The sequence below is a fragment of the Klenkia terrae genome (assembly GCF_900491935.1).
GTDB classification, from domain to species: Bacteria; Actinomycetota; Actinomycetes; order Mycobacteriales; family Geodermatophilaceae; genus Klenkia; species Klenkia terrae.
The window spans coordinates 1,427,939-1,469,960 of sequence record NZ_UEXK01000004.1 but is presented as its reverse complement, the minus strand read 5'-3'; the positions used below and the strand labels follow the sequence as shown (position 1 = coordinate 1,469,960).

Genomic DNA, 42,022 nt, shown 5'->3' with positions numbered 1-42,022 from the left:
GGCGTCCGGGCCGTCCGCACGGGGATCAGCTGCCGGAGGTGATGGCGTCGACCGCGGTCTGCGCCTGCTCGCGCAGGGTGTCCGACAGCGGGGCGCTGCCGGCGGCGTCGGCGGCGGCCTGCTGGCCGTCCTCGCTGATCACGTAGCCGAGGAAGGACTTGAGCAGGTCGGCCTGGGCGGCGTCGTCGTTGCTGACGCAGCCGATGTGGTAGCTGACCAGGACGATCGGGTACTCGTCGGCAGAGGTCGTGGTGCGGTTGATGTCGTAGGCGAAGTCGAACTCACCGCGCCCGGACTGCAGCTCGGAGTTCTCGACGACGGCCGCGGCGGCCTCGGGGGAGGGGGCGACGAACTCGCTGCCCACGCCGATGTTGGCCACGCCGAGGTCGCCGGCCTGGGACTCGTCGGCGTAGCCGATCGCACCCTCACCGGCGGTCACGGCGGAGACCATGCCCGAGGTCTGGTTGGCGGCCTCGCCACCGGACAGCGGCCACTCGCCGTCGGGCTCCTCGGTCCACACGTCACCGGCGGCCTTGGAGAGGTAGTCGGTGAAGTTCTTCGTGGTGCCCGAGTCGTCCGCGCGGTGGACGGGGGTGATCGTGGTGCTGGGCAGGTCGGCGTCCGGGCCGTCCGCACGGGGATCAGCTGCCGGAGGTGATGGCGTCGACCGCGGTCTGCGCCTGCTCGCGCAGGGTGTCCGACAGCGGGGCGCTGCCGGCGGCGTCGGCGGCGGCCTGCTGGCCGTCCTCGCTGATCACGTAGCCGAGGAAGGACTTGAGCAGGTCGGCCTGGGCGGCGTCGTCGTTGCTGACGCAGCCGATGTGGTAGCTGACCAGGACGATCGGGTACTCGTCGGCAGAGGTCGTGGTGCGGTTGATGTCGTAGGCGAAGTCGAACTCACCGCGCCCGGACTGCAGCTCGGAGTTCTCGACGACGGCCGCGGCGGCCTCGGGGGAGGGGGCGACGAACTCGCTGCCCACGCCGATGTTGGCCACGCCGAGGTCGCCGGCCTGGGACTCGTCGGCGTAGCCGATCGCACCCTCACCGGCGGTCACGGCGGAGACCATGCCCGAGGTCTGGTTGGCGGCCTCGCCACCGGACAGCGGCCACTCGCCGTCGGGCTCCTCGGTCCACACGTCACCGGCGGCCTTGGAGAGGTAGTCGGTGAAGTTCTTCGTGGTGCCCGAGTCGTCCGCGCGGTGGACGGGGGTGATCGTGGTGCTGGGCAGGTCGGCGTCCGGGTTGTCCTCGGCGATGGCCGCGTCGTCCCAGGTGGTGATCGTGCCGGTGAAGATGCCGGCCAGGGTGTCGGGCGACAGGTTCAGGTCGTCCACGCCGGGCAGGTTGTAGACCACGGCGATGGCCGAGATGTAGTCCGGGAGCTCGAAGACGCCGTCGGACCCGCACCGCTCCTCGGCGGTGGCGAGCTCCTCGTCGGTGAGGGCGGCGTCCGAGCCGGCGAAGTCCACGCCGCCGGAGAGGAACTGCTCGCGACCGCCGCCGGATCCGACCGGGTCGTAGTTCACGGTCACGTCGGACTGAAGGGCGGAGTAGCCGGCGGTCCAGCCCTGCATGGCGGCCTGCTGGGCGCTGGAGCCCGCGCCGTTCAGGGTGCCGCTCAGCTGCTCCTCGCTGCTGCTGCCACCGGCGGCGTCGGCCGAGCCGCCTTCGTTGGAGGCGCCGCACGCCGCGAGGGCGAGGGTGCTGGCGAACGCCGCGGACAAGGTCACGGCGCGCGTCTTGGTGCTGAGCATCAACTCAGGGCCTTTCGACTGGTGGTGCCCGGACGTCGGTGCCGGGCAGTGGGTTCCAACAGACGAGGACGCTAGGGAGCCGAGGTGGACGGATCTGGCTGGCTCGGTGAACGGCGGATGAACTGGCCCTGAGGGTTGGCCGTCGGGGTGAGGGACAGGTCACGTCCAGCAGGTGAACTCGGGCGTTTCGAGTGGAACCCGGCTCAGGAGCGGGGTGCTGCCCGGTGCCACTGGACGTCGACGGCGAACCGGGTGAAGCCGGACCCCTCGTACAGGCGGACGGCCGTGGCGTTGTCCTGCTCGACGTACAGCAGGACGTCGGTGAGCCCGCGCGACCGCAGGTGCGCCAGCCCCAGGTCGGTCAGGGCGCGGCCCAGCCGGAGCCCCTGCGCGTCGGGGTCCACCCCGAGCACGTAGATCTCGCCGACCGGCTCGTCGGCCACCTCGCCGGCGGGGTGCACCTTCGTCCAGTGCGAGCCGAGCAGGGTCTCGGTGCCGTCGGGGGCGGTGCGCCAGGCGAGGAGGAAGCCGGCCGGGTCGAACCAGGGCTCGGCCTCGCGCAGCGCCACGTCGTGCGCAGTCCAGCCACCCTGCTCGGGGTGGTGGGCGAAGGCCCGGCCGTTGACCCGCAGCCACGCGGCCTCGTCGATCCCCGGTCGGAACGGCCGGACGACGACGTCGTCGGGCAGCTGCGGCCGCGGGTCGGGGTCCACGCCGGCCAGGGGCATGCGCATCTGCAGCAGCGTCCGGGTGGGGGTCCAGCCGCGGGAGGTGGCCAGCTCGGTCGAGCCGGGCAGCTCGCCGTGCGCCCAGACGGCCAGCGGCGCGTCCCCGGCGAGGTCCTCCAGGCGCTCCGCGAGGACGGTGCCCAGCCCGCGCCGGCGCAGCTCGGGGTGGACGACGAACTCGGCCTGCCACCCGTCGCCGTCCCGGTCCAGGCGGGCGTAGGCAGCGGCCCGGCCCTCCTGGCCCAGGACCAGGTCACGACCGTCGTCGGGCCCGCCGTGCCGCAGCCGGAGCTCGGCCTCCTCGCTGACCGGCCGGACGCCGTCCACCCGGGTGGCGGTCTCGAGCAGCTCGACGGCGAGGTCGAGCACTCGACCCTCGGCCCGGCGCAGCACGTCCACCGACACCGCGGTCACGGCGTCGGGGAGGGGGTCGTGCCGGTGCCCGGTCAGGAGACCGGGGCGTCGGTGGTCTCGGCCGCGGCGGCCGTGGCGTCGGCGACCTGCTGGTCGAGCTTGTAGCCGACGTTGCGCACGGTGCCGATCAGCGCCTCGTGCTCGCTGCCCAGCTTGGCCCGCAGCCGACGCACGTGGACGTCGACCGTGCGGGTGCCGCCGAAGTAGTCGTAGCCCCAGATCTCCTGCAGCAGCTGCGCGCGGGAGAAGACCCGGCCCGGGTGCTGGGCCAGGTACTTGAGGAGCTCGAACTCCTTGTAGGTCAGGTCCAGCGGGCGGCCGCGGAGCTTGGCCGAGTAGCTGTGCTCGTCGATCACCAGCTCGCCGGCCTTGGTCACCCCGCCCTCGTCGACGGTGCTGGGGGCGCTGGCGGCGGCGCGGCGGGCCGAGGCCCACTTGAGCCGGGCGTCGACCTCGGCGGGGCCGGCGGTGTCCAGCACGACGTCGTCGACGCCCCAGTCGGCGGACAGCGCGACCAGGCCGCCCTCGGAGAGCACGGCCACCAGCGAGGCGGCCACCCCCGTCGAGGCGAGCAGGCCGCACAGCGTGCGGGCCGAGACCAGGTCGTGCCGGGCGTCGACCAGGACGACGTCGCCCGCGTCGCCGTCGAGCAGGCTCGACAGCTCGGGGGCCACGACGCGGACCTGGTGGGCCAGCAGACCGAGGGCGGGGAGCACCTCGGTGGTCGCCTGGCGGGCGGATGTCATGAGCACGAGCCGCATGCCGTCTCCTCATGGTGTCCGTCGACGCCGATGTCGGGGTGAGACGGCAGGATATCCGACGTGCACCGAGATGTGACCCCGGCGATACCTCGTCGTGACGTGACGGTCGGCACCTCGGACGGGGTGCGGCTGCACGGCATCGTGGTCCCGGCCGACCTCCCGCGTCCACCGACGGCCGGTGAACGGCCGATGACCTTCGTGCTGGCGCACGGGTTCACCAACTCCACGTCCCGCGCCCCGTTCCTCCGGCTGGCCGGCTACCTGCGCCGCTTCGGGGAGGTGCGGGGGCTGGACTTCCGCGGCCACGGCCGCTCGGGCGGGGCCTCGGGCGTGGGCGGGGACCCCGAGCTGCTCGACGTGGACGCCGCCGTCCGGGCCGCCCGGGAGGACGGCGCGACGACGGTGGTCACGGTCGGGCTCTCCATGGGCGGGGGTGCCGCGCTGCGCCAGCAGAAGGACCCCGCTGCCCCCCACCACTCGCAGGCTCGCGGCGGGCCCCTGCAGCGGGGCCGACGCGACACCCTGCCGATGCGCCGGGTGCACTGGCTGCTGGAGACCACCGTCGGGCGGCGGCTGGGGTCGCGGGTGCTCGGCGTCCGACTGGCCCCGCCGTGGCCGAGCAACCCGCCGGCGCCGGTCGAGCTGGTCAGCCGGATCGCCCCGACCCCGCTGCTGCTCGTGCACGGCGACCGGGACACCTACTTCCCGCTGGAGCACTTCCGCACGCTGGCCCAGGCCGCGGGGCCGGCCGCCGAGGTCTGGGTGGTGCCCGGGATGGGGCACGCGGAGAACGGGATGACCGGGCCGCTGGCCGAGCGCATCGGTCGGTGGGCGCGGGACGCGGTCGGCCGCGACCCGCTCTGCGAGCATGACCGGGTGACCCCCGCAGCGAGCCCCGGCCGGTGAGCCACACGGCCCTGGACACCCCGCTGCCGCGGATGGCCCACCACCTGCCGGCGGCCGGTGCCGTCGTGCTGGCCACCGGTCTGCTCGTCGGGTTGCCCGAGCTGCTCGGCGACACCGGGCGGCTGGCCGCGGTGCTGGTGCTGCAGCTGGCGCTGGTGGCGGCCTGGGTGCTGGCCACCGGCATCCGCGGGTTCGTCGGCTCGCTGGGCATCGGCGTGGCCGTCGCGGTGGGCGCCGACCTGCTGCTGGGCCTGCCCGACCGCCCCGACCTGGGCCGGCTGCTGCTGGTGCTGGGTCCGGGCTTCCTGCTCGCGGTGGTGCACCAGATGGCCCGGCCGGCCCCGCGCCGGTACCTCGTCGCGTCCCTGGCCGGGGTGCTGCTGCTGGTCTGCGGCGTCGCCGCGCTGGCGGTCCTGCTCGCCCTGGGCCGGACCCCGGACGGCGACCGGCTGGCCGCCAGCGCGGCGCTGGTCGTGGGTGCCGCGCTGGTCGTCGGGCACCTGGTCGACCTGGTGCTGCCCCGCCCGGTGATCGCCGACGGCGTGCCCCGCGGGCTGCTCGGCCTGGTGCTGGGTGTGCTGGCCGGCGTCGCCGTCGCGCTGCTCCGCCGGCAGCCCGGTGACCTGGTCGACGCCCTGTCGGCGGCCACCTACGGCGCCGCGATCGGCGGGGTGGCCGCGCTGGTGGCGGTCGGTGCGTCCTACGTGGTCGCCGAGCGCCCGCAGCGCGGGGTGGCGCTGCCGCTGGTGCAGGCCGTGCTGCCGTTCGCCGCCGCCGCGCCGGTGGCCTTCTTCCTGGCGCTGCAGACCAGCCTCTGAGCCTGGGAGAGTGGCCCCGGTGAAGGGTCTGCTGATCACCGTCGGGGTGCTCGTCGTGCTGCTGGTGGCCGCCGACCGGGTCGGCGTCCTGCTGGCCGAGGACCAGGTCGCCGCCCAGGTCGCCGCGCAGGGCCAGCTCGCCGGCGAGCCGGAGGTGGACATCACAGGCTTCCCGTTCCTCACCCAGGCCGTCGCCGGGCGCTACGACGACGTGCGGATCTCGCTGACCGCCGACGAGCTGGGCCAGCCCGCCGGGACCAGCGCCGACGTCTCGCTGCAGGGCGTGCGGCTGCCGCTGTCCGACGTGCTGGGCGGGCAGGTCTCCCAGCTGCCGGTGGACCGTGTCGACGGCCGGGCCTCGGTGCCCTACGACCTGCTCGCCGCGCAGCTGGGCGGGGACACCACGCTGACCCGGGAGGGCGACGGGCTGCGGATCACCAAGACCGTCGAGGTGCTCGGCCAGACCATCCCGCTGACCGCGGCCGGCCAGGTCGCCCTCGACGGGCAGGACCTGGTGGTGACCGTGGACTCCGCCGCCGGGGCCGGCATCGACGTCCCGGACTTCCTCCTGGACCAGGCCCAGGACCTGCTGGACTTCCGGTACACGCTGCCCGCGCTGCCCTTCGGCCTGCAGCTCACCGGCCTGCAGACCACCGACGGCGGGGTCGACGTCACGGTGGCCGCCACCGACGTCGTCCTGCAGTAGGGAATCCCCACCGGTCCGGTCGTGTTGCTGGGCGGGATGGACACCACCGGAGCTGTCGTGCTGCTCGTCGCGTTGCTGCTGGCCGGCGTCGCGGCCTGGTGGCTGCGGACCCGCAGCGGTGCGGTGCGGACGACGGGAGCGGGCGTGACCGAGGGACGCGAGGACGTCGAGGTGCTGCGGTCGCTGGGCGTGCGGCCCGAGGACGCCGACCTGACGGTGGTCCAGTTCGCCACCGCCTTCTGCGCGCCGTGCCGGGCGACCAAGGCCCGGCTGGCGCAGCTGCAGACCCGGCACCCGGGCCTCGCGGCCGTGCACGTGGACGCCGAGAGCCACCTGGACGCCGTCCGCGCGCTGGACGTCCGGCGCACCCCGACGCTGTTCTACCTGGGTCGCGGCGGCGAGCTGCTGGGCCGCAGCAGCGGCGCACCGCGCCCCGACGAGCTGCAGGCCCTGGTGGCCGCGCACGCACCGGCGACGGACCCCGTGTGATGGCCCTTGCTAGTCTCCCCGCCGTGGGCACCCTGCTGACTCAGCGACGCACAGTCGACCTGTGCCGTCTGGGCAGCTGCCTGTGTCGGGCCTCCTCCCGAGGCTGACCACCCGCCTCGACGCGCCCTGACCGCCGTCGAAAGGCCCCCACCCCGTGACACCCGCCCGTCGGATCGACGTCCGAGGCCCGCGCTTCGGCGCGTGGATCACCACCGTCGTCCTGCTCACCGGCAGCGGCTGGCTGCTCGCCGTCCAGGCGGCGGTCTTCGCCGTCGGCGCGTTCGCCGGTCTGCGGCACGCCCCCTACGGGCTCCTCTTCCGCACCCTCGTCGCGCCCCGCCTGGGGCCGGCGACCGAGACCGAGGACGAGGCGCCCCCGCGCTTCGCCCAGCTGGTCGGGTTCGGCTTCGCCCTCGTGGGCACCGTCGGCTACCTCGCCGGCGCCCCCCTCGTCGGCGCCGTCGCCACCGGGCTCGCGCTCGTGGCGGCCCTGCTCAACGCGGCCGTGGGCTTCTGCCTCGGTTGCGAGCTCTACCTGCTCGCCCGGCGGGCCCGTCCCGCCGCACACCCCTGATCGCCGACCGCAGGAGGAACCACCATGAGCCGTGCAGACGTTCTCGTCAGCGCCGACTGGGCCCAGGAGCACCTGGGTGAGCCCGGCATCGTCTTCGTCGAGGTCGACGAGGACACCAGCGCCTACGACAAGGGGCACCTCGAGGGTGCCGTCAAGCTCGACTGGAAGGTCGACCTGCAGGACCCGCTGCGCCGCGACTTCGTGGACAAGGAGCAGTTCGAGGCGCTCCTGAGCAGCAAGGGCATCTCGAACGACGACACCGTCGTGCTCTACGGCGGCAACAACAACTGGTTCGCCGCCTACGCCTACTGGTACTTCAAGCTCTACGGCCACGACGCGGTGAAGCTGGTCGACGGCGGCCGCAAGAAGTGGGAGCTGGACAGCCGCCCGCTGTCCGACGCCGAGGTCTCCCGCCCGGCCACCACCTACACCGCGCAGGAGCCCGACACCTCGATCCGCGCGTTCCGCGACGAGGTCGTCGCCGCGATCGACACCAAGAACCTGGTCGACGTGCGCAGCCCCGACGAGTTCGCCGGCAAGCTGGTCGCCCCGGCCCACCTGCCGCAGGAGGGCGCCCAGCGCCCCGGCCACATCCCCTCGGCCGTGAACGTGCCGTGGAGCAAGGCCGCGAACGAGGACGGCACCTTCAAGAGCGACGAGGAGCTGGCCGCGCTCTACGCCGACGCCGGCTTCGACGGCTCGAAGGAGACCATCGCCTACTGCCGCATCGGCGAGCGCTCCTCGCACACCTGGTTCGTGCTCAAGGAGCTGCTCGGCCACGAGAACGTCAAGAACTACGACGGCTCGTGGACCGAGTACGGCTCGCTCGTCGGCGTCCCGATCGCCAAGGGGGCCTGACCGTGTGCGGGGCCCCGAAGCAGGGCGGCGCGCTCGCCGGGATCGACCTGTCCACCCAGACGGTCATCCAGGGCTCGGTCTGGCACGACGGCGCCCCGGTGGCCGGTGCCTACGTGCGGCTGCTCGACTCCACCGACGAGTTCACCGCCGAGGTGGTGACCTCGCCGGAGGGCGAGTTCCGGTTCTTCGCCGCCCCCGGTGACTGGAAGCTGCGCTCGCTGGCCCCGGTCGGCCGCGCCGAGCGCGTGCTGTCCGCCGAGGTCGGCCTGAACGAGACCACCCTCGCCATCGCCTGAAGGCAGTCCCCCCAGCGTTGATCAGGGGGGTGCACCGAAGTCCGTCCTCCTGCGCCAGATCTGGTGCGGGAGGACGGACTTCTGCGTAGGAGGACCGCTACAGCCCGAGCAGGTCGGCCAGCTCGCCCACCTGCTCGGTGAAGAAGGCGTCGAGGTCGGTGACGACCCCGGCGAAGTGGCCGAACAGCTCGAAGCTGATCAGCCCGTACACCGAGCTCCAGGTCAGCAGCGCCCGCGCCCGGACGGCGTCGTCGAGGTCGGGGTGCTCGCCGCCCAGGGCCTCGGCTGCCGCCGGGGTGACCAACGACGTCCGGCGGTGCTCGGCCGGCGGCAGCACCCCGGCGCGCGCGGCGTCGCCCAGCACCCGGCCCAGCGCCGTCCCCACCCGACCGGCGGCGGCGACGGTGTCCTGCGGCGCGGCGTAGCCGGGGACGGGGGAGCCGTAGAGCAGCGCGTATTCGTGCGGGTGCGCCAGGGCCCAGGCCCGGACGGCGGCGCAGATGGCGTGCCAGCGGGTGCGGGGCTGCGCAGTGGGGACGTCGGCGGCCTCCGCGGCGGCACCGATCGCGTCGTAGCCCTCGATGATCAGGGCGGTGAGCAGCTCGTCGCGGCTGGCGAAGTACCGGTAGAGCGCGGAGGAGGCCAGCCCGAGGTCGCGGGCCACCGCGCGCAGCGACAGCGCCGCGGCCCCGACGGTGGCCAGCTGACCGCGCGCGGACTCCAGGATCTCCGCAGTCAGCGCCGCGCGGGCGCGCTCCCTCGCCGTGCTCACCACGTGCCGGACGATAGCACCGATCCGGTACGAGAGCAGTGCTCTTGACATCGGGTCGGGGAGAGGCCATGGTCGCTCCAGAACGAGAGCACCGCTCTCGTCGAGCGAGGGAGACGTCGTGGGACTGCACGTGGTCGTGGGCAAGGGACCGGTCGGCTCGGCCGTCGCGGAGGAGCTGGTGCGCACCGGGCACCGGGTGCGGGTGCTGTCGCGCAGCGGCGGGACGTCGTCGGCCGACGTCGAGCACCGGGCGGTGGACGCCGCCGACCCGCAGGCGCTCGCCGCGGCGTCGGCCGGCGCCGATGCGCTCTACAACGCGGTCAACCCGCCCTACCACCGGTGGGCCACCGACTGGCCGCCGATCGCGACGGCGCTGCTCACCGCGGCCGAGCGCAGCGGCGCCGTCCTGGTGGCGATGGGCAACCTGTACGGCTACGGGCGGCCGACCGGGCCGATGACGGCCGACAGCCCGCTGGCGGCCACCGACGTCAAGGGCCGGGTCCGGGCGGCGATGTGGGCGCAGATGCTGGCTGCGCACGAGGCCGGGCGGGTGCGGGTGGCCGAGGCGCGGGCGTCGGACTTCGTCGGCCCGGACATCCCGGCCGGCCAGTCCTACCTGGTCCGCAACCTGCCCGGTGTCCGCGCCGGCAAGCGGGTCTGGGTGATCGGCGACCCCGACGTGCAGCACAGCTGGGCCTACCTGCCCGACGTCGGCGCGACGCTGGCCGCCCTGGGCACCGACGAGCGGGCCTGGGGGAAGGCGTGGGTCGTGCCCAGCACGCCGTCCCGCAGCCAGCGCCAGGCGCTGGGGGACTTCGCCGCCGCGTTCGGCGCCCCGGCGCCGAAGGTGTCGCAGACGCCGTGGCCGCTGCTGACCGCCCTGGGTGCCGTCGTCCCGTTCCTGCGCGAGGTGGTGGCGATCCGGCACCAGTGGGACGCCGACTTCGTCGTCGACGGCACCGCGACGACCGCCGTCCTGGGGACCGGGCCCACGCCGTGGGCGGACGTCGTCGCGCGGACCGCCGGGGCGCTGCCGGTCTGACTCCCGTGCCGCGGGCCGGTCGGGCCGTGGCTACCGTGGCGGGCATGGGTCTGGTCACTGCCTGGGTTCTCGTCGCCCTGGCCGCACTCGCCGCGCTGTGGTGCGCGGTCGGTGCGGCCCGGTCGACCCGTCGCGAGCGCACCGGGGGTACCCGGTGACCGACCCGACCCCCGCCGGGCTGCCCGAGCAGCCGGTCACCGGGCCCACCGAGCTGCCCGTCGAGGAGACCACCGACGTCCGCACCGGACCCGAGGTCGCCCACGGGCTGCTGTCGGTGCTGCCGCTGCTGGGCGAGTGGCACGGCGAGGGCGTGCTGGTCGGCCCGGCCGGGGACCAGCGGTTCGGCCAGTGGGTGCGCTTCGCCCACGACGGCCGCGACTTCCTGGCCTACGAGTCCCGCACCTGGACCATCGCCGAGGACGGCACGGTCGGCGGTCCCGACGTGCGCGAGTCCGGCTTCTGGCGCCCCCGCGGCGAGGACGAGGTCGAGCTGCTCGTCGCCCACCCCGAGGGCCTGGTGGAGATCTACGTCGGCACCGCCCGGACGACGACCAGCTGGGAGCTGACCAGCGACGTGCTGGCCCGCACCCCCGACCACCCCGACGTGACCCAGGCGGCCCGGCTCTACGGGATCGTCGAGGGCGCGCTGATGTACGCCGTGGACCGGGCCGGACCGGACGGCCAGCTGCGCCCGGTCATGTCCGCCCGCCTGGAGAGGATCCGATGAGCACCCCCGCGAGCACCCCCCGCCAGGTCGCCGACGCCTACGTCGACGCCCTCTGCGACCTGGACCCGATCGCCGCCACCGCGCTGGGCACCCGCCCCGGTGACGACCGCCTGCCCGACCTGTCCCCGGCCGGGCTCGAGGCCGACGCGCAGCTGGTCCGCGACACCCTGGCCGAGCTCGACCGGGTGCTGGCCGCCGACCCCGCGCTGGCCGACGACCCGGTGGAGTTCCGCTGCGCCCGGCTGCTGCGCGAGCGGCTGACCTCCGCGCTGGACATGCACGAGGCCGACGAGGGGCTGCGCGAGCTGTCCAACCTGTTCTCCCCGGTGCACTCGGTCCGCCAGGTGTTCTCCATGATGCCGCTGGCCACCACCGAGGACTGGGCCGTGCTCGGTCGCCGGGCGGCCCGGGTGCCCGAGGCCTACCGCGGCTACCTGGCCACCCTCACCGAGGGCGCGTCGCGCGGGCTCTTCGCCGCCCCGCGCCAGGTGGAGACCGTCGTCGGCCAGCTGGGTGAGTGGCTGAGCGGCCCGTACTTCGCCGGCCTGGTCGCCGAGGGCCCCGCGGAGCTGCGGGCCGAGCTGGACGCCGCCGCGGCCGCCGCCGACGGGGCGGTGGCCGAGGTGCGGGACTTCCTGCGCGACGTCTACCTGCCCCAGGCCCAGGGCACGCCGGACGCCGTCGGCCGCGAGCGGTACGCCCGCTTCGCCCGGCGCTGGAACGGCAGCGACCTGGGCACCGGCACCGGCCTGGAGGACGCCTACGCCTGGGGCTGGGCCGAGCACCGCCGGATCCGCGGCGAGCAGCGCGCCGCCGCCGACCTGGTGCGGCCCGGTGCCACGCCGATGGAGGCGATGCGCTGGCTGGGCGAGCACGGCGAGGCCGTCGAGGGCGTCGAGGCGATCCGCGAGCGGCTGCAGCAGATGATGGACGAGGCGATGACCGCCCTGGACGGCACGCACTTCGACATCGCCGAGCCGATCAAGCGCGTCGAGGCCATGATCGCCCCGCCCGGCAGCGCCGCGGCGCCGTACTACAGCCGGCCGTCGCTGGACTTCTCCCGGCCCGGCCGCACCTGGCTGCCGACCCTGGGCAAGGACCGCTTCCCGCTCTGGGACCTGGTGAGCACCTGGTACCACGAGGGCGTCCCCGGGCACCACCTGCAGCTGGCCCAGTGGACGTACGTGGCCAAGGACCTGTCGACCTACCAGACCGCGGTCGGCGGGGTGAGCGCCAACCTCGAGGGCTGGGCGCTCTACGCCGAGCGGCTGATGGACGAGCTGGGCTTCCTCACCGACCCCGGTGCCCGGCTGGGCTACCTGGACGCCCAGCAGATGCGCGCGGTCCGGGTGGTCGTCGACATCGGCATGCACCTGGAGCTGCCGATCCCCGACGACGCCGACGGCGCGCTCACCGAGCACCGCGGCCAGCCCTGGACGCCGGAGCTGGCCCGCGCGTTCTTCGGCGAGTACTGCGGCCGCGACGAGGCCTTCCTGGACAGCGAGCTGGTCCGTTACCTGGGCATGCCCGGGCAGGCGATCAGCTACAAGCTGGGGGAGCGGGCCTGGCTCGAGGGCCGCGCCGCGGCGCAGGCCGCCCGCGGGGACGCCTTCGACCTGAAGGCCTGGCACATGGCCGCGCTGTCCCAGGGCAGCCTGGGCCTGGACGACCTGGCCGACGAGCTCAGCCGCCTGTAGGGATGGCGGCCGCGGCGGCGGAGTCCAGGGCGAGGAGGAACGCGCCCTGGACGACGACCGCCGCGCCGTCCCCCCGCCAGCGGTCGGTGCGCAGCAGCGCCGCGCCCAGGGCCAGGTAGCCGACGTCCAGCCCGGCGTTGACCAGCAGCACCTTCCGCAGCCGGGCCGGGTCGGTGGGTCCGCGGCGCCGCCGGTTGCGGGTGCCGACGGCGGCGATCGCCCCGTCGACCGCGCCCCAGGCGGCGGTCTGCCGGCCGAACCCGCGGGTGCTCTCCCGCACCGACAGCACGGCGCCGACGGCGACGCTGGCCGCCGCCCACGTGCCCAGCACCGAGGTCAGCCGGGTCTCCACCGTCAGCGCGTCCATGCCGGCGATCGTCCTACAGTCGCGGGCGTGGAGCTCGCCGTCGTCGACCTGCCCGCCCTCGACCAGCTGCGCGACCGGTGGGCCGCGGCGTCCGCCGTCGTCACCGCGCTCGGGTTCCCCGACGCCGCCCGGGCCCGCGACGGGCACTGGCGCTGGGACGACGGGGGCGGCAACTGGGCCGAGGTCGTGGTCAGCGCACCGGACCGGGCGGTGCTGCTCGGGTGCGACCGGACCGCCGTCGACCGCCCGTCCCGCCGTCCGGACGGCACGCTGGTGGCCGACGTCCCCGGGTGGTGGTCGGAGCCGCTGCGCGGGCGGACCGAGGAGATCGCGTTCGTGCTGGGCTGGGACGGCGCCGCCTGGTCCCGGGTGCCCTCGGACCTGCCCGACGACCCGGGTACAGGGCTGCCGGTGGACGCCGAGTCGCTGTACGGCGTCGTGGACTCCTACGTCGACGGCGTCGCCGACGACCAGGGCCTGGGCGACTGGCGCACCCCGTGGCCGGCGGTCGCTGCGCTCGGCGCGGCCGGGCCGGAGCTGACCGTGCAGCAGCTGGCCGACGTGCTGGGCCCGCTGGAGGCGGACCTGCCGGCCGGGGTGGTGGCGGCCCAGCGGTTCCGCTGGCCGACCGCGGTCTGACCGACCCCGGACACGGACAACCCCCGGGCTGCTCCGCGGTCCCTGCCGGCTCGATGAGCACTTCTGGCAGGTCGCGGGCCGACTGGACTGGGTCGGCGGCCCGGGGGTCGGGTGACTGTCCGGTTCTCGCTCGCCGCCGTTCGACGGACGGGCGATGCCACGCGCGTCAGACCGGCTTGATCCGGTGCTGAGCGGGCGGCCCATCTGGACGGCGGCTAGCGGACAGCCACCTCACGAGTCCTGAACGACATCAATTGTTCGGACCACCTCCTCTCTCGTGTGCAGCCACGGTACGACCGTGCTCCGCGGCCGCGCAACACCCTTTTTCAGCTCTCCGCGGAGGGGTTCCGGCGGCGCTCGGCGGCCTCGTCGACGGTCTCCCGCGGTGAGGTCTGCGCGACGTCTCGGCCGTGCTCCTGGTAGACGTCGGGGATGCCGTCGCCGTCGTCGTCGCGGGCCTCGGCCTCGGCCATCCGGCGGTAGACGCGGTCCCGCGGCTTGAGCACGGCGGTGGCCAGCAGGGCCGCGATCAGGGTGCCGGTGAGGACGCCGACCTTGACGTGCTCGTCGCGCAGGGACCCGGAGCCGAAGGCGAGCTCGCCGATCAGCAGCGACACGGTGAACCCGATGCCGGCCAACAGCGACAGCCCCATCACGTCGGGCCAGCGCAGGTCGGTGTCCAGCTCGGCCTTGGTGAACCGGCTGACCAGCCAGGTGGCGCCGGTGATGCCGATGGCCTTGCCGGCGACCAGGCCGACGACGATGCCGACGGCGACGGTGTCGGTGAGCGAGGCGCCCAGGCCGGAGAGCCCGCCGACGGTGACCCCGGCGGAGAAGAAGGCGAACACGGGAACGGCGATCCCCGCGGAGATCGGCCGGATGCGGTGCTCGAAGTGCTCGGCCAGGCCGGGCCCGGCGTCCGGACCGCCGGCTGCGTCGCTGCGCACGACCGGCACGGTGAAGGCGAGCAGGACGGCGGCGACGGTGGCGTGCACACCGGACTCGTGGACCAGCACCCAGGTGGCGACGGCCAGCGGCAGCAGCAGCCACCAGTGCCGGACCCGCTTCTGCACCAGGAACCCGAACAGCGCGATCGGGATCAAGGCCAGGGCGAGCGGCCCGAAGGCCAGCGACGACGTGTAGAAGATCGCGATGATCGTGATGGCCAGCAGGTCGTCGACGATCGCGAGCGTCAGCAGGAACGTCCGCAGCGCGGCGGGCAGGTGGGTGCTGATGACCGCCAGGACGGCGAGGGCGAAGGCGATGTCGGTCGCGGTCGGGATCGCCCACCCGGTCAGCCCGCCGTCGCTGCTGCCCAGGTTGATCACCGTGTAGATCACCGCGGGGACGGCCATGCCGCCGACCGCGGCCGCGACCGGCAGGGCGGCCTTGCGGGGGTCGCGCAGGTCGCCGGCGACGAACTCGCGCTTGAGCTCCAGCCCGGCGACGAAGAAGAAGATGGCCAGCAGGCCGTCCGCGGCCCAGGTGCCGAGGGTCAGGTCCAGGTGCAGCGCGGACGGGCCGACGCGGGTGTCCCGGAGCGTCTCGTACGCCGCCGACCACGGGGTGTTCGCCCAGATCAGGGCGATCACCGCGCCGAGGATCAGCAGGACGCCGCCGACGGTCTCCCGGCGCAGCAGGGCCGCGATGCGGACGGCCTCGGAGTAGGTGCCTCGGGAGAACAGGCGGGTGGGGCTGGTCACAGGGCGGCTCCGGGGTGCGGGGTCGGTCGAGGAGTTGCCGACCAGACTCCCCGGCGCCCCGTCGTCCAGCTTAACCGCCGGCGTGCACGACCACGACCCCGAGCGCGATCAGCCCCACCCCGAGCAGCTCGCGCCGACCCAGCCGGTCGCCGAACACGGCGGCGCCGCCGAGGGTGGCCAGCGCGATGCCCGACCCGGTCCAGATGCCGTAGCCCACGGCGAGGGACACCCCGCTGACCAGCGCCCGGGACATCAGCGCCACGGAGACGCCGATGCCCAGCAGGGTGAGGACGGCGAACCCCGGGCGCCGGAACCCCGCCGAGGCCCGCAGTGAGCCGATGCCGACCACCTGGGCGGCGACCGCGCCGGCCAGCCAGGCCAGCGCCGCCCCGGTCACGTGCGCTCCGCCGGGCCGCCGGTCTGCAGCACCAGCACCCCGGCCGCCAGCACGCCCATGCCGAGGAGCTGGACGGCGGTCAACGGGTCGCGGAACAGCAGCACGCTGGCCAGCGTCGCCGCGGCCAGCCCCACACCGGTCAGCGTGGCGTAGGCCGTGCCGAGGGCGACGCCACCGCGGTCGAGCAGCAGGGAGAACAGCCAGAGCGAGACGCCGTAGCCGACGAGGGTGACCGCGGTGGGCAGCCAGCGGGTGAAGCCGTCCGAGACCCGGAGAGCCAGGGTGCCGACCACCTCGGTGACCACCGCCCCGGTGAGCAGCCAGGCGGAGGGGGTGGGACGCACCCGGTCATCGTCCCCGGTGCGCTCAGGGGTGCCGGAGGTCGACCCCTGCCGGCTCCCAGAGCTGGACGGCGTTGCCCTCGGGGTCCGCCAGGTCGGCGAACCGGCCGTTGGGGTAGGGGGTCGGGTCCACCACGACCTCGACCCCGTGGCCGCGCACCTGGGCGACCATCGCGTCGAGGTCGGCGACCCGGAAGGTGACCGCGAACGTGCCGTTCGAGCGCTGCAGGTGCTCGGCGTCGCGGGGCATCGGCGCGACCACGGTGGGGCCGGCCAGTTGCCACCAGCTGGGATGCTCGTAGGACTCCGGGGCGGGGTCGACCCCGAGCGTCGTGGCGTACCACTGCGCGAGTGCGCCGGGGTCGGTCGCGGCGAAGAAGAAGCCGCCGATGCCGGTGACCTTCTCCATGTCGTCCTCCTCGCCGGTGGCGCCTGGTCCAGCTTCCGCCGTCTGTCGGCTCTCGGGCCTCGCTGAGCAGCAGGACCGGTGCGACGGGGACGGTCCGCGCAACAGTCGTCCTGTCCGTTCCCGGTGGTCAACCTGCGACCTCGGTGGCGGGACCGTGTCGGGCAGCCCGGGGGGCCGGCCTTTCCCGATCAATTGGCCTCTGATCTGCAGGTTCGTCTTGCGGACCAGTCCCGCTTGGGTTACTATTCGTACAGGTGTTCGACTGGAGGAGGTGTGGTGAGCGAGCTACGTTCCGCTGTCGACGCGCTCGCCGCCGACGACCTGCACGAGCTGCGCGACGGCCAGCTCCTCGACCGCACCGCGGAGATCTCGCAGACGATCAACCGGTTGCAGGCCGAGCTGGTGCGCACCGTGCGGCACGCCGACGTGGTCGGGGCCGCCGAGCACGACGGACTCCGCACGATGCAGTCGGTGCTGCGCGGGCACCACCACCTCTCGCCGGGCGCGGCAGCTGCGGTGGTGCGGGCCGGCCGGGCTCTGGAGCACCTGCCCCGGCTCGAGTCCGCCTTCGCCGACGGCGCGGTGACCGCCGCGCAGGTGGGCATCGTCGCGGACGGTCTGAGGCCCGGCGACGTCGCCGCGGCCGAGGAGCAGGGCATCGACCTGGACGCCTTCGATGAGGCCTGGACCGAGGTCGCACGCACCCTGCCGCACGCGAAGCTGGGGACGGCGGTGCAGGCCTTCCGCAACGCCCTGGACCCCGACGGCCCGGAACCCGACCCCACCGAGCAGCGGCGGCTGACGATCACCCGGCACCACGACGGCAGCGGGTCGGGCCGGTTCGACCTCGACGCGGTCGGCCTGGAGAAGGTGGCCGCGGTGATCGAGTCGATGGTGCAGGCCGACCGGCCGCGCGGCGACCTGCGGAACCGGGCGCAGCAGCAGGGCGACGCGCTGGTCCAGTGGGCCGACAACACCCTCGCCGCCGGAGCGCTGCCGTTCCTGCGCACCGTCAAGCCGCACGTGGTGGTGACCGTCGACCTCGAGGACCTGGTCGACCCCGTCGCCGGCCACGACACCGCCACCACCGGCTTCGGCGCCCGCATCTCGGCCGCCCGCGCCCGCTGGGTCGCCTGCGACTCCGCGGTCACCCGGATCGTGATGGGCCCCGACGGGCTGCCGCTGGACGTCGGCCGGACCAAGCGCGTCGTCCCGCCGCACATCCGACGTGCCGTCGAGCAGCGCGACGGTCACTGCGTCTTCGCCGGCTGCCACGCCCCGACGCACTGGTGCGATGTCCACCACCTCGCCGAGTGGGTGCTCGACCAGGGCGACACCAGCCTGGACAACTCCGCGCTGCTCTGCGAGCGCCACCACACGAAGGTGCACCACGGGTTCCGGGTGACGAAGGACGACGACGCCCCACCTGGGCAGCGATGGCGCACCCACCGCCCCGACGGCACCGAAATCATTATCGGACCGCTGCTGACCTGACCTGACCTGACCTGACCTGACCTGACCTGACCTGACCTGACCTGGCCTGACCGGTCCGGTGTGGTGGTGCGCGGGGCTCAGTTCTCCTCCCACCCGATCTCGGGCGCCAGGCTGCCCGTGGTCAGGAAGGCCGCGGCGGCGGCCACGGCGGCGTCGAGTCCGAGGACGACCCGACTGGGGTAGTTCCCGGGCTGACCGCCGGCGACGAGCTCTACCTCGTCCTCGCCGGCCCGGTCCGTCCCCAGCGCGGTCCAGCAGCGCCCGGGCCCCAGATCGGCGTACACGATCAGGCCACGAGCCGCCGAGCCCCCGACGACGAGGTCACCGTCCGCGCGGTGGACGGTGACGAGGCTCCACCCGCACCGTCCAACCGCTCGATCGCTGCGGTCAGGTCGGTCGTCGTCGGGGCCGACAACGGGTCCCGATCACCGTCGCCGTCCCACGTCATGGTCACGTCCGTGCCGGTGCTCACCGGATCGCGTACAGCAGCGCATCCGCGCGGTCACGGCTCAGCCGGTAGGGATCGTCGTTCTCCGGCCGGTCGGCGACCAGGTCGTCGTCGAGGTAGTCGGCGAGGGCGCGGGCGTCGTCCGTCCGGTCCGTCTCCTGCAACCACGGTCGGTAGCCGGGCAGCTCACCCCGGGCCGACATGTCCGCCAGCACGACGACGTCGACGAACCCCTCGGCGTACGAGCTGGTGTCGTCCTCGGCCACCCACAGCGCCGTGAGCACGGCGCCGGCCCGCAGCAGCACCTGTGCGCTGTCCATGTCCTGCTCGACCGTCAGCCACGTGGCGTAGTCGGCGACCGCCTGCCACTGCGCCTGGACGTCGGCGCCGTCCTCCCGGGACGGGAACGCCTCCTGCAGCGCCCGGGCGCGCACCGGTTCCTCGAGGCGTTCCACCGCGCAGTCCAGGGCTGCGGGCTGCGACCAGAACCGCCGTTCCTCCTCGGCGTCCCACGTCCCCGTGCCCGTCGGCGCCAGCAGGTCGTCCTGCCCCGTGGTGCTGAGCTCCCAGCACCGCCGGAAGGCGTCGGACCCCTCGGCCACGCTCCCCCCGGTCGGCGCGCGACGGACCCACGCCACCACCGCGACGACCACCGTCACCAGGACCACGGCGACCACCAGTCCGGACACCAGCACCCGTCGCCGGCGACGGCGTGGGGCGGTGGACTGCTCGCTCGTGGACGGTCCGGGCACATCTGCTCCTCGGCGGGGCGGCACGACGGGGACGGCCGGTGACGACCGCTGATCTCAGCGGGCGAGCAGCTCCTGCACCCGGGCAGTCAGGCCGGCGTCGCCGCGGGCCACGCCGTCCAGCGACGTCACCGGCGCGGCGCCGCGGATGCCGGACAGCAGCCAGACGGCGTCCGCGGCGTGCAGGTCGGCGACCGTCCCGGCGGTGACCGCGGTCGGCCAGTCGTCGGCCTCCGCGGCGGCGAACAGCCGGGCCTGGGTGGTGCCGGCCAGGATGCCGCTGTCCAGCGGCGGGGTGTGCAGCACGCCGTCGGCGGCCCAGACGACCGTGGACGTCGGGCCCTCCAGCAGCCGGCCCTCCGCCGAGGTGAACACCACGTCGTCGGCGCCGACCGCGTGCGCGTGCCGCTGCGCGGCCATGTTGACCGCGTACGACAGCGTCTTCGCCCCGCCCAGCAGCCACGGCGCCGAGGCCCGCACGTCGGCGGCCAGCCCGTAGGTCAGCGCGACCACGGCGACCCCGTCGGCGCGCTGGCGCAGCACGTCCGGCGCCACCTCGGCCAGCAGGGCCAGCGCGGTCGGCGAGGTGCCGTCCCCGCGGGTGAGGAACAGCCGGCACACGCCCTCGACCTCGGCCGGCCAGCCGTCCACGGCCGCGGCGACCAGCTCCCGCCAGGTCGCGTCGTCGACCGGGGGCAGGTCCAGCAGACCGGTGGAGCACTGCAGCCGCGCCAGGTGGTCGGCCAGCCGGGGCGTCGCGCCGCCGACCACGAGCACCGACTCGAACACGCCGTCCCCGCGGGCCAGCCCGGCGTCGAACGCCGTCACCACCGGCTGGTCGGCCGGCACCCTGACCGCCGCGCCGTCCCGCCAGACCGCCACCGCACGCCGTCCGTCCACGGGCCCAGCCTGCCTCACACCACCACCGCGGTGCCGCAGATCGTGCAGATCTCCAGCTGCTGCCGCTTCCAGCGCACCAGCGGCACGAAGAACACCGTGAACTGCTTGTACTGCTTCACCCGCGCCCACACCGTCGTGTTGCCGCACCGCGGGCACGTGCGCGTCGAGCCGGGACCGAGGTCCTTCTGCTTGCTGCCGAACCCGAAGAGGAAGAACACCCACCCGACCCTAGGAGCGCACTACCGTCCCGGCATGGCGGACGACGTCCTCACCTGGCTCCTGGACAGCGACCCGGCCCTGCGCTGGCAGGTCGAGCGCGACCTCGCCGGCGAACCCGAGCCGGTCTGGCGGGCGACGCGGGCCCGGGTGGCCACCGAGGGCTGGGGCGCCCGGCTGCTCGCGCTGCAGGACCCCGACGGCCAGTGGGCCGGCGGCGCGTTCTTCCCGAAGGTGGACGGCGAGGTGCAGTGGCCGGCCGAGGGCGAGGGCCAGCCCTGGACGGCGACCACCTGGTCGCTGGCCGCCCTGCGCGACTGGGGCTGCGACCCCGCGGCGCTCGCCGACACCGCCGACCGCTTGGCCCAGAACTGCACCTGGGAGTACGACGACCTGCCGTACTGGGGCGGCGAGGTCGACGTCTGCATCAACGCGAACACCCTGGCCTCCGGCGTCTGGCTCGGGGTCGACGTCGAGGCCCTGGCCGCCTGGTTCCCCGCGCACCAGCTGGACGACGGCGGCTGGAACTGCGAGTGGGTCGAGGGCACCACCCGCTCGTCGGTGCACTCCACGCTGAACGCCGTCCGCGGCCTGCTCGCCGACGAGGTGGCGACCGGCGGCAGCGACGAGCTGCGGGCGGCCCGGCACCGCGGCGAGGAGCACCTCCTGGCGCGCCGGCTGACCCGGCGGCTGTCCAGCGGCGCGATGCTCGAGCCGTGCCTGGTCCCGCCGACCGCGCCCTCCCGCTGGCGGTACGACGTGCTGCGCGCCCTGGACCACCTGCGCTCGGCCTCCCTGCTCGACGGCACCGACCCCGACCCGCGGGCCGCCGACGCTGTCGAGCTGCTGCGCGCCGGCCGGCAGCCCGACGGTCGCTGGCTGCAGGGGCCGGTCCAGCCCGGTGCGGTCTGGTTCCCCGTCGACGTGCCCGAGGGGGAGCCCTCGCGGTGGGTGACGCTGGGTGCTCGACGGGTCCTGGCCTGGTGGGACCGGGCCTAGGCTCGCCCCGTGACCGACCACAGCCACGAGCCCGCGACGGCGCCCCCGCTGGCCGCGCAGCTGCGGGCCCGCGGGCTGCGGCTGACCACCCAGCGGCAGCGCGTGCTGGCCGCGGTCGGCGCGCTCGAGCACGGGACGCCGGAGGAGATCGGGTCCTGGCTCAAGGAGCAGGCCGGCCCGGACGGCGCCGCCCCCGACACCTCGACGGTCTACCGGAACCTCGAGCTGCTGGAGAAGCTGGGCCTGGTCTGGCACACCCACCTCGGCAAGGGCGCGCCGGTCTACCACGCCGCCCAGCACCCGCACCTGCACGTCGTCTGCTCCGGCTGCGGCCGGATCGACTCGGTCGACCCCGCGGTGATGGACGGCGTCGCGGAACGTCTGGCCGCCGACCTGGGTTACACCCTCGACGTGGGCCACGTGGCGCTGTCCGGCACCTGCCGGGACTGCCGTGCGGCCGGATCGGAGTCCTGAGGTGCCATCCCCCCTGCTGTCCCGCCCCGCCGCCGTCGCCGCCGAGGGCGGTGAGGTCGCCGCGCACTACGGCGAACCGCTGCCCGAGCAGCGCCGTGCCGCCGAGGGCGTCGTGCTGGTCGACCGCAGCGACCGCGACGTCGTCGCCGTCCCGGGGCCCGACCGGCTGACCTGGCTGCACAGCCTGCTCAGCCAGCACCTCGAGCGGCTGCCCGACGGCGCCGGCACCGAGGCGCTCGTGCTCTCCCCGCAGGGCCACGTCGAGCACCACGTCGTGGTCGCCGAGCTGGCCGGCACCACGTGGCTGGACACCGAGCCCGGCACGGGCGCGGCGCTGGCCGGCTGGCTGGACCGGATGCGGTTCATGTTCCGCGTCGAGCCCGCGCTGGTCACCGAGGCGTGGGCCGTGCTCACCCTGGTCGGGCCGCGCACCGACGAGGTGCTGACCGCCGCCGGCCTGCCGGTCCCGGCCGCGCCGTACGAGGTGCTCGCGACCGACGGCGGCTGGGTCCGCCGGATGCCCCCGCTCGGGGACGGCGTGCCGACCGTGGACCTGCTGGTGCCGCGCGCCGAGCTCGACGCCCGGGCCGACACCCTCCTGGCCGGGGGGGCGGTGCTCGCCGGGGTCGACGCCCTGGCCGCCCTCGCCGTCGAGGCGCACCGCCCGCGGCTGGGCACCGACTCCGACCACCGCACCATCCCGAACGAGACGCCCTGGCTGCAGACGGCGGTGCACCTGGAGAAGGGCTGCTACCGCGGCCAGGAGACCGTCGCCCGGGTGCACAACCTGGGCCGTCCGCCGCGCCGGCTGGTGCTGGTGCACCTGGACGGCATGGAGGAGCACCTGCCCGAGCCCGGGACGCCGGTCACCGCCGGCACCCGCGAGGTCGGCCGGCTGGGCACCGTCGTCCGGCACCACGAGCTGGGCGTCGTCGGCCTGGCGCTGGTCAAGTCGGCCACCCTGGAGAAGGGCGCGGCCGACCTCCGGGTCGGCGGCAGCGTCGCCGTCGTCGACCCCGACGACCTGGTCGTCACCACCGACGACACGGTCGCGGCGGCCCGGGAGCGCGTGCGGGCGGTCCGGTCTGCGACGATCGGTCGGTGACCACGGGGACGGCGACGCGAGGGACCCGCGCAGGGACGCTCATCACGCTGGCCCCCACCGGGGCCGAGTCGGCCAAGGCCGACGTCCCCGCGCTGCCGGTCTCCGTCGACGAGGTGGTCTCCACCGCCCGCGACTGCGAGGCGCTCGGCGCCGCCGTCGTCCACCTGCACGTCCGCGACCTCGACACCCGGCCCACGCTGGACCTGGTGCGGGTGCGCGAGGTCGTCGACGCCGTCCGGCAGTCCACCGACCTCGTCGTCCAGCTGTCCTCGGGCGGCGCAGTCACCGACCCGCTGGCCGACCGGGTCGCCGTGCTCGACGCCGAGCCGGACGCCGCCTCGCTCTCGCTGGGCACGGTCAACTTCGGCCGCGACGTCTTCAGCAACCCGTGGGACCTGATCGTCGAGCTGCACACCCAGATGCGCGACCGCGGCATCGTCCCCGAGTACGAGGCCTTCGACCTGGGCCACCTGGCCACGCTGTCCCGGCTGCTCGACCGGCACGGCCTGCCGCACGGCGGGCACGTGCACGTCGACCTGGTCATGGGCGTCCCCGGCGGCATGCCCGGCACCACCGGCGCGCTGGCCGCCTGCCTGCCCGCGATCGACCCGTCCTGGACCTTCGCCGCGACCGGGGTCGGCAGGACCTCGCTTCCGGTGATGCTGGCCGCGCTGTCGGCCGGCGGGCACCTGCGGGTCGGCATGGAGGACACGCTGACCTACGCCCCCGGCGAGCCGGTGCGGGACAACGCCCAGCTCGTCGCCCGCGCCGCCGGCCTGGCCCGGATCGCCCAACGACCCGCCCTGACCACCACCGAGGCCCGCGAGCTGCTGGGCATCCGCGCACCCCAGGAGGCATCCCGATGACCGCTCCGTCCTCAGCCGGTGGCACCGCCGTCGACACCCTGCTCGCCCCGGCCTTCCTCGAGGGCATCGAGCAGCGCGGCATGCTCGACGTCCGCGCCCTGCGCCGGCAGGCCGAGCAGTCCGAGGTCGACCTCTCCTACACCCGGCGCCTGCTGCAGGGCCGGCTGGACATCGTCCGCCGGGAGCTGCAGCGCCGCGCCGAGCACGACGGCCGCTCGCTGGTCGACCTGCTGCCCGAGATCCTCTCGGAGAAGGGCCGCGGCCCGGCGCACGGCCTGGGCCGGCACCAGACGGTGCAGCCCAGCGACCCGGTCGCCCTCGAGCACTGGGTGAACTCGCTGGCCCCCGGCGTCGACCTCTCCGACATCGCCGACCTGCCCGACGACCAGCTCGAGACCGCCGCGCGCGCCCTGGCCGCCGGCGAGCGCGGGCTGTCCGAGCGGCGCCGCGGCGTGCAGGACGTCATGGACTCCCTGGCCGGCGAGCTGGGCCGCCGCTACCGCGACGGCGAGGCCGACGTCGCCCAGCTCCTCGCCGCGGAGGGTCGCCATTAACTTCCCGGACAACCCTGTCCTGGTCGAGGTCTGGCGGTCGGGCTTCTTCGAGTCGGCCCACCGCGGGTCGCTGGTCGTGCTGGACGCCGACGGTGCCGTGACCCACGCGGTCGGCGCGGTGGACGTGCCGACGCTGCCGCGCTCGTCGAACAAGCCCGTGCAGGCCACCACCTACCTGGACGCCGGGTGGGTGCCGCGGTCGACGCAGGAGCTGGCCATCGCCGCCGGCTCGCACTCCGGGGAGCCCGGGCACGTCGAGCTCGCGCTGGCGATGCTGGCCGCGGCCGGTCTCGGCCCCGACGACCTCGGCTGTCCCGCCGCGCTGCCCTCCGACGAGCGGGAGCGGGCCACCTGGCTGGTCGAGGGCCGCGCGCCGGCCCGCGAGGCGATGAACTGCTCGGGCAAGCACGCCGCGATGCTGTCGGCCTGCGTCGCCGCGGGCTGGCCCACGCAGGGCTACCTGGACCGCGCGCACCCGCTGCAGCAGGCCATCGAGGCCCGCCTGGGCGAGGCCGGCGGCGAGCCGGTGAGCGCCGTCGTCGTCGACGGGTGCGGTGCCCCGCAGCACGCGCTGTCGGTGACCGCGCTGGCCCGCGGCGTCCTGTCGCTGGTGCAGGCCGAGCCGGGCACGGCCGGTCGCTCGGTCGCCGACGCGGTGCGGGCCCACCCGTGGCTGGTCGCCGGCACCGGCAAGGACGACACCCTGCTGATGGGCGCGGTGCCCGGCTTGCTCATGAAGGGTGGTGCGGACGGCGTGCACGTCGCCGCCCTCCCCGGCGTCGGCGCGGTCGCGCTCAAGCTGGACGACGGCGGCGACCGCGGTCGGATGCCCGCGCTGTGCGCCGGGCTGGCCCGCCTGGGCGTCGACGCCGAGCTGCTGGCGCCGTTCGCGGTGACCCCGGTGAGCGGTGGCGACGGCGTGGTCGGCGAGGTCCGGCCGTCCGCCGCACTGGTCTGAGCGGAGTCGCTGCGCATCGTTCCCCGAGCGCTGCGACTCCATGAGCGGTTCGTCACACTGCTAGCACCTGTGCTTGCAGGAGCTAGCACCCTGGGTTAGCGTCGTCGGTGTGCAGAACCCGTCGGAGATCGTCAGCTCGGTCCGCGAGAGCGTGACCAGTGCCGTCGAGTCCGCCGCTGCCGAGGCGACCACCGTGTCGACCGCGGTCAGCTCCCAGGTGGGCGACTTCATCCGCACCCAGCGCAACGCCGCCCAGGTGTCGTTGCGCGAGCTGGCCCGCACCGCCGGGGTCAGCAACCCCTACCTCTCGCAGGTGGAGCGGGGACTGCGCAAGCCGTCGGCGGAGATCCTGGCCCAGATCGCCCGGGGCCTGAAGATCTCGGCCGAGACGCTCTACGAGCAGGCCGGGATCCTGGACCGCCGGTCCGGCACGCCCGACACGGTCACCGCGATCCGGTCGGACCCGGCGCTGAGCGAGCGGCACAAGAACGTGCTGCTGGACCTCTACGAGTCGCTGGCCAGCACCCCCGTCACCCCCACCCCGCAGACCTCCCAGGAGGAGTCCCCATGAGCACCACCGAGACCCGCGACCGCACCAAGAAGCGCGCCGCCCGCACCGCCGACGACGCCCGGCTGACCGCGAAGTCCGCCACCGACCTGGTCGTCGAGGCCGGTCGCACCGGGGTGCTGGCCGCCATCGGCGCCGGCGACGTCGCCGTCGGCACCGTCCGCTCGGTGCTGGGCACCGTCCGCAGCAAGGCCGAGGCCCTGCCGGGCGAGGCCCAGGTGCAGGCCGACCTGGCCGCCAAGGAGGTCCGCACCCGGGCCGAGGGCGCCCGCGACAAGGCGTTCTCCGCCGTGAGCCAGGCCCGCGGCAAGGCCGAGGTCGCCGCGGACCGCGCCCAGGGTGCTGCCCGCCCCGAGGCCGTCAAGGGCACCGTCGCCGAGGGGCGCGGCACCGTCGTCGGCCTGGCCGAGGCCGTCCGCCAGCAGGCGCTCAGCACCGTCTCCGGTCTCGCCGCCCGCGGCGAGGAGGTCGTCGAGGACCTGCGCCGCCAGCCCGGCTTCCGCTCCGTCGTGAGCCGCGCCGAGCGCTCGGTCGACGCCGTCGAGGACGCCCTCGAGGACGTCCTGGACACCGCCGACGAGACCGTCGCCGCGGCGTCGGACAAGGCCACCTCGGTCGCCCAGAAGGCCAAGAGCCAGACCAGCAAGGCCGCCGCCGAGGCCAAGGACGAGGTCCGCACCGAGGCGCGCAGCACCAAGCGCACCGTGCGCTCGACCACCGGACCCAAGGCCACCGCCCCCAAGGCCCCGGCCAAGCGCACCGCGCGGAAGCCCGCGGCCGGGCGGCCCTCGCCCCTGGTGCCCCCGGCCAAGAGCGCTGCGGCGAAGGACACCGCGCCGTCGGCCAGCAGCACCGCCCCCTCGGCGTCCAGCAACGCGCCGTCGGCCAGCAGCTCGGCGCCCTCCTCGAACTGAGGAGACCCGCCCCGCCGTCAGGGCCCGCAGCCTCGCGCTGCGGGCCCTGACGCGTGTCCGCGGTCTACCCTGGCGCCATGCCGGCCTTCGACAACGCCCTGTTCGCGGTCATCACCTATGCCGTGCTCGGGCTGGGGGCCTGGGCCACCGTCGACGCGATCATCCGGCCGGCCGCCGGCTACGTCGCCGCCGGCAAGCTGAGCAAGCCCGCCTGGGTGGCCATCACCGCCATCGCGACGCTGGTCGTCTACGGCATGGGCGTGATGTCGTTCCTGGGCCTGCCGGCGATCGTCGGGATCATCGTCTACCTGGTCGACGTCCGGCCGGCGCTGCGTGGCCTGCAGTCGGGCAACAGCAGCTGGTGACCCACCCGCGGCTCAGCCGCGGGGCATGACCGCCCACAGCACCAGGTAGGCGATGAACTGCGGCCCCGGCAGGACGCAGGAGACCACGAAGGCCACCCGGACGACGGTGCGCGAGAGGCCGAAGCGCCGGGCCAGCCCGGAGCACACCCCCGCCACGACCTTGTGCTGGGTGTCGCGGGAGAATCTGCGGGACGCCGGAGAGGTCATGGCTACACCGTAAGGCGACTGCCTGGACGGTGCCTGGGCAGATCAGGCGAAGATGCCCGCCGGCGGCTCGGGCGAGGGCACGGCGGTCGCGTCGGCCACCGGCAGCGCCGTCCCGACGAACGCGGTGAGGTCGACCCCCGCCACGACCCGGGACGGCATCGGGTCCCCGGCGCAGCGCCGGGTCAGCGCGGCGACCGGCAGCTCGGCGTCCGACGCCACCGCCACTGTGTTGCCGTGCCGGCGCCCGCGCAGCGTGCCGGGCTCGGCGACCAGCAGTACGTGGCCGAACACCGCGGCCAGGGTGGCCGCCTGCGTGCGCAGGAAGCGCAGCGGCGGTCCGTCGGAGACGTTCCACGCGGTCACCCCGCCCGGGCGCAGCACCCGGGCGACCTGGCCGGCGAACTCCGTGCTGGTCAGGTGCGCCGGCGTGCGGGCACCGGCGAAGACGTCGACCAGGACGACGTCCGCGCTCGCGTCGGGCAACGCCTCCAGCCCGGCCCGGGCGTCGGCCGCCCGGACCCGGATGCGCGCGCCCTTCGGCAGCGGCAGGTGCTCCCGGACCAGCTCGGTCAGCGGCTCGTCGAGCTCGACCACCCGCTGGCGCGAGCCCGGCCGGGTCACCGCGACGTAGCGCGGCAGGGTCAGCGCGCCGCCGCCGAGGTGGACGACGTCCAGCGGCACACCCTCGTCGGCGGCCAGGTCGACGACGTGGCCCATCCGGCGCACGTACTCGAACTCCAGGTGCTCGGGCTCGTCCAGGTCGACGTGGGACTGCGGGACGCCGTCGAGCATCAGCACGAAGGAGCGGTCCCGGTCGGCGTCGCCGAGGATCTCGGCCACCCCGCCGGCGGTCGGCACCCGACCGGGGAGCAGCGGGTGCTCGGGGCCGCTGGTCCGGCGCTCGCGTCGGCTCACGACGGCGCGACCGCCGACCAGCGCACGGTCACCTCGCCGTGCCGCCAGCGCCGGCTGGACCCGACCAGCGGCCAGCCCTGCGCGGCCATCGCCTCGACCGCGGCCACCCAGCGCTGCCGCGGGCCGAACGTCGACAGCCCGGCCGCGGCGGCCCAGCAGGCGTCGAGGGCGGTCAGGAAGGCGTGCACCGGCTGGCCGGGCACGTTGTGGTGGATCAGCGCCTTGGGCAGCCGCTCGGCCAGGTCGGAGGGCCGGTCGATGTCCGAGGGCCGGACGGCGAGGGTCAGGGTGAGCGGCCCGGAGTCGTCCAGCGCCACCCAGCACGCCCGCCGTCCCCACTCGTCGCAGGTGCCCTCGACCAGCAGGCCGCCGGGGCCCAGGGCGGCGCACATCGTCGTCCAGGCGCGGGCGGCGGACTCCTCGTCGTACTGGCGCAGCACGTTGAACGCGCGGACCAGGACCGGGGACAGCCCGGCCAGCTCGAACCCGCCGAGCCGGAAGTCCACCCGGGGCGGGTCCCGGTCGTCGGCCACGGAGGCGACCCGGTCGGGGGCGATCTCCAGCCCGACGACCTCCAGGCCGGTGACCTCGGACCCCAGGCGGTCGACCAGCTCCAGGGTGGTCACCGCCGACGCGCCGTAGCCCAGGTCCACCACGAGCGGGCGGGCGGCGTCGCGCAGGCGGGGGACCTGGGTCGCCACCAGCCAGCGGTCCACCCGGCGCAGGCGGTTGGCGTTCGTCGTCCCGCGGGTCGGCAGGCCCAGCGCGCGGGCCCGGCCGGCGGCCAGCCGGGGTTGCTTGCGGGTGGGGGGCAGCACCGCCTTGCGGGAGTGGTCGCTGCTCACCGGTCCGGAGGGTAGTCGCGCGGCGGTTAGCGTGGAGCCGTGCAGGTGCATCAGGGAACCCGACTGGCCGAGTTGACCACGCTGGCGGTGGGCGGACCCGTGGACCGGCTGGTCGAGGTGCACGACGCCGACGAGCTGGTCGCCGCCGTCCGCGACGCCGACGCCGCCGGCCGGCCGCTGCTGGTGCTCGGCGGTGGGTCCAACGTGGTCGCCCCCGACGCCGGGTGGCCCGGGGACGTCGTCGCCGTCCGGTCCCGGGGCGTGGTCCGCACCGGGGACGCCGTGCAGGTGCAGGCCGGCGAGCCGTGGGACGACCTGGTGGCGCACACCGTCGCGCAGGAGCTCGCCGGCATGGAGGCGCTCAGCGGCATCCCGGGCAGCACCGGGGCGACGCCCGTGCAGAACGTGGGCGCCTACGGCCAGGAGGTCGCGCAGACCATCACCGCCGTCCAGGTCCTCGACCGCCGCGACGGCTCGGTGCGCACGCTGACCCCCGTCGAGTGCGGCTTCGGCTACCGGGACTCCGCGCTCAAGCAGCACCCCGGGGTGTTCGTCGTCCTCACCGTGACGTTCGGGCTGCAGTCCTCGCCGCTGTCGATGCCGGTCGGCTACGCCGAGCTCGCCCGCCGGCTCGGCGTCGAGGTGGGGGAGCGGGCGCCGCTGGCCGACGTCCGGGCCGCCGTCCTCGAGCTGCGCCGGGGCAAGGGCATGGTGCTGGACCCCGCCGACCCCGACTCCCGCAGCGCCGGGTCGTTCTTCACCAACCCGGTGGTGCCGGCCTCGATGGCCGTGGAGGGCTGCCCCAGCTGGCCGGCCGGCGACGACGTGAAGCTGTCGGCGGCGTGGCTGGTGCAGCACGCCGGGTTCGGCCGCGGCACCCGGCAGGGCCACGTCGGGACGTCGTCCCGGCACTCGCTGGCGCTCACCACCGAGCCGGGTGCGACGGCCGACGAGCTGCTCGCCTTCGCGGGGAAGGTCGTGGACGCCGTCCGGGACCGCTTCGGCGTGACGCTGGTCCCCGAACCCACCGCCGTCCGACCCTGAGGCCGCGCTCGAGCCCGCCGCTCAGGACTCGCGGTGCACCTTGTGCTGGGCGGCCTGGGCGCGCGGGCGGACCACCATGAGGTCGATGTTGACGTGGTGCGGCCGGGTGACCGCCCAGGCGATGCAGTCGGCGACGTCGTCGGCGACCAGGGGCTCGCGGACGCCCTCGTAGACCTTGGCGGCCTTCGCGGCGTCGCCGGTGCGGTTGAGCGCGAACTCGTCGGTCTTCACCATGCCGGGGGCGATCTCCACGATCCGCACCGGCTCGGCGACCAGCTCCAGCCGCAGGGTCTCCGCCAGGGTGTGCACGCCGTGCTTGGCCGCGGTGTAGCTCGCCCCGCCCTCGTAGCTGACCAGGCCCGCGGTCGACCCGACGAAGACGACGTCGCCGGCGCCCGACGCCCGCAGGGCCGGCAGCAGGGCCTTGGTCACCCGAACGCTGCCCAGCACGTTGACCTCGAAGGACCGGGTCCAGGAGTCCAGGTCTGCGTCGGCCACCGGTGCCGCGTCGAAGGCGCCGCCGGCGTTGTTGACCAGCACGTCCACCCGGTCCAGCGAGGCGACCAGCGCGGCCACCGAGTCGGCGTCGGTCACGTCGAGCTCGACCGCGCGGCCGCCGATCTCCCCGGCGAGCTCGGTCAGCCGGTCCATCCGCCGGGCCCCGAGGACCACGGAGAAGCCGTCGGCGGCGAGCCGGCGGGCGGTCGCGGCGCCGATCCCGCTGGACGCGCCGGTGACGACGGCCACACGTCCGTCGCCGGGGAAGGGGAGGGCTCGAGTCTCGGCAGGCATGGGCCCAGTCTGCTGGTGCAGGATGGGGTGTCGCAGAGGTGCCCGCCGGGGGCGCCCGGCGGGGAGGAGTCGACGTGCCTGCTCGGCGCCCGCTCCGCCCTGTGGGCCCCTGGCACCCCCGCCCGCCGCAGGTCCGCCGGGTGGCCACGCTCAGCGTGCACACCAGCCCGCTGGACCAGCCCGGGGCCGGGGACGCCGGCGGCATGAACGTCTACGTCGTCGAGGTGTCCCGCCGGCTGGCCGCCCGGGGCATCGCGGTGGAGATCTTCACCCGGGCGACGTCGTCGGACCTGCCGCCGGTCGTGGAGATGGTGCCCGGGGTGACCGTGCGGCACGTGTCCGCCGGACCCTTCGAGGGCCTGGGCAAGGACGACCTGCCCGCCCAGCTGTGCGCCTTCACCGCCGCCGTGCTGCGCGAGGAGGCCCGGCACGAACCCGGCTTCTACGACGTGCTGCACAGCCACTACTGGCTCTCCGGGCAGGTCGGCTGGCTGGCCCGGGACCGCTGGGGCGTGCCGCTGGTGCACTCGGCGCACACCCTGGCCAAGGTCAAGAACGCCGCGCTGGCCGAGGGCGACGCCCCCGAGCCCATGGCCCGGGTCATCGGCGAGGAGCAGGTGGTCGCCGAGGCCGACCGGCTGATCGCCAACACCGTCGAGGAGGCCCGCCAGCTCGTCCGCTGGTACGACGCCGACCCGGCGCGCACCCTCGTCGTCCCGCCCGGGGTGGACCTGGAGCGGTTCACCGACCGCCGGGACCGGGCCGCCGCGCGCCGGGCGGTCGGCGTGGCCGACGACGCCCTGGTGCTGCTGTTCGTCGGCCGGATCCAGCCGCTCAAGGCCCCCGACGTCCTCCTGCATGCCGCGGCCCGGCTGCTGGCCGACGAGCCCGCGCTGCGCGCCAGGCTGCAGGTGCTGGTCGTCGGCGCCCCCAGCGGCAGCGGGCTGGCCGAGCCGCGCCAACTGCAGGAGCTCGCCGTCTCCCTCGGGATCGCCGACGTCGTCCGGTTCGTGCCGCCGCAGGGCCCGGCGGCCCTGGCCGACCACTACCGGGCCGCCGACGTCGCGGTCGTGCCCAGCCACAACGAGTCCTTCGGCCTGGTCGCCCTGGAGGCGCAGGCCTGCGGCACCCCGGTGGTCGCCGCCGCCGTCGGCGGGCTGCCCACGGCCGTCGCCGACGGGGTCTCCGGCGTGCTGGTCGACGGGCACGACCCGGCCGACTACGCCGCCGCCATCCGCAAGGTCGTCGAGCAGCGCGAGGTGCTGTCCGTCGGTGCCCGCCAGCACGCGGAGTGCTTCAGCTGGGACCGCACCGCCGGGTCCCTGGTCGAGGCCTACACGGCGGCCATGGGCGAGATGCGGGCCGTGGTCCGCTCGCCCCGGGACCGGGTGCGCGACGCCGTCCGGGCGTTCTCGGTCGGGGGGACGGCGCGGTGAGCGTGCTGCCCGAGCTCGAGGCCCTCGTGGACGCCGCGCTGCGCGACGCCGAGCTGGTCTACGAGCACCCGGCGCCGGGGCGGTTCCTGGTCGACCTGCCCGGCACGAACAAGCTCAAGACGGTCTGCGGGCTGGTGCTGGGCGAGCACGGTCTGCGGATCGAGGCGTTCGTCTGCCGCCAGCCCGACGAGAACCGCGAGCAGCTGTGGACCTGGCTGCTGCAGCACAACGCGCGGATGTACGGCGTGTCCTACTCCATCGACACCGCCGGAGACGTCTACCTGACCGGTCGGCTGTCGGCCGCAGCGGTCACCGCCGAGGAGATCGACCGGCTGCTCGGTGCGGTGCTCAGCTACGCCGACGACCACTTCAACACGATGCTGGAGATCGGGTTCGGCACCTCGATCCGTCGGGAGTGGGCCTGGCGGGTCAAGCGGGGGGAGTCCCTGCGCAACCTCGAGGCCTTCGCGGACTTCGTCGAGCGCGGGGGACCGAGGCGGCCCCACCGGGCTACCGGCGGCGCTGGTGGGTGCTGACCACCATGATCGTCTGCCTGCTCGTGGTGATCATGGGCAACACGGTGCTCAACGTCGCCCTGCCCACCCTGCAGCGCGACCTGTCGGCCACCCAGAGCCAGCTGCAGTGGGCCATCGACGCCTACATCCTGGTCTTCGCCGGCCTGCTGTTCAGCTGGGGCGTGATCGGCGACCGGATCGGCCGCCGCCGGGCGCTGCTGATCGGGCTGGGCATCTTCTCGCTGGGCTCGGTGCTCGCCGCGTTCTCCGGGTCGGCGCAGGAGCTGATCGCCTGGCGTGCGCTGATGGGGGTCGGTGGTGCCGCGGTGCAGCCGGCCACCCTGGCGGTGATCAGCAACGTCTTCCCGGCCGGCGAGCGCAGCCGGGCCATCGGTATCTGGGCCGGCGCCGCCGGCATCGGCATCGCGGGTGGCCCGCTGGCCGGTGGCCTGGTGCTGGAGCACTTCTGGTGGGGTGCGGTGTTCCTGCTGGGCATCCCGGTGGCCGCGGTCGGCGCCGTCGGCTGCGTGACCCTGGTGCCGGAGTCCCGGGACCCGGCGCCGGGCCGGCTCGACGTCCCCGGGGTGCTGCTGTCCATCGCCGGGCTGGGCTCGCTGGTCTTCGGCATCATCCGCGGCGGCGAGGGGGTCGGCTGGACGACGCCCGGCGTGCTCGTGCCGTTGCTGGGCGGCGTCGTCCTGCTGGTGGCGTTCGTCTGGTGGCAGCGGCGGACGACGCACCCCGCGCTGGACGTCTCGCTGTTCCGGCTGCCGGCGTTCTCCGCCTCGGCCGCCGCGCTGGCGCTGAACTTCTTCGCCCTGCAGGGCGCCACGTTCTACCTCGTCTACTACCTGCAGGGCGTGCTCGGGTTCTCCCCGCTGCAGTCCGGGGCGACCCTGGTGCCGATGGCGGTGGCCATCGCGCTGGCCTCGCCGCGGGCGTCGGTGCTGGCCGACCGGTTCGGCGCCAAGCTGGTGTGCGCGGCCGGCTTCGGGCTGATGGCCTCGGCGTTCGCGGCCAACCAGCTGCTGGACACCGACCCGCCGATCTGGCTGGTGCTCGTCGTCCTCTTCGTGCAGGGGCTGGGCCTCGGGGCGGTGCTGGCGCCGGCGACCGAGTCGATCATGAGCGTGGTGCCGCGGGAGAAGGCCGGCGCCGGGGGAGCGGTGAACAACACCGTCCGCCAGGTGGGCGGCGCGCTCGGCGTGGCCATCCTGGGGTCGCTGGTGGCCGGGGTCTACGCAGCGCGGCTGGGCGATGCCGTGGACGTGCTGCCCGCCGACGCCCGCGAGCAGGCCCGGCAGTCGGTGGTGGCGACGCTGGAGGCGGTGCGGTTGGCCGGCGCCGGCGCGCAGGGGCTGGTCGACCCGGCGCGGCAGGCGTTCGTGGAGGCCATGCACGTCACCGCGGTCGGGACGGCGGCCTCGGCGGTGGTCGCGGCCGTCGTGTGCCTCGTCTGGCTGCCCGGCCGCCGCCGTCCCTGATCGGCAACCACATGGTTGACGACCGGCGCCTCGCGGGCTAACGTCTTCTGCAACCGAACGGTTGAGGACGGAGGGGTGATGGCCGACCAGCTCTCCCGGGTGTTCGCCGCCCTGGCCGACCCCACCCGGCGCGACATGGTCGCCCGGTTGACCGTCGCCGACGCCACGGTGGGCGAGCTCGCGGCCCCCTACGACGTCAGCACCCAGGCCGTCTCCAAGCACCTCAAGGTGCTCGAGGGTGCCGGCCTGGTCACCCGCGGCCGTGCGGCGCAGACCCGCCCGGTCCACCTGGAGGCCGAGGTGCTGGACCTGATGACCGCCTGGATCGAGCGCTACCGGCGCCGGGCCGAGGAGCGCTACACCCGCCTGGACGCCGTCCTGGCCGAGCTCGACACCACCGAGGAGGACCTGTCGTGACCACCACCGCCCCGCAGGCGACCATCGCCGCCGACGCGGCGCTGCCGCTGATCCGCATCACCCGCGACTTCCGCGGCACCGTCGCGCAGCTGATGCGCGCCCACCTGGACCCCGAGCTGTTCGCCCGCTGGGTGGGCCCGAACGGCATGGACACCCGGGTCGACCGCTGGGACGCCCGGGACGGCGGCGAGTGGCGCTACGTCGCCGGCCGGGACGGCGAGGAGTACGCCTTCCGGGGCTGCTTCCACCGGATCGGCACCGACACGATCGTGCAGACCTTCACCTGGGAGGGCATGCCGGAGGACGTCTCGCTGGAGACGCTGCGCTTCGAGGACCTGGGGGAGGGGCGCACCCGGCTGCACGCGCAGTCGCTGGTCGACTCCTTCGAGGGCCGCGACGCCTGGCTGCGCAGCGGCATGGAGATCGGCGTCGACCAGGGCTACGCCAAGCTCGACGCGCTGCTGCTCGACGCGCCGCTGGTGCAGGCGTGAGCGCCGCGGACCGGCACGCCCGGATCGCCGGCCGCTTCGGCGCGGTGGTCGGCGGGGTCACCGACTGGACCGCACCGGCCCCGGTCGAGGGCTGGACGGCGGCCGAGGTCGTCGGCCACCTGGTCGAGTGGCTGCCCGCGCTGCTGGCCGCCGACGACATCACCCTGGCCGTCGACCGCACCGGGGACCCCGCGGAGGACTGGACCCGGCACGCGACCGCCGTCCAGGCACTGCTGGCCTCGCCGCGGGCGGCCGAGCCGTTCACCCACCAGCACCTGGGCACGCTGCCCCTGGGTGACGCGGTCGACCGGTTCTACACGACCGACGTGCTCTTCCACACCTGGGACCTGGCCACGGCCAGCGGTCAGGAGTCGGGCCTGGACGAGGCGGAGTGCGCCGAGCTGCTGGCCGGCATGCAGCCGATGGACGAGATGCTGCGCCAGTCCGGCCAGTACGGGCCCAAGGTCGCCGTGCCCGACGACGCACCGGCCGTCGACCGGCTGATGGGCTTCCTGGGGCGCGACCCCGGACGGTGAACCGGGGTGGCCCGACGGCGATCGGCCACGTACAAACGGTGGGGGTCGTCCACCACCGCGGCCGTCACCGACGAGGAGGACCGATGGCCGCCCGGAACCGCCGACCGCTGCTGCGCGCCACCCTCGGGGCGCACCTCGCCGGCGAGGTCGATCCGATCGCCACCACCGAGGCCGCCCGGGGGGTGGCCTACGCCCTGGTCGACCGGGCCCGCGCCACCGATGACCCCGAGGTCACCCGGCGGCTGGTCACCCTGGCCGACGACCAGGGCCTGGACGAGCTGGCCGAGCTGTGGGCCGACGCCCCGGCGATCTCCCTGCCCGGTGCGCTGTGGCGGCTGTACCTGCTGCGGGCCTGGGTGCAGCGTGACCCGGTCTCGGCGGCCCGTCAGTTCGAGGCCGGCCGCGGGCGCGTGCTGCCCCGCGAGGTGGTCGCCGGCCTGGCCGACCCGCCGGGCCCCGACGGCGTGCGCGACCTCGCCGACGCCGTGCTGACCGGGGTTTTCGAGGGCGACCTGGACGTCGCGCTGGACCGCGCCGCTGCCTTCTGCTGGGTCGTCGCGGGCGGCCGCGCCGCGCACGCCGACGAGCTGGACGACGTCGACGGCGAGCAGGCCGACCGGGTGACCCGCACCGGCCACGCGCTGGCCCGCACGGCCGACCAGCTCGCCGCAGCGGCCCGCCGCTGGCGGGCGGGCACGCTCACCTGAGGGCTGCACCGTGGCCGACGAGACCGAGCTGCGGGGGCGCACCCGGGCGCTGACCGGGGTCGTGCTCGCCTCCGCGCTGGTCTACCCGCTGCTGGCCTGCGCGGTGCAGCTCGCCTTCGCCCAGTTCCTCACCGGGGACGTGGGCGCGGCGGTCGGCTGGGGGACCGCGACGGTCGCGCTGTGCGTGGCCGTGGTGGCGGTGATCCGGTGGAGCACCGGCCGCCGGGTGCGCAGCCCCTGGTTGCTGGCCGGGCTGGGCCCGCCGCTGCTCCTGGAGCTCTGGCTGGCCTGGCCCCTGCTCGCCGGCTGAGCCGTCGGGCAGGATGGACGACGTGACCGGAACTCTGGTGCTCCTCCGCCACGGCGAGAGCGAGTGGAACAAGGCCAACCTCTTCACCGGCTGGGTCGACGTGTCCCTGTCCGAGAAGGGCCGCGCCGAGGCGACGCGGGGTGGTGAGCTGCTGGCCGCCGAGGGGCTGCTGCCCGACGTGCTGCACACCTCGCTGCTCAAGCGGGCGATCACCACCGCCGAGCTGGCGCTGGCCGCGGCCGACCGGCAGTGGATCCCGGTGACCCGCTCCTGGCGGCTCAACGAGCGGCACTACGGCGCCCTGCAGGGCAAGGACAAGGCCGCCACCCTCGCCGAGTACGGCGAGGAGCAGTTCATGACCTGGCGGCGCAGCTACGCCACCCCGCCGCCGCCGATCGCCGCCGACGACGAGTACAGCCAGGACGCCGACCCGCGCTACGCGTTCCTGCCGCCGGAGGCCCGGCCGGCCACCGAGTGCCTGGCCGACGTCGTCGTCCGGATGCTGCCGTACTGGTACGACGCGATCGTGCCGGACCTGCGGTCCGGCAAGACGGTGCTGGTCACCGCGCACGGCAACAGCCTGCGGGCGCTGGTGAAGCACCTGGACGGCATGGGCGACGACGAGGTGGTCGGGCTGAACATCCCCACCGGCGTCCCGCTGCGCTACGACCTGGACGACGACCTGGTCCCCACGAACCCCGGTGGCCGGTACCTGGACCCCGAGGCGGCCGCCGAGGCCATCAAGGCAGTGGCGGCCCAGGGCAAGAAGTGAAGGACCCCTGACGACGAAGGGCCCCGGGACGACGTCCCGGGGCCCTTCGTTGTGGTGCGGTGCGCTAGCTGGCGGCGGCGACCGGGAGGGGGCGCTCGCCGGTGACCAGGTAGACCACCCGGCGGGCGACGCTGACCGCGTGGTCGGCGAAGCGCTCGTAGTACCGGCCCAGCAGGGTGATGTCGATGGCCGACTCGATGCCGTGCGGCCAGTCGTTGCCCAGCAGCTCGCGGAACAGCTGCTGGTGGTTGCGGTCCATGAGGTCGTCCTCGGCCTCGAGCTGGACGGCGGCCTCGATGTCGCGCTTGGCGATGATCGTGCCGGCCTGGGCGACCAGGCTCTCGGCGATGTGGCCCATGTCCAGGAAGACCGGGCGGACCTCCTGCGGCACCGCGTGGTCCGGGAAGCGCATCCGGGCGACCTTGGCGATGTGCTGGGCCAGGTCGCCCATCCGCTCCAGGTCCTGCACCGTGGCCATCGCGGTGGTGATCGCCCGCAGGTCGGTGGCCACCGGGGCCTGCCGCGCGAGCAGCGTGAAGCAGCGCTCGTCGACGTTCTCCCGCACCCGGTCGATGTGCTGGTCCCCGGCGATGACCAGGTCGGCCAGGGCCACGTCGGCGTCCAGCAGGGCCGTGGTGGCCTTGCTCATCGCCGAGCCGACGGAGTTGGTCATCTCCACCAGGCACGTGTTGATGTCGTCGAGTTCTTCCCGGTAGCTGTCGCGCACGGTTCCCCTCCAGGTCTGCCGGGCGGGCGGGCCCGGGGCAGACGGCGTCGTCGGGCGCGGCGCAACCGGCTGGTTGCGGCTCGGGCGCCCGGGGACGAGCCTAGGGACTGATCGGTTCCCGCGCCGGGGCGCGCAGGTGAACGACGGCCCACCGGCCCGTGAACACTCCCTCCCGCGGGGGGTGATCACCCCTCCGGAGGCCGGGCGCGGGCCCCCCGGCGGCCTAGCATCGAGGCGTGCACCCGCTGCTGTGGCCGGCGCCCGGCCTCGTGCTGGGCGGTGCGGTCGGCGTCCTCGTCGCCCGCCTCCTCACCCGTGGTCAGCGTCCCGACCCCACGGGTCCCGCGCCGGACTACCTGCCCGGGTCGCCCACCCCGGTGGACGACGAGACCGTGCTCGCCCGCCGGCTGCTGGACCTGATGGACCCCGCCGTGGTGCTGCTGGACCTCTACGACTCGGTGCTGCTGGCCAACCCCTCGGCCCGTGCGCTGGGCATCGTCCGGGGCTCCCGCCTGCTGGTGCCCGGTCTGGTCTCCGTGGCGCACGAGGTCCGCCGCAGCGGGAGCCGGCGCTCGGACGTCCAGCTGCCCGGGGACCTGGTCGGCACCGGGCCCCGGATGGTCGGCGTGCACGGCGTCCGACTGGACAGCGGCCCGGCCCTGGAGCGCGGCCCGGTCGCCCTCGTCCTGCAGGACGTCACCGAGGCCCGCCGGGTCGAAGCCGTGCGCCGGGACTTCGTCGCCAACGTCGGGCACGAGCTGAAGACGCCGGTCGGTGCCCTCCTGCTGCTCGCCGAGGCCACCCAGGGGGCGGCCGACGACCCCGAGACGGTGCAGCGCTTCGCCGCCCGGATGACCCACGAGGCCGACCGGCTGTCCCGCCTGGTCCGCGAGCTGATCGACCTCTCCCGCCTGCAGGGGGCCGAGCCGCTGCCCGAGCTGACCCCGATCGACGTGCACGACGTGGTGGCCGAGGCCGTGGACCGCACCCGGCTGGCCGCCGCCGCCAAGGGCATCGAGCTGGCCGTCGGCGAGCAGACCGGGCTGGTCGTGCGCGGCGTGGAGGCCCAGCTGGCCACCGCGGTGACCAACATGCTGGCCAACGCGGTCGCCTACTCCCCGGACGCCACCAAGATCGCCGTCGGCACCCGGGCGCGCTCGGGCTTCGCCGAGATCGCGGTCACCGACTCGGGCATCGGCATCCCGCGCGCGGACCGGGCTCGGGTGTTCGAGCGGTTCTACCGGGTCGACCAGTCCCGGGCCAGCGCCACGGGCGGCACCGGTCTGGGCCTGGCCATCGTCAAGCACGTGGCCACCAACCACGGCGGGTCGGTCACGGTGTGGAGCGAGGAGGGCCTGGGGTCGACGTTCACCCTGCGCATCCCGCTGGCCCCGGCCGAGCCCGACCCGATCCCCACCACGGACCCCGCGGGGATCTCCCGCGATCGTGTCGACGCGCTCCGCGCGGCCGTCACCCCGACAGATGTGCAGAGAGGACGGTCATGACCCGAGTGCTGGTCGTGGAGGACGAGGAGTCCTTCTCGGACGCGCTGTCCTACATGTTGCGCCGCGAGGGCTACGAGGCGGTCGTCGCCGGCAACGGGATCGACGCCCTGGCCGAGTTCGACCGCGGCGGTGCCGACATCGTCCTGCTGGACCTCATGCTGCCCGGCCTGTCGGGCACCGAGGTCTGCCGGACACTGCGGGCCAAGAGCGCGGTCCCGATCATCATGCTGACCGCCAAGGACACCGAGATCGACAAGGTCGTCGGCCTCGAGCTCGGCGCCGACGACTACGTCACCAAGCCGTACTCCGCGCGGGAGCTGCTCGCCCGGATCCGCGCCGTGCTGCGGCGGGGCAGCGAGACCGACCTGCCGGTGGACGCCGCGCTGGCCGCCGGTCCGGTGCGGATGGACGTCGAGCGGCACACCGTCGCCGTGGACGGCGAGACCATCTCGCTGCCGCTCAAGGAGTTCGACCTCCTCGAGCTGCTGCTGCGCAACGCCGGCCGGGTGCTGACCCGGGGCCAGCTCATCGACCGGGTGTGGGGCGCGGACTACGTGGGCGACACCAAGACCCTCGACGTCCACGTCAAGCGCCTGCGCGCCAAGATCGAGCCCGACCCGGCGACCCCGAAGTGGCTGGTCACCGTGCGAGGCCTCGGCTACAAGTTCGAGTCCTAGCCCCTCGGCCCCTGCGAGGGGGCCGAGGGGGTCCGGCTACTTCCCGCGGCCGGTCTCTTCCTGGAGCTCGTCGATCTTGATCGAGGCGTCCGCCTTGGTGATGTCCTCGGGGACCTCCTCGCCGGCCTGCTGGGCCAGCGTGGACAGGTAGCTCTTCTGCGCCCCGGTGGCCGGCTCGTCGCCGGTCACCCAGTCGGAGGGGTCCTTCTCGGCCGTGGGGTCACCGGGCTGGCCGGTGTTGACCTTCGAGTCTGATTCGCTCATGCGTTCGAAGCTACGCGGCGATGCGTCGGTCCGCTCGTCGATCATGGGCGGCCCCCGCCAGCCGGGCCCGGGCCTCCTCGATGCGCCGGCCGGTGAGGTAGACGTGCTCCCGCCCGCAGGGGCAGGCCACGGCGACCGCGACGACGCCGGGCCGGGTGCGCGGGTCGGCCACCGGCCGCACGAGCCGGTCGGCGACGAGCTCGTCGGAGCGGGTGGCGGGGCAGGTGATCAGCAGCATGCGACCAGCCTGGTGCGGCCCCGTCGTCCCCACGAGTGGCAGTCATGACCCCGATCGCCGATTTCCTGCCATGATGGTCGACGTGTCCCGAACCCTCGTGGTGAGCGTCCTCGCCGGCAACGGCACCCTCGGCGCCTTCGGGCTCGGCTCGGCCAGCGAGGTCTTCGGCTACGACAACACGCGCTTCGGTCTGCCGACCTTCGACTACGCGCTGGTCGCGGAGGTCCCCGGCCCGGTGCGGACCGACACCGGCCTCACCGTGCTCGTCGAGCACGGGCTGGACCGCCTGGCGGTCTCCGACGTGGTCGTGGTGACCGCTCGGCACGACACCGACAGCGCCTGCCCGCCGGCGGTGCTGGCGGCGCTCCGGGCCGTGCACGCCCGCGGCGGGCAGCTGATCAGCCACTGCAGCGGTGCCTTCGTGCTCGCCGAGGCCGGCCTGCTGGACGGCCGGCGGGCGGCGACGCACTGGCGGGTGGCCGACGACCTGGCGGCTCGGTTCCCCGCCGTGGACGTCGACCCCCGGGTGCTCTACGTCGACGAGGGCTCGATCATCACCGGCGCGGGCACGGCCGCCGGCGTCGACGCGCTGCTGCACTGGGTGCGCCGGGAGTACGGCCCCGGCGCGGCGAACGCGCTGGCCCGGGAGATGGTCGTGCCCCCTCACCGCGACGGCGGGCAGGCCCAGTACGTCGACACCCCGGTGGCCCGCTGCGAGGACGACCTGCTCGGCGACGTCCTGGGCTGGGCGCAGGAGCACCTGGCCGAGGACCTCACCGTCGAGGTGCTGGCCCGCCGCGCGCTGATGAGCCCGCGCAGCTTCGCCCGCCGGTTCAAGGACACCACCGGGACGACGCCGCACGCCTGGCTGCTGGCCCGGCGGCTGGCCGCGGCCGAGACGCTGCTGACCGACTCCGACGCCCCGGTCGAGGAGGTGGCCCGGTTGGCCGGCTTCGGGACGGCGGCCGGGCTGCGCGAGCACTTCGCCCGGCGGCGGGGGATCAGCCCGCGCGCCTACCGCCAGGCGTTCCGGACCCGCTTGGGCTCAGGTGGGGCGGCGGCGGTGCAGCTCGACGGGCACCGGGCGGGGGCTGGCGGGGTGCGGGGCCACCAGGCCGAGGTCGAGGCGGGC

At 74.9% G+C, this 42,022-nt stretch carries 54 protein-coding genes and 1 pseudogene; 34 read left to right on the top strand and 21 right to left on the bottom strand.

Annotated elements, in window-relative coordinates; genetic code table 11:
- Positions 1–25: 25 nt before the first annotated feature.
- The 4 genes from LFA75_RS07655 to LFA75_RS07640 form a co-directional block, all read right to left on the bottom strand.
- Positions 26–613: a PstS family phosphate ABC transporter substrate-binding protein gene (locus LFA75_RS07655; RefSeq protein ID WP_404820970.1), complete on the bottom strand. Its 588-nt coding sequence runs from the start codon at positions 611–613 to the stop codon at positions 26–28.
- Positions 614–641: 28 nt separating this feature from the next.
- On the bottom strand, positions 642–1,754 hold the full coding sequence (gene pstS / locus LFA75_RS07650) for a phosphate ABC transporter substrate-binding protein PstS (RefSeq protein ID WP_225233054.1): 1,113 nt from the start codon (positions 1,752–1,754) through the stop codon (positions 642–644).
- 203 nt (positions 1,755–1,957) lie between these two features.
- Positions 1,958–2,896, bottom strand: a complete 939-nt coding sequence (gene mshD, locus LFA75_RS07645; protein ID WP_225233053.1) for a mycothiol synthase — start codon at positions 2,894–2,896, stop codon at positions 1,958–1,960.
- A gap of 32 nt (positions 2,897–2,928) precedes the next feature.
- On the bottom strand, positions 2,929–3,657 hold the full coding sequence (locus LFA75_RS07640) for a winged helix-turn-helix domain-containing protein (RefSeq protein WP_225233052.1): 729 nt from the start codon (positions 3,655–3,657) through the stop codon (positions 2,929–2,931).
- A 99-nt stretch (positions 3,658–3,756) separates the two neighbouring features.
- Between LFA75_RS07640 and LFA75_RS07635 the strand changes: the two genes are divergently transcribed.
- The 7 genes from LFA75_RS07635 (at position 3,757) to LFA75_RS07605 (ending at position 8,304) form a co-directional block, all read left to right on the top strand.
- Positions 3,757–4,563, top strand: a complete 807-nt coding sequence (locus tag LFA75_RS07635; RefSeq protein WP_225233051.1) for an alpha/beta hydrolase — start codon at positions 3,757–3,759, stop codon at positions 4,561–4,563.
- Complete coding sequence (locus tag LFA75_RS07630) at positions 4,560–5,381, top strand: hypothetical protein (RefSeq protein ID WP_225233050.1); 822 nt, start codon at positions 4,560–4,562, stop codon at positions 5,379–5,381. The genes LFA75_RS07635 and LFA75_RS07630 overlap by 4 nt, the downstream gene beginning before the upstream one ends.
- A gap of 19 nt (positions 5,382–5,400) precedes the next feature.
- Positions 5,401–6,087, top strand: a complete 687-nt coding sequence (locus LFA75_RS07625) for an LmeA family phospholipid-binding protein (RefSeq protein WP_225233049.1) — start codon at positions 5,401–5,403, stop codon at positions 6,085–6,087.
- Between the two features lie 21 nt (positions 6,088–6,108).
- Positions 6,109–6,576 (top strand): thioredoxin family protein, encoded by a 468-nt coding sequence (locus LFA75_RS07620; protein WP_225233048.1) that lies wholly within the window; start codon positions 6,109–6,111, stop codon positions 6,574–6,576.
- A gap of 154 nt (positions 6,577–6,730) precedes the next feature.
- Positions 6,731–7,150: a DUF4395 domain-containing protein gene (locus LFA75_RS07615; protein WP_225233047.1), complete on the top strand. Its 420-nt coding sequence runs from the start codon at positions 6,731–6,733 to the stop codon at positions 7,148–7,150.
- A 24-nt stretch (positions 7,151–7,174) separates the two neighbouring features.
- Positions 7,175–8,008 (top strand): sulfurtransferase, encoded by an 834-nt coding sequence (locus tag LFA75_RS07610; RefSeq protein ID WP_225233046.1) that lies wholly within the window; start codon positions 7,175–7,177, stop codon positions 8,006–8,008.
- A gap of 2 nt (positions 8,009–8,010) precedes the next feature.
- A complete protein-coding gene (locus LFA75_RS07605) occupies positions 8,011–8,304 on the top strand; it encodes a DUF1416 domain-containing protein (RefSeq protein WP_225233045.1) in 294 nt (97 codons plus the stop codon).
- 97 nt (positions 8,305–8,401) lie between these two features.
- Here the strand turns inward: LFA75_RS07605 and LFA75_RS07600 are convergent, their stop codons facing one another.
- Positions 8,402–9,076: a TetR/AcrR family transcriptional regulator gene (locus tag LFA75_RS07600; RefSeq protein WP_225233044.1), complete on the bottom strand. Its 675-nt coding sequence runs from the start codon at positions 9,074–9,076 to the stop codon at positions 8,402–8,404.
- Between the two features lie 118 nt (positions 9,077–9,194).
- Here LFA75_RS07600 and LFA75_RS07595 point away from each other — a divergent pair, with 118 nt between their 5' ends.
- From LFA75_RS07595 to LFA75_RS07585, 3 genes are all read left to right on the top strand, one after another.
- A complete protein-coding gene (locus tag LFA75_RS07595) occupies positions 9,195–10,118 on the top strand; it encodes an NAD-dependent epimerase/dehydratase family protein (protein ID WP_225233043.1) in 924 nt (307 codons plus the stop codon).
- 154 nt (positions 10,119–10,272) lie between these two features.
- Positions 10,273–10,845, top strand: a complete 573-nt coding sequence (locus LFA75_RS07590) for an FABP family protein (protein WP_225233042.1) — start codon at positions 10,273–10,275, stop codon at positions 10,843–10,845.
- Positions 10,842–12,542 (top strand): DUF885 domain-containing protein, encoded by a 1,701-nt coding sequence (locus LFA75_RS07585; RefSeq protein WP_225233041.1) that lies wholly within the window; start codon positions 10,842–10,844, stop codon positions 12,540–12,542. The genes LFA75_RS07590 and LFA75_RS07585 overlap by 4 nt, the downstream gene beginning before the upstream one ends.
- Here LFA75_RS07585 and LFA75_RS07580 read toward each other — a convergent pair.
- Positions 12,529–12,909 (bottom strand): DUF6992 family protein, encoded by a 381-nt coding sequence (locus LFA75_RS07580; RefSeq protein WP_225233040.1) that lies wholly within the window; start codon positions 12,907–12,909, stop codon positions 12,529–12,531. The genes LFA75_RS07585 and LFA75_RS07580 overlap by 14 nt on opposite strands.
- A 27-nt stretch (positions 12,910–12,936) precedes the next feature.
- Here LFA75_RS07580 and LFA75_RS07575 point away from each other — a divergent pair, with 27 nt between their 5' ends.
- Positions 12,937–13,548 carry a hypothetical protein gene (locus tag LFA75_RS07575; protein WP_225233039.1) on the top strand — a complete coding sequence of 204 codons (612 nt, stop codon included), beginning with the start codon at positions 12,937–12,939 and terminating at the stop codon, positions 13,546–13,548.
- A 326-nt stretch (positions 13,549–13,874) separates the two neighbouring features.
- Here the strand turns inward: LFA75_RS07575 and nhaA are convergent, their stop codons facing one another.
- The 4 genes from nhaA to LFA75_RS07555 form a co-directional block, all read right to left on the bottom strand.
- The gene (gene nhaA / locus LFA75_RS07570; RefSeq protein WP_225233038.1) at positions 13,875–15,251 is read right to left on the bottom strand and encodes a Na+/H+ antiporter NhaA; all 1,377 of its coding nucleotides are present in this window, start codon (positions 15,249–15,251) and stop codon (positions 13,875–13,877) included.
- Positions 15,252–15,321: 70 nt separating this feature from the next.
- Positions 15,322–15,648 carry a DMT family transporter gene (locus LFA75_RS07565; protein ID WP_225233037.1) on the bottom strand — a complete coding sequence of 109 codons (327 nt, stop codon included), beginning with the start codon at positions 15,646–15,648 and terminating at the stop codon, positions 15,322–15,324.
- Positions 15,645–15,992, bottom strand: coding sequence for a DMT family transporter (locus tag LFA75_RS07560; protein ID WP_225233036.1), 348 nt, complete (start codon positions 15,990–15,992; stop codon positions 15,645–15,647). Before LFA75_RS07560 ends, LFA75_RS07565 begins: the two co-directional genes overlap by 4 nt.
- A gap of 22 nt (positions 15,993–16,014) precedes the next feature.
- Positions 16,015–16,398, bottom strand: a complete 384-nt coding sequence (locus tag LFA75_RS07555) for a VOC family protein (protein WP_225233035.1) — start codon at positions 16,396–16,398, stop codon at positions 16,015–16,017.
- 276 nt (positions 16,399–16,674) lie between these two features.
- Between LFA75_RS07555 and LFA75_RS07550 the strand changes: the two genes are divergently transcribed.
- Positions 16,675–17,892 carry an HNH endonuclease gene (locus LFA75_RS07550; RefSeq protein ID WP_225233034.1) on the top strand — a complete coding sequence of 406 codons (1,218 nt, stop codon included), beginning with the start codon at positions 16,675–16,677 and terminating at the stop codon, positions 17,890–17,892.
- Between the two features lie 77 nt (positions 17,893–17,969).
- Here the strand turns inward: LFA75_RS07550 and LFA75_RS07545 are convergent.
- The 4 genes and pseudogenes from LFA75_RS07545 to LFA75_RS07530 form a co-directional block, all read right to left on the bottom strand.
- Positions 17,970–18,224 (bottom strand): annotated as a pseudogene (locus tag LFA75_RS07545) (Imm1 family immunity protein); the annotation flags it as partial.
- A gap of 136 nt (positions 18,225–18,360) precedes the next feature.
- Positions 18,361–19,092: a hypothetical protein gene (locus tag LFA75_RS07540; protein WP_225233032.1), complete on the bottom strand. Its 732-nt coding sequence runs from the start codon at positions 19,090–19,092 to the stop codon at positions 18,361–18,363.
- A gap of 54 nt (positions 19,093–19,146) precedes the next feature.
- On the bottom strand, positions 19,147–19,989 hold the full coding sequence (locus LFA75_RS07535) for an aminotransferase class IV (protein WP_225233031.1): 843 nt from the start codon (positions 19,987–19,989) through the stop codon (positions 19,147–19,149).
- A gap of 14 nt (positions 19,990–20,003) precedes the next feature.
- On the bottom strand, positions 20,004–20,207 hold the full coding sequence (locus tag LFA75_RS07530) for a zinc-ribbon domain-containing protein (protein WP_225233030.1): 204 nt from the start codon (positions 20,205–20,207) through the stop codon (positions 20,004–20,006).
- 34 nt (positions 20,208–20,241) lie between these two features.
- On the opposite strand from LFA75_RS07530, the gene LFA75_RS07525 reads away from it, so the two are divergent.
- The 9 genes from LFA75_RS07525 (at position 20,242) to LFA75_RS07485 (ending at position 27,008) form a co-directional block, all read left to right on the top strand.
- On the top strand, positions 20,242–21,204 hold the full coding sequence (locus LFA75_RS07525) for a hypothetical protein (protein WP_225233029.1): 963 nt from the start codon (positions 20,242–20,244) through the stop codon (positions 21,202–21,204).
- Between the two features lie 9 nt (positions 21,205–21,213).
- Complete coding sequence (locus LFA75_RS07520) at positions 21,214–21,678, top strand: Fur family transcriptional regulator (protein WP_225233028.1); 465 nt, start codon at positions 21,214–21,216, stop codon at positions 21,676–21,678.
- Position 21,679: 1 nt separating this feature from the next.
- Positions 21,680–22,783, top strand: a complete 1,104-nt coding sequence (ygfZ, locus tag LFA75_RS07515; RefSeq protein WP_225233027.1) for a CAF17-like 4Fe-4S cluster assembly/insertion protein YgfZ — start codon at positions 21,680–21,682, stop codon at positions 22,781–22,783.
- Positions 22,780–23,649, top strand: a complete 870-nt coding sequence (locus LFA75_RS07510; protein ID WP_225233026.1) for a BKACE family enzyme — start codon at positions 22,780–22,782, stop codon at positions 23,647–23,649. Before ygfZ ends, LFA75_RS07510 begins: the two co-directional genes overlap by 4 nt.
- Positions 23,646–24,203 (top strand): RsiG family protein, encoded by a 558-nt coding sequence (locus LFA75_RS07505; protein WP_225233025.1) that lies wholly within the window; start codon positions 23,646–23,648, stop codon positions 24,201–24,203. The genes LFA75_RS07510 and LFA75_RS07505 overlap by 4 nt, the downstream gene beginning before the upstream one ends.
- Positions 24,199–25,161 (top strand): asparaginase, encoded by a 963-nt coding sequence (locus tag LFA75_RS07500; RefSeq protein WP_225236023.1) that lies wholly within the window; start codon positions 24,199–24,201, stop codon positions 25,159–25,161. Before LFA75_RS07505 ends, LFA75_RS07500 begins: the two co-directional genes overlap by 5 nt.
- 109 nt (positions 25,162–25,270) lie before the next feature.
- Positions 25,271–25,732 carry a helix-turn-helix domain-containing protein gene (locus LFA75_RS07495; protein WP_225233024.1) on the top strand — a complete coding sequence of 154 codons (462 nt, stop codon included), beginning with the start codon at positions 25,271–25,273 and terminating at the stop codon, positions 25,730–25,732.
- Positions 25,729–26,643 (top strand): hypothetical protein, encoded by a 915-nt coding sequence (locus LFA75_RS07490; protein ID WP_225233023.1) that lies wholly within the window; start codon positions 25,729–25,731, stop codon positions 26,641–26,643. The genes LFA75_RS07495 and LFA75_RS07490 overlap by 4 nt, the downstream gene beginning before the upstream one ends.
- 77 nt (positions 26,644–26,720) lie before the next feature.
- Positions 26,721–27,008 (top strand): DUF2516 family protein, encoded by a 288-nt coding sequence (locus LFA75_RS07485; RefSeq protein WP_225233022.1) that lies wholly within the window; start codon positions 26,721–26,723, stop codon positions 27,006–27,008.
- 12 nt (positions 27,009–27,020) lie between these two features.
- On the opposite strand, the gene LFA75_RS07480 is transcribed toward LFA75_RS07485, so the two are convergent.
- The 3 genes from LFA75_RS07480 to LFA75_RS07470 are packed head-to-tail and all read right to left on the bottom strand — an operon-like array spanning position 27,021 to position 28,975.
- On the bottom strand, positions 27,021–27,215 hold the full coding sequence (locus LFA75_RS07480; protein WP_225233021.1) for a PspC domain-containing protein: 195 nt from the start codon (positions 27,213–27,215) through the stop codon (positions 27,021–27,023).
- 42 nt (positions 27,216–27,257) lie between these two features.
- Entirely contained in the window at positions 27,258–28,130 is an 873-nt protein-coding gene (locus LFA75_RS07475) for a spermidine synthase (RefSeq protein WP_225233020.1), read from the bottom strand.
- The gene (locus LFA75_RS07470) at positions 28,127–28,975 is read right to left on the bottom strand and encodes a class I SAM-dependent methyltransferase (RefSeq protein ID WP_225233019.1); all 849 of its coding nucleotides are present in this window, start codon (positions 28,973–28,975) and stop codon (positions 28,127–28,129) included. Before LFA75_RS07470 ends, LFA75_RS07475 begins: the two co-directional genes overlap by 4 nt.
- 39 nt (positions 28,976–29,014) lie before the next feature.
- On the opposite strand from LFA75_RS07470, the gene LFA75_RS07465 reads away from it, so the two are divergent.
- Positions 29,015–30,019, top strand: coding sequence for a UDP-N-acetylmuramate dehydrogenase (locus tag LFA75_RS07465; protein ID WP_225233018.1), 1,005 nt, complete (start codon positions 29,015–29,017; stop codon positions 30,017–30,019).
- A 21-nt stretch (positions 30,020–30,040) separates the two neighbouring features.
- On the opposite strand, the gene LFA75_RS07460 is transcribed toward LFA75_RS07465, so the two are convergent.
- Positions 30,041–30,811: an SDR family oxidoreductase gene (locus LFA75_RS07460; RefSeq protein WP_225233017.1), complete on the bottom strand. Its 771-nt coding sequence runs from the start codon at positions 30,809–30,811 to the stop codon at positions 30,041–30,043.
- Positions 30,812–30,951: 140 nt separating this feature from the next.
- On the opposite strand from LFA75_RS07460, the gene mshA reads away from it, so the two are divergent.
- The 9 genes from mshA (at position 30,952) to LFA75_RS07415 (ending at position 37,479) form a co-directional block, all read left to right on the top strand.
- Positions 30,952–32,247: a D-inositol-3-phosphate glycosyltransferase gene (gene mshA, locus LFA75_RS07455; protein WP_263639362.1), complete on the top strand. Its 1,296-nt coding sequence runs from the start codon at positions 30,952–30,954 to the stop codon at positions 32,245–32,247.
- Entirely contained in the window at positions 32,244–32,783 is a 540-nt protein-coding gene (locus LFA75_RS07450; protein ID WP_225233016.1) for a type III secretion system chaperone family protein, read from the top strand. The genes mshA and LFA75_RS07450 overlap by 4 nt, the downstream gene beginning before the upstream one ends.
- On the top strand, positions 32,777–34,246 hold the full coding sequence (locus LFA75_RS07445) for a DHA2 family efflux MFS transporter permease subunit (RefSeq protein WP_225233015.1): 1,470 nt from the start codon (positions 32,777–32,779) through the stop codon (positions 34,244–34,246). The genes LFA75_RS07450 and LFA75_RS07445 overlap by 7 nt, the downstream gene beginning before the upstream one ends.
- Before the next feature lie 78 nt (positions 34,247–34,324).
- Positions 34,325–34,663 (top strand): ArsR/SmtB family transcription factor, encoded by a 339-nt coding sequence (locus LFA75_RS07440; protein WP_225233014.1) that lies wholly within the window; start codon positions 34,325–34,327, stop codon positions 34,661–34,663.
- Complete coding sequence (locus LFA75_RS07435) at positions 34,660–35,154, top strand: SRPBCC domain-containing protein (protein WP_225233013.1); 495 nt, start codon at positions 34,660–34,662, stop codon at positions 35,152–35,154. Before LFA75_RS07440 ends, LFA75_RS07435 begins: the two co-directional genes overlap by 4 nt.
- On the top strand, positions 35,151–35,690 hold the full coding sequence (locus tag LFA75_RS07430) for a TIGR03086 family metal-binding protein (protein ID WP_225233012.1): 540 nt from the start codon (positions 35,151–35,153) through the stop codon (positions 35,688–35,690). Before LFA75_RS07435 ends, LFA75_RS07430 begins: the two co-directional genes overlap by 4 nt.
- Before the next feature lie 83 nt (positions 35,691–35,773).
- Positions 35,774–36,397 carry a hypothetical protein gene (locus tag LFA75_RS07425; protein WP_225233011.1) on the top strand — a complete coding sequence of 208 codons (624 nt, stop codon included), beginning with the start codon at positions 35,774–35,776 and terminating at the stop codon, positions 36,395–36,397.
- Positions 36,398–36,407: 10 nt separating this feature from the next.
- Positions 36,408–36,707, top strand: a complete 300-nt coding sequence (locus tag LFA75_RS07420) for a hypothetical protein (RefSeq protein WP_225233010.1) — start codon at positions 36,408–36,410, stop codon at positions 36,705–36,707.
- A gap of 13 nt (positions 36,708–36,720) precedes the next feature.
- Positions 36,721–37,479 carry a phosphoglyceromutase gene (locus LFA75_RS07415; protein ID WP_318249968.1) on the top strand — a complete coding sequence of 253 codons (759 nt, stop codon included), beginning with the start codon at positions 36,721–36,723 and terminating at the stop codon, positions 37,477–37,479.
- 64 nt (positions 37,480–37,543) lie between these two features.
- Here LFA75_RS07415 and phoU read toward each other — a convergent pair whose 3' ends face one another.
- Entirely contained in the window at positions 37,544–38,206 is a 663-nt protein-coding gene (gene phoU / locus LFA75_RS07410) for a phosphate signaling complex protein PhoU (RefSeq protein ID WP_225233008.1), read from the bottom strand.
- 236 nt (positions 38,207–38,442) lie between these two features.
- Here phoU and LFA75_RS07405 point away from each other — a divergent pair, with 236 nt between their 5' ends.
- Positions 38,443–39,711 carry a sensor histidine kinase gene (locus tag LFA75_RS07405; protein ID WP_225233007.1) on the top strand — a complete coding sequence of 423 codons (1,269 nt, stop codon included), beginning with the start codon at positions 38,443–38,445 and terminating at the stop codon, positions 39,709–39,711.
- On the top strand, positions 39,708–40,388 hold the full coding sequence (locus LFA75_RS07400) for a response regulator transcription factor (RefSeq protein ID WP_225233006.1): 681 nt from the start codon (positions 39,708–39,710) through the stop codon (positions 40,386–40,388). The genes LFA75_RS07405 and LFA75_RS07400 overlap by 4 nt, the downstream gene beginning before the upstream one ends.
- Positions 40,389–40,424: 36 nt before the next feature.
- On the opposite strand, the gene LFA75_RS07395 is transcribed toward LFA75_RS07400, so the two are convergent.
- Both LFA75_RS07395 and LFA75_RS07390 read right to left on the bottom strand, forming a co-directional pair.
- Positions 40,425–40,652: a DUF3072 domain-containing protein gene (locus LFA75_RS07395; protein ID WP_225233005.1), complete on the bottom strand. Its 228-nt coding sequence runs from the start codon at positions 40,650–40,652 to the stop codon at positions 40,425–40,427.
- A gap of 10 nt (positions 40,653–40,662) precedes the next feature.
- The gene (locus LFA75_RS07390; protein ID WP_225233004.1) at positions 40,663–40,890 is read right to left on the bottom strand and encodes a hypothetical protein; all 228 of its coding nucleotides are present in this window, start codon (positions 40,888–40,890) and stop codon (positions 40,663–40,665) included.
- Positions 40,891–40,963: 73 nt separating this feature from the next.
- Between LFA75_RS07390 and LFA75_RS07385 the strand changes: the two genes are divergently transcribed.
- The coding region (locus LFA75_RS07385; RefSeq protein WP_404820969.1) for a helix-turn-helix domain-containing protein at positions 40,964–42,022 on the top strand (1,059 nt) is incomplete at its 3' end.

Bases quoted from the DNA above. Each gene is read 5' to 3' on its own strand.
- pstS (WP_225233054.1), bottom strand. From the start codon at position 1,754: ATGCTCAGCACCAAGACGCGCGCCGTGACCTTGTCCGCGGCGTTCGCC.
- LFA75_RS07640 (WP_225233052.1), bottom strand. From the start codon at position 3,657: ATGCGGCTCGTGCTCATGACATCCGCCCGCCAGGCGACCACCGAGGTG.
- LFA75_RS07610 (WP_225233046.1), top strand. From the start codon at position 7,175: ATGAGCCGTGCAGACGTTCTCGTCAGCGCCGACTGGGCCCAGGAGCAC.
- LFA75_RS07585 (WP_225233041.1), top strand. From the start codon at position 10,842: ATGAGCACCCCCGCGAGCACCCCCCGCCAGGTCGCCGACGCCTACGTC.
- LFA75_RS07580 (WP_225233040.1), bottom strand. From the start codon at position 12,909: ATGGACGCGCTGACGGTGGAGACCCGGCTGACCTCGGTGCTGGGCACG.
- LFA75_RS07555 (WP_225233035.1), bottom strand. From the start codon at position 16,398: ATGGAGAAGGTCACCGGCATCGGCGGCTTCTTCTTCGCCGCGACCGAC.
- LFA75_RS07525 (WP_225233029.1), top strand. From the start codon at position 20,242: ATGGCGGACGACGTCCTCACCTGGCTCCTGGACAGCGACCCGGCCCTG.
- LFA75_RS07505 (WP_225233025.1), top strand. From the start codon at position 23,646: ATGACCGCTCCGTCCTCAGCCGGTGGCACCGCCGTCGACACCCTGCTC.
- LFA75_RS07490 (WP_225233023.1), top strand. From the start codon at position 25,729: ATGAGCACCACCGAGACCCGCGACCGCACCAAGAAGCGCGCCGCCCGC.
- LFA75_RS07485 (WP_225233022.1), top strand. From the start codon at position 26,721: ATGCCGGCCTTCGACAACGCCCTGTTCGCGGTCATCACCTATGCCGTG.
- LFA75_RS07480 (WP_225233021.1), bottom strand. From the start codon at position 27,215: ATGACCTCTCCGGCGTCCCGCAGATTCTCCCGCGACACCCAGCACAAG.
- LFA75_RS07460 (WP_225233017.1), bottom strand. From the start codon at position 30,811: ATGCCTGCCGAGACTCGAGCCCTCCCCTTCCCCGGCGACGGACGTGTG.
- LFA75_RS07440 (WP_225233014.1), top strand. From the start codon at position 34,325: ATGGCCGACCAGCTCTCCCGGGTGTTCGCCGCCCTGGCCGACCCCACC.
- LFA75_RS07425 (WP_225233011.1), top strand. From the start codon at position 35,774: ATGGCCGCCCGGAACCGCCGACCGCTGCTGCGCGCCACCCTCGGGGCG.
- LFA75_RS07415 (WP_318249968.1), top strand. From the start codon at position 36,721: ATGGACGACGTGACCGGAACTCTGGTGCTCCTCCGCCACGGCGAGAGC.
- LFA75_RS07400 (WP_225233006.1), top strand. From the start codon at position 39,708: ATGACCCGAGTGCTGGTCGTGGAGGACGAGGAGTCCTTCTCGGACGCG.
- LFA75_RS07395 (WP_225233005.1), bottom strand. From the start codon at position 40,652: ATGAGCGAATCAGACTCGAAGGTCAACACCGGCCAGCCCGGTGACCCC.
- LFA75_RS07390 (WP_225233004.1), bottom strand. From the start codon at position 40,890: ATGCTGCTGATCACCTGCCCCGCCACCCGCTCCGACGAGCTCGTCGCC.